This window comes from Rhodococcus sp. ACPA4, from assembly GCF_002300185.1.
Taxonomy (GTDB): Bacteria; Actinomycetota; Actinomycetes; order Mycobacteriales; family Mycobacteriaceae; genus Rhodococcus_F; species Rhodococcus_F globerula.
Genome location: NZ_NSDY01000002.1, coordinates 130,924 through 187,354 on the forward strand (window position 1 = coordinate 130,924; position 56,431 = coordinate 187,354).

Annotated in this window: 56 protein-coding genes (2 of these 56 running past the window's edge); 33 read left to right on the forward strand and 23 right to left on the reverse strand. The window is 62.0% G+C overall.

The features are described 5' to 3' along the window. A protein-coding gene (locus CJ178_RS23830) for a crotonase/enoyl-CoA hydratase family protein (protein WP_095888162.1) crosses the window boundary here: on the forward strand, positions 1-11 show its 3' end. 856 nt of this gene lie to the left of the window's left edge; only the last 11 of its 867 coding nucleotides appear in the window; its start codon lies off the left edge, out of view; its stop codon occupies positions 9-11. Positions 12-101: 90 nt separating this feature from the next. On the opposite strand, the gene CJ178_RS23835 is transcribed toward CJ178_RS23830, so the two are convergent. After that, positions 102-902, reverse strand: a complete 801-nt coding sequence (locus CJ178_RS23835) for a crotonase/enoyl-CoA hydratase family protein (RefSeq protein WP_095888656.1) — start codon at positions 900-902, stop codon at positions 102-104. Positions 903-1,008: 106 nt separating this feature from the next. Between CJ178_RS23835 and CJ178_RS23840 the strand changes: the two genes are divergently transcribed. The 3 genes from CJ178_RS23840 to CJ178_RS23850 are packed head-to-tail and all read left to right on the forward strand — an operon-like array spanning position 1,009 to position 4,662. After that, entirely contained in the window at positions 1,009-1,977 is a 969-nt protein-coding gene (locus CJ178_RS23840) for an NADPH:quinone oxidoreductase family protein (protein WP_095888163.1), read from the forward strand. Positions 1,978-2,023: 46 nt separating this feature from the next. After that, a complete protein-coding gene (locus CJ178_RS23845) occupies positions 2,024-3,571 on the forward strand; it encodes an acyl-CoA synthetase (protein ID WP_095888164.1) in 1,548 nt (515 codons plus the stop codon). Continuing rightward, positions 3,568-4,662 carry a CaiB/BaiF CoA transferase family protein gene (locus tag CJ178_RS23850; protein ID WP_045068371.1) on the forward strand — a complete coding sequence of 365 codons (1,095 nt, stop codon included), beginning with the start codon at positions 3,568-3,570 and terminating at the stop codon, positions 4,660-4,662. The genes CJ178_RS23845 and CJ178_RS23850 overlap by 4 nt, the downstream gene beginning before the upstream one ends. Before the next feature lie 51 nt (positions 4,663-4,713). Here CJ178_RS23850 and CJ178_RS23855 read toward each other — a convergent pair whose 3' ends face one another. After that, positions 4,714-5,520: an enoyl-CoA hydratase/isomerase family protein gene (locus CJ178_RS23855; RefSeq protein WP_045068374.1), complete on the reverse strand. Its 807-nt coding sequence runs from the start codon at positions 5,518-5,520 to the stop codon at positions 4,714-4,716. Positions 5,521-5,649: 129 nt separating this feature from the next. Here CJ178_RS23855 and CJ178_RS23860 point away from each other — a divergent pair, with 129 nt between their 5' ends. The 3 genes from CJ178_RS23860 to CJ178_RS23870 all read left to right on the forward strand — a co-directional run bounded on the left by CJ178_RS23860 (position 5,650) and on the right by CJ178_RS23870 (position 7,610). Continuing rightward, positions 5,650-6,429 carry an enoyl-CoA hydratase gene (locus CJ178_RS23860; RefSeq protein WP_095888165.1) on the forward strand — a complete coding sequence of 260 codons (780 nt, stop codon included), beginning with the start codon at positions 5,650-5,652 and terminating at the stop codon, positions 6,427-6,429. A 364-nt stretch (positions 6,430-6,793) separates the two neighbouring features. Next, positions 6,794-7,333: an HNH endonuclease gene (locus CJ178_RS23865; protein ID WP_045068379.1), complete on the forward strand. Its 540-nt coding sequence runs from the start codon at positions 6,794-6,796 to the stop codon at positions 7,331-7,333. A gap of 25 nt (positions 7,334-7,358) precedes the next feature. Further along, positions 7,359-7,610 (forward strand): WhiB family transcriptional regulator, encoded by a 252-nt coding sequence (locus tag CJ178_RS23870; protein WP_033236363.1) that lies wholly within the window; start codon positions 7,359-7,361, stop codon positions 7,608-7,610. Between the two features lie 63 nt (positions 7,611-7,673). On the opposite strand, the gene CJ178_RS23875 is transcribed toward CJ178_RS23870, so the two are convergent. From CJ178_RS23875 to CJ178_RS23890, 4 genes are all read right to left on the reverse strand, one after another. Then, positions 7,674-8,825, reverse strand: coding sequence for an acyl-CoA dehydrogenase family protein (locus tag CJ178_RS23875; protein ID WP_095888166.1), 1,152 nt, complete (start codon positions 8,823-8,825; stop codon positions 7,674-7,676). 15 nt (positions 8,826-8,840) lie between these two features. Beyond that, the gene (locus CJ178_RS23880) at positions 8,841-9,824 is read right to left on the reverse strand and encodes an NAD(P)H-dependent flavin oxidoreductase (protein ID WP_033236365.1); all 984 of its coding nucleotides are present in this window, start codon (positions 9,822-9,824) and stop codon (positions 8,841-8,843) included. 35 nt (positions 9,825-9,859) lie between these two features. Next, positions 9,860-11,266 carry a 4-hydroxyphenylacetate 3-hydroxylase N-terminal domain-containing protein gene (locus CJ178_RS23885; protein WP_033236366.1) on the reverse strand — a complete coding sequence of 469 codons (1,407 nt, stop codon included), beginning with the start codon at positions 11,264-11,266 and terminating at the stop codon, positions 9,860-9,862. 66 nt (positions 11,267-11,332) lie between these two features. Further along, positions 11,333-12,268, reverse strand: a complete 936-nt coding sequence (locus CJ178_RS23890) for a helix-turn-helix domain-containing protein (RefSeq protein WP_095888167.1) — start codon at positions 12,266-12,268, stop codon at positions 11,333-11,335. 102 nt (positions 12,269-12,370) lie between these two features. On the opposite strand from CJ178_RS23890, the gene CJ178_RS23895 reads away from it, so the two are divergent. From CJ178_RS23895 to CJ178_RS23905, 3 genes are all read left to right on the forward strand, one after another. Beyond that, positions 12,371-14,083, forward strand: a complete 1,713-nt coding sequence (locus CJ178_RS23895; protein WP_095888168.1) for a thiamine pyrophosphate-binding protein — start codon at positions 12,371-12,373, stop codon at positions 14,081-14,083. Then, positions 14,083-14,862 carry an SDR family NAD(P)-dependent oxidoreductase gene (locus CJ178_RS23900; protein ID WP_033236369.1) on the forward strand — a complete coding sequence of 260 codons (780 nt, stop codon included), beginning with the start codon at positions 14,083-14,085 and terminating at the stop codon, positions 14,860-14,862. The genes CJ178_RS23895 and CJ178_RS23900 overlap by 1 nt, the downstream gene beginning before the upstream one ends. A gap of 66 nt (positions 14,863-14,928) precedes the next feature. Next, on the forward strand, positions 14,929-16,485 hold the full coding sequence (locus tag CJ178_RS23905) for a long-chain-fatty-acid--CoA ligase (RefSeq protein ID WP_095888169.1): 1,557 nt from the start codon (positions 14,929-14,931) through the stop codon (positions 16,483-16,485). A gap of 3 nt (positions 16,486-16,488) precedes the next feature. On the opposite strand, the gene CJ178_RS23910 is transcribed toward CJ178_RS23905, so the two are convergent. Further along, positions 16,489-17,136, reverse strand: a complete 648-nt coding sequence (locus CJ178_RS23910) for a TetR/AcrR family transcriptional regulator (protein WP_095888170.1) — start codon at positions 17,134-17,136, stop codon at positions 16,489-16,491. A 158-nt stretch (positions 17,137-17,294) separates the two neighbouring features. Here CJ178_RS23910 and CJ178_RS23915 point away from each other — a divergent pair, with 158 nt between their 5' ends. Next, complete coding sequence (locus tag CJ178_RS23915; protein WP_033232570.1) at positions 17,295-17,912, forward strand: carbonic anhydrase; 618 nt, start codon at positions 17,295-17,297, stop codon at positions 17,910-17,912. 93 nt (positions 17,913-18,005) lie between these two features. Continuing rightward, positions 18,006-18,737: a DUF4232 domain-containing protein gene (locus CJ178_RS23920; protein ID WP_045068394.1), complete on the forward strand. Its 732-nt coding sequence runs from the start codon at positions 18,006-18,008 to the stop codon at positions 18,735-18,737. Between the two features lie 58 nt (positions 18,738-18,795). Here the strand turns inward: CJ178_RS23920 and disA are convergent, their stop codons facing one another. Beyond that, positions 18,796-19,881, reverse strand: a complete 1,086-nt coding sequence (disA, locus tag CJ178_RS23925; RefSeq protein ID WP_033232701.1) for a DNA integrity scanning diadenylate cyclase DisA — start codon at positions 19,879-19,881, stop codon at positions 18,796-18,798. Between the two features lie 97 nt (positions 19,882-19,978). Here disA and CJ178_RS23930 point away from each other — a divergent pair, with 97 nt between their 5' ends. Beyond that, a complete protein-coding gene (locus tag CJ178_RS23930) occupies positions 19,979-20,539 on the forward strand; it encodes a PaaI family thioesterase (protein WP_045068397.1) in 561 nt (186 codons plus the stop codon). A 23-nt stretch (positions 20,540-20,562) separates the two neighbouring features. Here CJ178_RS23930 and radA read toward each other — a convergent pair whose 3' ends face one another. Both radA and CJ178_RS23940 read right to left on the reverse strand, forming a co-directional pair. After that, positions 20,563-21,996 carry a DNA repair protein RadA gene (radA, locus tag CJ178_RS23935; RefSeq protein WP_033232563.1) on the reverse strand — a complete coding sequence of 478 codons (1,434 nt, stop codon included), beginning with the start codon at positions 21,994-21,996 and terminating at the stop codon, positions 20,563-20,565. Between the two features lie 97 nt (positions 21,997-22,093). After that, entirely contained in the window at positions 22,094-22,726 is a 633-nt protein-coding gene (locus CJ178_RS23940) for an LpqE protein (protein ID WP_033232562.1), read from the reverse strand. 264 nt (positions 22,727-22,990) lie between these two features. Between CJ178_RS23940 and CJ178_RS23945 the strand changes: the two genes are divergently transcribed. The 5 genes from CJ178_RS23945 to rlmB are packed head-to-tail and all read left to right on the forward strand — an operon-like array spanning position 22,991 to position 27,042. Next, positions 22,991-23,479, forward strand: a complete 489-nt coding sequence (locus CJ178_RS23945) for a CarD family transcriptional regulator (RefSeq protein ID WP_033232561.1) — start codon at positions 22,991-22,993, stop codon at positions 23,477-23,479. 24 nt (positions 23,480-23,503) lie between these two features. Continuing rightward, complete coding sequence (ispD, locus tag CJ178_RS23950; protein WP_095888171.1) at positions 23,504-24,172, forward strand: 2-C-methyl-D-erythritol 4-phosphate cytidylyltransferase; 669 nt, start codon at positions 23,504-23,506, stop codon at positions 24,170-24,172. A 13-nt stretch (positions 24,173-24,185) separates the two neighbouring features. Further along, positions 24,186-24,662, forward strand: coding sequence for a 2-C-methyl-D-erythritol 2,4-cyclodiphosphate synthase (ispF, locus tag CJ178_RS23955; RefSeq protein ID WP_095888172.1), 477 nt, complete (start codon positions 24,186-24,188; stop codon positions 24,660-24,662). An 11-nt stretch (positions 24,663-24,673) separates the two neighbouring features. Then, a complete protein-coding gene (gene cysS / locus CJ178_RS23960; RefSeq protein WP_033232556.1) occupies positions 24,674-26,068 on the forward strand; it encodes a cysteine--tRNA ligase in 1,395 nt (464 codons plus the stop codon). Positions 26,069-26,070: 2 nt separating this feature from the next. Beyond that, positions 26,071-27,042 (forward strand): 23S rRNA (guanosine(2251)-2'-O)-methyltransferase RlmB, encoded by a 972-nt coding sequence (gene rlmB, locus CJ178_RS23965; RefSeq protein WP_033232555.1) that lies wholly within the window; start codon positions 26,071-26,073, stop codon positions 27,040-27,042. A 60-nt stretch (positions 27,043-27,102) separates the two neighbouring features. On the opposite strand, the gene CJ178_RS23970 is transcribed toward rlmB, so the two are convergent. The 6 genes from CJ178_RS23970 to CJ178_RS23995 all read right to left on the reverse strand — a co-directional run bounded on the left by CJ178_RS23970 (position 27,103) and on the right by CJ178_RS23995 (position 32,255). Next, positions 27,103-27,774, reverse strand: coding sequence for an LpqN/LpqT family lipoprotein (locus CJ178_RS23970; RefSeq protein WP_095888173.1), 672 nt, complete (start codon positions 27,772-27,774; stop codon positions 27,103-27,105). Between the two features lie 73 nt (positions 27,775-27,847). After that, a complete protein-coding gene (locus tag CJ178_RS23975; RefSeq protein WP_095888174.1) occupies positions 27,848-28,708 on the reverse strand; it encodes a biotin-dependent carboxyltransferase family protein in 861 nt (286 codons plus the stop codon). Positions 28,709-28,747: 39 nt separating this feature from the next. Then, complete coding sequence (locus tag CJ178_RS23980) at positions 28,748-29,509, reverse strand: LamB/YcsF family protein (RefSeq protein ID WP_095888175.1); 762 nt, start codon at positions 29,507-29,509, stop codon at positions 28,748-28,750. After that, positions 29,506-30,387, reverse strand: a complete 882-nt coding sequence (locus CJ178_RS23985) for a metal ABC transporter permease (RefSeq protein WP_095888176.1) — start codon at positions 30,385-30,387, stop codon at positions 29,506-29,508. Before CJ178_RS23985 ends, CJ178_RS23980 begins: the two co-directional genes overlap by 4 nt. Then, complete coding sequence (locus CJ178_RS23990) at positions 30,384-31,268, reverse strand: metal ABC transporter ATP-binding protein (protein ID WP_045068409.1); 885 nt, start codon at positions 31,266-31,268, stop codon at positions 30,384-30,386. Before CJ178_RS23990 ends, CJ178_RS23985 begins: the two co-directional genes overlap by 4 nt. 39 nt (positions 31,269-31,307) lie before the next feature. Continuing rightward, positions 31,308-32,255: a metal ABC transporter solute-binding protein, Zn/Mn family gene (locus CJ178_RS23995; protein ID WP_095888177.1), complete on the reverse strand. Its 948-nt coding sequence runs from the start codon at positions 32,253-32,255 to the stop codon at positions 31,308-31,310. 138 nt (positions 32,256-32,393) lie between these two features. On the opposite strand from CJ178_RS23995, the gene CJ178_RS24000 reads away from it, so the two are divergent. Then, positions 32,394-33,482, forward strand: a complete 1,089-nt coding sequence (locus CJ178_RS24000) for a LacI family DNA-binding transcriptional regulator (RefSeq protein WP_033232541.1) — start codon at positions 32,394-32,396, stop codon at positions 33,480-33,482. Here CJ178_RS24000 and otsB read toward each other — a convergent pair. Beyond that, positions 33,467-36,028, reverse strand: coding sequence for a trehalose-phosphatase (gene otsB / locus CJ178_RS24005; protein WP_033232539.1), 2,562 nt, complete (start codon positions 36,026-36,028; stop codon positions 33,467-33,469). The two genes, CJ178_RS24000 and otsB, sit on opposite strands and share 16 nt — an antisense overlap. Positions 36,029-36,115: 87 nt before the next feature. Then, positions 36,116-36,754 (reverse strand): cholesterol catabolism transcriptional regulator KstR, encoded by a 639-nt coding sequence (kstR, locus tag CJ178_RS24010; protein ID WP_033232537.1) that lies wholly within the window; start codon positions 36,752-36,754, stop codon positions 36,116-36,118. A gap of 94 nt (positions 36,755-36,848) precedes the next feature. Here kstR and CJ178_RS24015 point away from each other — a divergent pair, with 94 nt between their 5' ends. The 13 genes from CJ178_RS24015 to CJ178_RS24075 all read left to right on the forward strand — a co-directional run bounded on the left by CJ178_RS24015 (position 36,849) and on the right by CJ178_RS24075 (position 51,026). Continuing rightward, entirely contained in the window at positions 36,849-38,996 is a 2,148-nt protein-coding gene (locus CJ178_RS24015; RefSeq protein ID WP_095888658.1) for an acyl-CoA dehydrogenase, read from the forward strand. Between the two features lie 73 nt (positions 38,997-39,069). Next, positions 39,070-40,122, forward strand: a complete 1,053-nt coding sequence (locus tag CJ178_RS24020; protein WP_045068413.1) for an acyl-CoA dehydrogenase family protein — start codon at positions 39,070-39,072, stop codon at positions 40,120-40,122. Beyond that, a complete protein-coding gene (locus CJ178_RS24025) occupies positions 40,107-41,258 on the forward strand; it encodes an acyl-CoA dehydrogenase family protein (protein ID WP_045068414.1) in 1,152 nt (383 codons plus the stop codon). The genes CJ178_RS24020 and CJ178_RS24025 overlap by 16 nt, the downstream gene beginning before the upstream one ends. Before the next feature lie 9 nt (positions 41,259-41,267). Further along, positions 41,268-42,248, forward strand: a complete 981-nt coding sequence (locus CJ178_RS24030; protein ID WP_095888178.1) for a bifunctional MaoC family dehydratase N-terminal/OB-fold nucleic acid binding domain-containing protein — start codon at positions 41,268-41,270, stop codon at positions 42,246-42,248. Beyond that, the gene (locus CJ178_RS24035; protein ID WP_045068418.1) at positions 42,245-42,676 is read left to right on the forward strand and encodes a MaoC family dehydratase; all 432 of its coding nucleotides are present in this window, start codon (positions 42,245-42,247) and stop codon (positions 42,674-42,676) included. Before CJ178_RS24030 ends, CJ178_RS24035 begins: the two co-directional genes overlap by 4 nt. Further along, on the forward strand, positions 42,673-43,842 hold the full coding sequence (locus CJ178_RS24040; RefSeq protein WP_095888179.1) for a lipid-transfer protein: 1,170 nt from the start codon (positions 42,673-42,675) through the stop codon (positions 43,840-43,842). The genes CJ178_RS24035 and CJ178_RS24040 overlap by 4 nt, the downstream gene beginning before the upstream one ends. Before the next feature lie 73 nt (positions 43,843-43,915). Continuing rightward, positions 43,916-44,917, forward strand: a complete 1,002-nt coding sequence (locus CJ178_RS24045) for an AraC family transcriptional regulator (RefSeq protein WP_095888659.1) — start codon at positions 43,916-43,918, stop codon at positions 44,915-44,917. 154 nt (positions 44,918-45,071) lie between these two features. Further along, the gene (locus CJ178_RS24050) at positions 45,072-45,482 is read left to right on the forward strand and encodes a VOC family protein (RefSeq protein ID WP_033232525.1); all 411 of its coding nucleotides are present in this window, start codon (positions 45,072-45,074) and stop codon (positions 45,480-45,482) included. A gap of 122 nt (positions 45,483-45,604) precedes the next feature. Next, complete coding sequence (locus CJ178_RS24055) at positions 45,605-46,798, forward strand: serine hydrolase domain-containing protein (protein ID WP_095888660.1); 1,194 nt, start codon at positions 45,605-45,607, stop codon at positions 46,796-46,798. A gap of 97 nt (positions 46,799-46,895) precedes the next feature. Then, the gene (locus tag CJ178_RS24060; protein WP_033232524.1) at positions 46,896-47,744 is read left to right on the forward strand and encodes a mycofactocin-coupled SDR family oxidoreductase; all 849 of its coding nucleotides are present in this window, start codon (positions 46,896-46,898) and stop codon (positions 47,742-47,744) included. 5 nt (positions 47,745-47,749) lie between these two features. Further along, positions 47,750-49,198: an MFS transporter gene (locus CJ178_RS24065; RefSeq protein ID WP_257013407.1), complete on the forward strand. Its 1,449-nt coding sequence runs from the start codon at positions 47,750-47,752 to the stop codon at positions 49,196-49,198. 74 nt (positions 49,199-49,272) lie between these two features. Beyond that, complete coding sequence (locus tag CJ178_RS24070) at positions 49,273-50,229, forward strand: daunorubicin resistance protein DrrA family ABC transporter ATP-binding protein (RefSeq protein WP_033232523.1); 957 nt, start codon at positions 49,273-49,275, stop codon at positions 50,227-50,229. After that, positions 50,226-51,026 (forward strand): ABC transporter permease, encoded by an 801-nt coding sequence (locus CJ178_RS24075; protein WP_033232521.1) that lies wholly within the window; start codon positions 50,226-50,228, stop codon positions 51,024-51,026. The genes CJ178_RS24070 and CJ178_RS24075 overlap by 4 nt, the downstream gene beginning before the upstream one ends. Here CJ178_RS24075 and CJ178_RS24080 read toward each other — a convergent pair. From CJ178_RS24080 to CJ178_RS24100, 5 genes are all read right to left on the reverse strand, one after another. Further along, on the reverse strand, positions 51,016-51,822 hold the full coding sequence (locus CJ178_RS24080; RefSeq protein WP_095888181.1) for a putative protein N(5)-glutamine methyltransferase: 807 nt from the start codon (positions 51,820-51,822) through the stop codon (positions 51,016-51,018). The genes CJ178_RS24075 and CJ178_RS24080 overlap by 11 nt on opposite strands. Before the next feature lie 208 nt (positions 51,823-52,030). Then, on the reverse strand, positions 52,031-53,476 hold the full coding sequence (gene iri / locus CJ178_RS24085; RefSeq protein WP_095888661.1) for a rifampin monooxygenase Iri: 1,446 nt from the start codon (positions 53,474-53,476) through the stop codon (positions 52,031-52,033). Between the two features lie 137 nt (positions 53,477-53,613). Continuing rightward, positions 53,614-54,426 (reverse strand): SDR family NAD(P)-dependent oxidoreductase, encoded by an 813-nt coding sequence (locus CJ178_RS24090; protein ID WP_095888182.1) that lies wholly within the window; start codon positions 54,424-54,426, stop codon positions 53,614-53,616. A 74-nt stretch (positions 54,427-54,500) separates the two neighbouring features. Further along, positions 54,501-54,995, reverse strand: coding sequence for a nuclear transport factor 2 family protein (locus tag CJ178_RS24095; RefSeq protein ID WP_095888183.1), 495 nt, complete (start codon positions 54,993-54,995; stop codon positions 54,501-54,503). A 2-nt stretch (positions 54,996-54,997) separates the two neighbouring features. Further along, on the reverse strand, positions 54,998-56,062 hold the full coding sequence (locus tag CJ178_RS24100; RefSeq protein ID WP_095888662.1) for a zinc-binding dehydrogenase: 1,065 nt from the start codon (positions 56,060-56,062) through the stop codon (positions 54,998-55,000). Positions 56,063-56,215: 153 nt separating this feature from the next. Here CJ178_RS24100 and CJ178_RS24105 point away from each other — a divergent pair, with 153 nt between their 5' ends. Further along, a protein-coding gene (locus CJ178_RS24105) for a TetR/AcrR family transcriptional regulator (protein ID WP_095888184.1) crosses the window boundary here: on the forward strand, positions 56,216-56,431 show its beginning. The gene runs 369 nt beyond the window's last position; the window shows 216 of its 585 coding nt (coding positions 1-216); its start codon is at positions 56,216-56,218; its stop codon lies off the right edge, out of view.

A 56,431-nucleotide genomic window follows, 5' to 3' on the forward strand; every position in this document is an offset into this window, starting at 1 on the left:
CGCAGTGGTGACGGAAACACAGTGGTGATGGAACCACAGTGGTGACGTAAACCCGTACCCGCCACCGGAATCGAGGATTCCGGTGGCGCATAGGGAACGGCTCAGCGGCCGGTCCAGACAGCCGGGCGCTTCTGTGCAAAGGCCAGCGGGCCTTCCTGTGCGTCGGCGCTGGTGAAGACCACCTTCATTGCAGCGGCGTTGGCTGCCCACACATCAGGCTCCCAGTCCGATGCCGTTGCGGTTCGATGGATCATCGACTTCGACTCCCGCACCGACAGCGGCGCGTTTGCCGCAATCTGCTCCGCCAATTCGAGTGCAATGTCCAGTGCGGTTCCCGCCGGTGCCACTCGGTTGACCAGGCCGAGTTCCTTGCCCTGAGCGGCCGTGATCGGTTCGCCGGTCAGGGCAATTTCGAGCGCCACCTTCCGTGGGACTTGTTGCTGCAGCCGGATTACACCGCCGGCAGCGGCGAACAATCCGCGCTTGACCTCGGGCAGGCCGAGCTGCGCGTTCTCGTCGACCACTGCAAGGTCGCTCGCGAGCACCAGTTCGGTGCCACCGCCGAGTGCAAATCCGTTGACCGCGGCTATGGTCGGCTTGCTGATCCAGTGCTGTACGTAACCTGCGAAACCCCATTCGGGATGGCCGTCGGCGTCGGTGCTCTCTCCCGCCGACAGCGCCTTGAGGTCCGCGCCGGCGCAGAACGCGCGGCCGGAGCCGGTGATCACGACGACGCGCACGTCGGCGTCGGCTTCGGCCTGTTCCAGCAAGGTGCCGACCGCGGTCGACAGAGCCGCGTTCACCGCGTTCAGGGCCCGCGGCCGATTCAGGGTGATGATCGCAACCTGCCCACGAACCTCGTACAGTGCTGCTGCTTCGGATGTCTGGTGCTCGGGCGTGATTGCCACGGACTGCCTCTCGTCGTAAAGTCTTACCTAGCGCTCGTTAAACTGTTACCACGGGCGTGCCCGAACAGTCAAAGATGTCGGATCACCACGAGGAGCATGTATGCACGCGGTCCAGCTAGCCGAATTGATCGGACCGGAAGGGTTGCGTTCGGTGGATATCGCCGAGCCGACAGACCCGACGCGGGTAGTGGTGGATCTGCATGCCGCCGGAGTGTGTTTTCCGGATCTTCTGCAGACCACCGGCAGTTATCAGATGGCGCGTGACTTGCCATGTGTTCTCGGATTGGAAGGCGCGGGAGTTGTTCGTAGTGTGCCGGCAGGGTCGGATCTGTCCCCGGGTGACCGCGTAGCCGTGTTGTCCACGGAGGACGGATCCTGGCAGCGTACTGTGGCCGTGAAGCCGTCCTCGGTCTTCCCGCTCCCTGATTCCGTTTCTCTCACAGCAGGATCCGGATTTCTGGTCAACTACCTGACTGTGCATTTCGCGCTCGACGAGCGAGCTCGGTATCGAGCTGGTGAGACGGTGTTGGTTCACGGCGCTGCAGGTGGAGTGGGTATTGCCGCATTGCATGTCGCTGCCGCGCTCGGGCTCGAAACCATTGCGGTCGTGAGCACGCCGGAGAAGGCCGCACTGGCTGCCGAGTCGGGAGCATCGCATGTCGTCTTGGTTGACGGCTGGAAAGATCAAGTTCGCGAGATCACGAACGGTCGCGGCGTCGATATCATTCTCGACCCCGTCGGTGGTGATCGTTTCACGGACAGCTTGCGCAGTCTCGCTCCCAACGGTCGCCTGATCGTCTTGGGCTTCACTGGCGGTGAGATACCGACTGTCAAGGTCAATCGACTTCTGCTGAAAAATATTTCGGTGATGGGCGCCGGATGGGGTGAGTATCTGCGAACCGATCCCGGATACCTTGCCCGTCAATGGAATGTGCTTTACCCTTTGCTCGAGTCCGGAATTCTGCGAGTGCCCGAACCGACTCTCTATCCGTCAGATCGTGCCGTGGATGCGTTGACATCCCTGAAAGACCGGTCTGCTGTCGGAAAAGTGGCTCTGTCCTTCGAATGAGCTGGAACCATTCATCTTTCGTGAACGAAACCTTGGAGTGAAAACCATGTACCCCGGAGCCTATGTCGCAACAACCCCGGACAAAGCTGCTGTCATCGTCGCGGAGACCGGTGCGGTGGTGACGTTTGCGGAGTTGGAAGCGAATTCGATTCGCATCGCGCGTGTTCTGCACGAATTGGGTTTGCGACGCGGCGACAATCTGGCGGTACTCGCGACCAACAACATTCAAGTTTTCGACATCTACTGGGCCGCCATGCGGTCGGGTGTTTATCTCACGATGGTGAACTGGCATTTGACCGCTCCCGAGGGTGCCTACATTGTCGAGGATTGTGACGCCAAGATTGTCATCGTCGATTCAGCGCTACCCGAATTGGCGGGAACATTGGCCGATCTCATTCCGGCGAATGTGATTCGGTTGTCCTTCGGCGGCGAGCTCGAGGGATATGCCTCGCTCGACGCGGCGGCGGCGCTCGAGTCCGATGTGCCGTTGCCGGATCAGCCTCGTGGTGCCGACATGTTGTACTCGTCGGGAACGACCGGTCGGCCCAAGGGGATCAAGCCGGCGTTGCCTGATCGTCAGATTCAGGATGCCGGTGATCAGATGACGGTGATGAATCAGACTGCTTGGGGCGTTACGGATTCCGATGTCTATCTTTCGCCGGCTCCGCTGTATCACGCTGCACCGCTTCGTACCTGTGCATCGGTACAGGCGTTGGGCGGAACCGTCGTGGTGATGAACAGGTTCAATGAAGAGAAGGCACTCGAGTACATCGAGAAGTACCGCGTGACGTACAGCCAGTGGGTTCCGACGATGTTTGTTCGGATGCTCAAACTTCCACAGGAAACGCGAGAGCGTTACGACATTTCGTCGTTGCGTCTGGCGGTGCATGCTGCGGCGCCGTGCCCGGTTGACGTGAAGCGTCGGATGATCGAGTGGTGGGGCCCGATTCTCGACGAGTACTACTCGTCGACGGAGTTGAACGGTATGACTATCGTCCATTCCGACGAATGGTTGCGTAAACCGGGAACGGTGGGCCGGGCGGCCTTGGGTGTTCTGCATATCTGCGGCGAGAACGGTGAGGATCTGCCTGTGGGAGAAGTGGGCACCCTGTACTTCGAACGTGATGCACTTCCATTCAACTACCACAACGCACCTGAAAAGACCCGGGAGGCACAGCATCCCGAACATCCGACATGGACAACGACGGGTGATGTCGGATATGTCGACGAGGACGGCTATCTGTTCCTGACTGATCGTAAGTCGTTCATGATCATCTCCGGTGGTGTGAACATCTATCCGCAGGAAATCGAGAACGCGCTGATCGAACATCCGTCGGTGTTGGATGCGGCAGTGATCGGTGTTCCCGACGACGAGATGGGCGAGATCGTGATGGCAGTTGTGGAGCCTGTTCCCGGTCTGGAAGCAGATGATGCGCTTCGCGACGAATTGCTCGATCATCTGCGGGGGCAGATTGCGAAGTACAAGCTGCCGAAGCGGCTCGTGTTCAGCACCGATCTTCCGCGCACCCCTACCGGAAAACTTGTCAAAGGTACACTGCGTGCTCGTTATTCAGACAATGCCGGCGCACGATGAGCGGCCCGTTGCATGGAGTGCGCGTACTGGAGTTCGCCGGCCTCGGGCCGGGACCGCACGCTGCGATGATGCTGGCCGATCTAGGAGCCGATGTCGTCCGCGTCGAACGTCCGTCGGGCGGGCTGGAAATCTCGCCCAAGGATCAGGACCAATTGTTGCGCGGTCGCCGCTCGATCGAGGCTGATCTCAAGACCGACGCGGGACGGGAACTCGTCAGGGCCCTTATTGCGAAAACCGATGTGTTGGTGGAAGGTTTCCGCCCCGGCGTTACTGAACGGCTGGGGTTCGGTCCGGACGACTGCAGGAAGATCAACGACCGACTGATCTACGCCCGCATGACGGGTTGGGGGCAGGACGGCCCACTCGCTCAGCGCGCGGGGCACGACATCACTTACCTTGCGCTGACCGGTGTCCTCCATACGATCGGCCCAGCCGACAAGCCCGTGGTCCCGTTGAATCTCGTGGGCGACTTCGGTGGTGGCTCGATGTTCTTGATCCTGGGAATCGTCTCCGCGCTGTACGAACGCGAGAAGTCCGGTAAAGGCCAGGTGATCGACGCAGCCATAGTCGACGGAACGTCAGTACTGGCACAGATGATCTGGTCGCTGCGGGGCAGCGGGCAGTGGAGTGATTCTCGCGCAACCAATCTGCTGGACGGTTCGACTCCGTTCTACGACACGTATCGCTGCTCGGACGGCAAGTTCGTTGCTGTCGGTGCACTCGAGCCGCAGTTCTATCGAGCGCTGCTCGACGGTCTGGGATTCGATCCCGCGTCACTGCCCGAACAGATGGATCAGGATGGCTGGCCGGAACTGCGCGAGCGATTCACAGAAGCGTTTGCCGCACGTACACGTGACGAGTGGACGGCGCTCTTCGAATCGACGGATGCGTGCGTTGCGCCGGTGCTGAGTCCGGCGGAAGCTGCAACTCACCCACACCTGGCGCACCGTGGAACTTTGGTCGAAGCCGACGGAATAGTGCAGTCGGCGCCGGCACCGCGATTCTCCCGGACAGCAACGACTCAGCCCGCGGGGGCGCCCAAACCCGGCGCGGATACAGCAGCCGTGTTGAGTGACTGGCTTGGGGCCTGAAGTGGCGGGCACCTGAAATGGGGGGACCTGAAGGCAGGTCCCCCCAGGTCGTCAACGCCGCCGGTAGGTCGGAGCCCGCTTCTCGAGAAATGCCGCAGTAGCTTCTGCAGCGTCCTCGGTGAGAGCGGTAATGACCTGCTGGCGGTTCTCGAACTCGATCGCCGCATGCAGGGTCGGGGTTTCCAGTGCCAACCACATGCCCTTCTTTGTCATCTCGACCGAGACCGGCGGATTGTTCAGGATCTCACCGGCGATTCGAAGTGCTTCGGTGAGAAGGTTTTCCGAGTCGACAACTTGGGAAACGAGCCCGATGGATCGCGCATGCGCGGCGTCGAATCGACGCCCGGTCAGCATCAGTTCGTGTGCATTGCCGGCCCCGATGATGCGTGGCAACAACCACGAGACGCCAATATCGCACGCCGAGTATCCGGCGGTGATGAACGAGACCGCAAATACTGCCTCGGGTGCGGATATCCGGATGTCACTGGCGCAGACCAGTGCTAGTCCGCCGCCCGCCGCCGGCCCGTTCACCGCGGCGATCACAGGCTGGGGGAGTGAATTGATTCGCTCGGTCAGATGTGCAATGTCCTGCTGTCGTCCGAACGCCGCAAGGGTTCTGCCTTCTGCCTCGTCTCGCTCGGAGTCGCCGTAGCCCTTGAGGTCGAGCCCGGCGCAGAACGCTCGTCCCGCACCGGTGATGACCACGACACGACATGTTCTATCCGACGCGATGTCGTCCAGCGCTGCAGTTAGTGCCGCGACCAGATGGACGTCGAGCGCGTTGAGTCGTTCGGGTCGATTGAGAGTGAGCAGGGCAATGCCCGGCGTCGGTGTACTGATTTCGAGTAGGTCGGACATAGTCTGTTTCTCCTTGTTACTTATCGCTCGCTAAGGTATGAATATCAGTGAATCGCTTACTTCGGCAAGACCCTTCCGTCGCCGCTTCCTGCCCCGACCGGACGACTGCCTGAACGACAAGGACCCGACATGACTGCAACACGACCAGACGTCTACTCGACCCATGACAACGGCGTACTTCGTGTTGTGATCAACCGCCCGCATCGAATGAATGCGGTGAACACCGAAGCGTTGCAGAATCTCTCTACGATCTTCGACGATCACGCGCGTCGCGGCGACGTACGGGTAGCGGTACTCGAGGGAGCAGGCAGAGCATTCTGCACCGGGGCGGACCTGGCTGATGCAGTGTTGTCGGGTCCGCCCTCCGCGGACACCATCGATGCCGCCAACGACCTGGCGCGTGCCATCAGGTCGTTCCCCAGCCCCGTGATCGCAGCGGTGCGAGGTCCCGCTGCAGGAGTGGGTGTTTCACTGGCATTGGCGTGTGATCTCACCCTAGCTGCGGAGTCCAGTTACCTCCTGCTCGCCTTCACCAAGGTGGGCTTGATGCCTGACGGCGGTGCAACAGCTCTTGTTGCGGCGTCGATCGGCCGGGCTCGGGCCATGCGAATGGCACTCCTAGCGGAAAAACTTTCGGCACGAGACGCTTTCGACAGTGGACTGATCTCGCAGGTCTGCCCGGACGACGCATTCGACGACGAGCTTGCGGAGCTGATTCGTCGCCTGGGTAGCGGGCCGGGCAAGGCATTCCAGCAGACCAAGGACGCGATCAACGACGCCACCCTGACCGAACTGGACTCTGCCTTCGAGCGTGAGCGTGCCGGACAGATCTCACTACTCGCCGGTGCTGATTTTGCGGAAGGTGTCGCGGCGTTCCAAGGCAAGCGGGCGGCGGTGTTCGGCGGGTAGCGGTAGGCCGGGTGAACTGAGCGACGGGTTGCCGTCCGTGAATATTTGCAATACATCTCAGCTTTGACGTGGCACACTGGGTGACTCACAGCCGACGCACACGATCAGGAAGGACGCTCGAATGCACGCCAGCTTGTACTCGTACCGCAAGTCGCAGTCGATGATTCGTTTCCTGGACCGGCTGGCGGAAAACTCCGGCACGGCCGCCGGATTCCGCATGTGCTGAAGCCCCACCACTCGGGGCGTGTGCGTCCCGATACCAGCTCACCCAACGGGTGACCTCACGGCCGACCTCGGCCACCCCGGACGATCACACCTCGAGAACCACCACTCCCTCTGTGAGAGAACAAGGTTGTCGATTGTCATGCCTCGCCCACCCACCGCCATCACCACCCGAACCTGGATGAACGCGCAAGTGCGAGTCCTCAACGCCACCTACGAGGACTTCGACCTCGTACCCGCCGCTCGCGCGGTCGTGCTGCTCGTCGAGGATCTTGCACTCACTCTGGTCGAGCACTCTCCGCGCTTCGTCGTGCGCTCCCAGCATGTGGCAATCCCGCTGCCGCGGACGATCCAGCTGTTCGAGTACGTGCACACCCCGCCACGTCCGACGATCGACGACGACACCCGCGCGAGTTTCGCCGGCGTTCTGGCGCGAGACCACTATCGGTGCGCGTATTGCGGCGCGGCGGGGGCGACGACGGTCGACCACGTGTACCCACGTAGCCGAGGCGGAAACAACAGCTGGTCGAACCTCGTAGCGTGCTGCCTGACCTGCAATAACGCCAAGTCCGATCAGACCCCGGAAGAGTCAGGCATGCCGCTCCTCTGGGTACCTCGAACGCCTCGCACCGACCGCAAACGCCAACACACGATCTGGCGTGAATTGACTCCTCATCTCTGAATTGCCTTGGAAGGAGGCACATCCCATGACGACGATGATGACCTTGGCTGACCTGCTGCCTGTCTCGGAGGAGGTCGGAGACTGGGCCGTCGCCGCCTGCCGAGGTGATCGGCACCCAGACCGGTGGTTCCCCCACCCGAGTGAGGCGTTCGACTACGCGGCCGAGACCTGCGCCCGGTGCCCCATCACCATCGCGTGCGGCGCCTACGCGGCCGATACTGCACAGACCGGGGTCTGGGGCGGCTGTGAGTACCGGCAGGGCAAGATTGTCCGCTGAGTGCACGTCGGACCCATACCAGTGGTGGTGTGGGTCCGACGGTTTCGATCGTCTCAACGCCTGTCAGTTCTTGGCGATGTCCCGACCGATGATCTCCTTCATGATCTCGGTGGTCCCACCGTAGATCGTTTGAATTCGACTGTCGACGTAAGCTCGCCCAATCGGGTATTCCATCATGTAGCCGTACCCGCCGTGCAGTTGGACGCATCGGTCCACGACACGCTTTTGTAGTTCACTTGCCCACCATTTTGCCTGCGCCGCTTCGACGGCGGAGAGTTCCCCGTCGTTGATCGCCAGGACTGCATTGTCGACGTATGCCTGTGTCACGTCGATTTCGGTGAGCATCTCGGCGAGCGCAAATCGTGTGTTCTGGAAGTCGCCGATGGGCTTTCCGAAGGCACTGCGGTCGAAGGCATAGGCCTTGGTCCATTCGTAGGCTGCACGTGCCACGCAGATTGCGCTGACGGCAATCGAGAGTCGCTCGCGGGGAAGTCGTTCCATCAAATGGATGAGTCCGCCGCCCTCTGTACCGAGTAGGTTGCTTGCCGGAACTCGGACGTTCTCGAATGACAATTCGGCTGTGTCCTGGCCTGCAAGACCCACTTTGTGGAGCTTGCGACCGCGGGTGAACCCTTCCATCTCACGTTCGACGACCAGGAGGCTGAAGCCGCGCGATCCTGCGCTGGGATCGGTACGGGCAGCGACGATCACGATATCGGCATGGATACCGCTCGTGATGAATGTCTTCTGGCCGTTCAAGATCCAGTCGTCCCCGTCACGAACGGCAGTCGTCTTGATGCCCTGCAGATCGCTACCGGTTCCCGGTTCGGTCATCGCAATGGCGCAGATGATCTCTCCGGCAGCCATTCCCGGAAGCCAGCGTTGTTTCTGCTCGTCGGTACCGAGATCGGCGATGTACGGGATGACGATATCGTCCTGGAGTCCGAGCCCGGCGCCGAACGAAGTGGTGGCGCTACGGGCGATCTCTTCGGCAACGATGTAACGGTAGCGGTAGTCGAGTTCTCCTGACCCGCCGTACTGTTCGGGTACGGCCAAGCCGACGATGCCCATCTTACCGGCGGCAAGCCATGCCGATCGGTCCACGAGACGGTTTTCTTCCCAGTCGTCGTAGTGTGGGCTCACCTCACGGGCGATGAACTCGCGGACGGAATCTCGATAGGCTTCGTGATCTTCGGTGAAGAGTGTGCGACGCATACTTCCCCTCCTGTCCTAGACGGAAACGCGTTCGGTCATCGAGCGCAGACGCGCTCCGATGATGTCCTCGGCTTCGGAGACCATGCGCTGCACCATGTCGTCGACGGTAGGGATGTCGTGGATCAGTCCCTGCGAGGTTCCGACGGTCCAGATGCCGGCGTCGGGATCGCCCTTCTCGTAGACGGTGCGTCCGCGGGCGCCGGCGACCAGTTCGCGGACGTCTTCGAATTGTCCTCCACGTGAGAGGATGTCGACCACCTCGCGGCTGACCGTGTTGCTGGCGACGCGAGCGGTGTTGCGCAGTGGCCGGAAGATGAGTTCGGTCTGGGTCTCGTCGGCGGCGACGATGGCTTCTTTGATGTTCTGATGAATCGGCGATTCGACGGTGCACATGAAGCGTGTGCCCATGTTGATGCCGTCGGCGCCGAGAGCAAGGGCGGCGACGAGTCCGCGGGCGTCGGCAAATCCGCCGGAGGCGATCATCGGAATCGAAATCTTCTCTGCCGCTGCGGGGATCAGAACCAACCCGGCTACGTCGTCTTCGCCGGGGTGACCGGCGCATTCGAAGCCGTCGATGCTGATGCCGTCGACACCGAGGTCCTGAGCCTTCACCGCGTGGCGCACGGTGGTGCACTTGTGGAGCACCTTGATTCCGGCGTCGTGGAACATCGGCAGGTGCGGTCCGGGGTTGGAGCCGGCGGTCTCGACGATCTTCACGCCCGAATCGACGATCACCTGGCGGTACTCGTCATATGGCGGCGGTGTGATGGACGGCAGGATCGTGAGGTTGACGCCGAACGGCTGATCGGTGAGGTCGCGGCAGCGGGCGATTTCGTTGGCCAGGTCCGCGGGTGTCGGTTGTGTCAATGCGGTTATGAATCCGAGTGCGCCGGCATTGGCCACGGCAGCAACGAGTTCCGCTCGCCCTACCCACTGCATACCGCCCTGCACGATGGGATGGCGAACACCGAACGTTTCCGTGAATGCTGTTGAGATCATGAGGGTCCTTGCTGTTGCGTCGGAGTGGAAGTCGGTCAGAGGTGGCTGATTCCGGCCAGGTCGCTGACGTAGTTTCGTGCCTTCGTGGAATCGAAGGAGCGTGCGATCTGCAGTTTCTCGGCTTCTAGTGAGCCTTCTGCGTGGGTTGCGAGTACGGATTGGTATCCGCCGTAGTCGCGGGCGGTGAGGTCGGCGATGAAGTTGAGTAGCCTCAAACGCTTTTCGGCAGGAACTGCTGCAGCGTAATACTTTTCGAGTACTGCGCGAATGTCGGGGTTGTCCCAGTCTTCGCCTCCGGGACCGGTGGCGAGCAGGCCGCCCGAGAGGTCGGTGAGTATTGCGACCGCGTTGTGAAATCCGTGGGCGAAGTGGTATTTGGCCATGTTGACGGCGAGCGGATCGGGCTGCTGAACGCCGTGCGCACCCGGCTTGGACCGGACGGCGGCCAGTTGCGCCAGCCCACGGACGGTTTCGCTCCAGGTGATCAGTTCCGTGATCTTGCCTTTGACGTGGCCGGCTTTGCTGATGCCGTTGGCTTCGGCGATCAGCGATGCCGCGCCGACCATGATGTCGAGCAGTGGCAGTTTGTAGTTGATGGCGGTGAAGCGGTGGTAGTCGACGAAAGCCAGTGCGAGCGGTCCGGCGAGTTCGGGTTGGCGGTTGAGGAAGACCCGATTCTTCGGTACGCGTACGTCGTTGAAGACGGTGAGCGATTCGAGCAGCTTGTGCTTCGTGGAGATCGGGAACTCGAACGAGTTGCGTTCCCCGGCAGCGTACGGGGAGACGTACAGTTCGAGGCCCGGTGTGTCGATCGGGATGGCGAAGGAGACCGCGTAGTCGGCGTCGTCGGGTCCCATGGCGCGGGTGGGCAGCACGATGAGCTCGTCGGCGTTCGCAGAGAACGAGGTGTGGCATTTGGCGCCGCGCACGGTGATGGAGTCGGCGTCTTCGTCGACGATGTGCAGGTAGAGGTCGGGGTCGGCCTGTTGACGCGGCGCGAGTGAACGGTCGCCTTTGACGTCGGTTTGGGCGACGGCCAGGGACAGGTCGCCTTCGCACACCCGCTGGTAGAAGGCGCGGGCGTTGTCGAGCCCTTCGCCGGTGGTGGCGCGTAGGAGTGCAAACAATGCGTCGCTGCCGACCTCTTTGAGGACGATGGTTCCGCCGCCGCGTCGTGATACCTCTTCGATGAGTGCTCCGCGGCGCACGAGGTCTTCGGCGGAGTTCGGTGCGACGTAGAACGCGCTGACTGGTTCGCCATCCACTTCGGTGATCGCGAGGTCGGGTCGGTCGTCGGCGATGTCGTAGCACAGTGCCGAATGATCCACTGCAAGAGTCAGTTCAGGCTCCGCGTAGACGTCGGATATCTTCTTCCCTCGGTAGAAGACCCGACGGTCGTCGTTGAGGCCTTTTCGGTACTGGTCACTGGACCGTATGCCCACGGGATACTTCCTTGCTCTTCGGTCGCGGTTATTGCTCTGAACATAGCTTAGCGATCGCTATATAAGCTATGTTGCACGGTCTTCAGATGTCAATGGGTTGGGTGAACGGCCATGCATCAGCGTGGTGACCCGTTCGGCGGCTTCGCGCACAAGTACGCCGAGTTCGGTAATGCGTTCCCCGGTTACGGATGACGGTGCGTCGACCAGGCAGAGAATCAGTGCGGGTGATGTGTCTTGATCGAATGCGGTCGCGTTCACGGACAGCAGTTGGTAGTGCGCGTTCGGGTCGATTGTTCCCACGGCAACGTCCGCGGACAGCAGTCGACGTGCCTCTCTCAGTGCGAGCGCGGCCCGCTGTCCGCCAACCCCCGGTTTGCGCAACTCTGCGACCGCATCGGAGATCGAACGGTCCTGTTGCCAAAGGCATTCCACGGCAAATCCGCGCTCCCGGACAGTGTCGAGGATCGGTTCGTACTCTGCCTGTAAAAAGTCGGTCTCCGTGCTCAGGGCTTTTGTACCGAGTTGAAGCCACTCGTCGAGTTGATCCTGCCCGTACCAAGCTGCCAGTGCGGCGCCTAATGGTGGTGCCATCAACACCTTGTCGCCGACGCGTAGTCCGAGCGTTCCGCTGCGTCCGGAGATCGGTTGAACAACTTCTGCGACAACCAGATCGGCGCCTGACCGGATGAATCCCAGGCATGCCAGTTCTGACGTGTCGGCCAATTCGTGCATGACGGTTCGGGCGAGATCGACGACATCGGTTGCGCGAGAGGCGGCCTGACCGATCGGGACCAGGGCGGGGCCGAGTTGGTACGTCTTGCGAACGGGATGGCGGACGAGCCAGCCCGACTCCGCCAGCGCGACGACCATGGGATAGCAGGTTGCCTTTGCGACCCCTAGGTGCCGAGCAATGTCGGCGAGGCTTCGCCCAGTTTTGGGATCGGATGCCAACAGTTCGGTGAGCATGACGATGCGATCGGTCTGCGGTGAGTTACGTGCCATGTGTTCGCATAATGCCACTCTGGCGCCGCACTGTGACCCACGCTACTGTTCAGATACTTAGCGATCGTTAATCAAGCGCCATGATTTCCGGAAGGACAACACATGACTGTCAATGGTGGCGAACTACTTGCCAGAGCCCTGGCCGAAGCTGGAACTACCGAGGTATTCACCCTGCACGGAGGGCATTTGGATGCTTTCCTCGTTGCCTGTCGGCGAAACGGCATTCGCCTCACCGACACCCGTCACGAAGCCACTGCCGGACATGCCGCCGACGCCTACGCGCGGGTGACCGGGACGTACGGCGTTTGTGTCGTCACGTCCGGTCCTGGCTTTACCAACGTCTACACCGCGCTGACAAATGCGCTCCTCGATCGCACCCCGACCATCTTCGTTGTGGGCGCTCCGCCGATGCGCGAGACCGAGACGAATCCGCTGCAAGGTGGGTTCGATCAGATAGCAGCGGCCACACCGGTGACCAAGTGGGCCTATCGCATAACCGACCCCGCACGCGTACCCGAAATCGTTGCACTGGCTATTCGTAAGGCTACGACCGGAATTCCGGGTCCGGTTCTGCTCGAAGTTCCGATCGACGTGATGTTCGGCGAGGCCGACGAAAACGCCGTGAGATTCCCCGCGAACTACACAGTCGACGCCCGGCCCGGTCCAACTGCCTCGGCCGTCGAAGCCGCACTCGATGTTCTTGGCGAAGCGAACAATCCTGCGATAGTCATCGGCGGTGGTGTCACGTTCTCCCGCGCCGGCGAGGCTCTGGTGGCATTCGCGGAAGCAGTGGATGTACCCGTGTTCTACCCGGGAAAGTCGGATGGAGCGATACCCGCAAGTCATCGTCTCGCCGGCGGTGGACTGTTGGCGATCGGGTCTTTGCCTGCGCTCGGACAGCCCACTCCCGACGTAGTGCTGATAGTCGGAGCCCGGGCCGGAATGTTCACCGGCGGGCGCACCAGCTTGTTCCCTGGCGCGCGATTGATACAGATCGACGTCGACGCGTCCGAAATCGGACGTATGCAGGATGTCGAGGTTCCGATCCTCGCCGACTGCCGCGAGGCGCTCGTTGCGTTGAAAACTGCTGCTGATCAACGTCAATGGCCCGACTGGAGGACCTGGGTCGAGGCCGCCACCAGTGCGAAGCACGCACATCGTCATGGATTCACGGATGAGCAGACGCAGACCGGCAAGGCGCATCCGTACTTTGCGGCGCGCGCGATCGTAGAGGCTTGCCCTCCCGGCACGACCTTTGTCATGGACGGTGCCGAGGCGCCGTCATGGGGTGAATTCTTCACGACGACAGAACAAGTGGGTGGCGTTCTGCGCCTCGGATATCTCGGTTGTCTGGGAGTCGGGCCGGGATTTGCCATCGGCGCACATCGTGCGCGCCCGGAATCGCCCGTCGTGCTGATCACCGGCGACGGTGCTGCAGGATTCCACATCCAGGAATTCGACACCATGGACCGTCACGGAATACCCGTTGTGACAGTGGTATTCAACAACGCAGTGTGGGGGATGTCGATCCATGGTCAGGAAGCTGTGTACGGGGATGAAGGTATCGTCGTCTCAGAGCTCGCGGACAGCGCATATGAGAAGGTTGCCGAGGCCTTCGGCGGGTACGGCGAGCGAGTGAAGGATGTTGCATCTATCGCCGACGCGATGAAGCGTGCATTCGACGCTGGGGTGCCCGCATGCATCAACGTCGAGGTGGATCCACACGTCGTCCACCCCATTACGACAATGATGCTCGGCGACGTCACCAGCACGGACGAAATCGTGGTCCCCTACTACGAGAACATTCCTCGCTGATGTCGACACGTGTTGCGGGGAAAGTGGCGGTCGTCATCGGCGGAGCATCCGGCATCGGTTGGGCAACAGCACAATTGCTGGCGTCAGAAGGTGCAACTGTCGTGATCGGAGACATCGATGTCGAAGGTGGACGGTCCCGCGCCGTCGAACTCGGCAGGGGAGCCGAAGCCGTGTGCGTCGATGTTGTCGACGAGGAATCGGTTCGCACGGTCTTCGAAGAAACTCGGGCGAGGCTCGGTCGGGTGGACATTGCGGTCAACTGCGCCGGCTTGAATCTGCCCGGATTCATCACCGAGTTGGACGCCGATACGTGGAGGCGCACGGTGGATATCTGCCTGACCGGTGGGTTCTTCGTCATCAAACATGCTGCCCGAGCGATGGAGGCCGGGGGAGCGATCGTCTCGATCACCTCTCTGAACGCACGCCAGGCTGCCGCAGGGTTTGCGGGATACTGCTCCGCCAAAGCAGGTCTCGCCATGCTCACCGAGGTTGCAGCGCTCGAGCTCGGTGAGCGCGGAATCAGGGTTAACGCCGTCTCACCCGGTCTGGTCGAGACACCCCTTGTCGAGGGGCTGACATCTGTCCCGGTCATCCAGGCAGATTTCACGGAGAACACCCCGCTCGGACGTAACGGGTCGCCGCGCGATGTTGCGGAAGCTGTGCTCTACCTGGCCTCCGACGCGTCGTCGTGGACAACGGGGGAGGTTCTCGACGTCAATGGCGGTGCGCATTTGCGTCGGTACCCCGATGTCATGAAACACCTCGGGGCCCTGTCGTAGCGGCAAGCTTCGAGGCTGCCCTGCCGCAATGAATCCGCTCCTTCGAACTGAGAAAGATCTACTCACATGATTACGGAGTACCGCCTCGCCGACGAGAGTCGTCGTCATGCTCTTGCTCGCCCCGACGCCCTTGCTCTGACTGGCCGTGATGGTTCGATCACTTTCGCGGAGTTGGATATTCGAACAAACAGGCTTGCGAATGTCCTGATCGCGCTCGGTTGTGGTCCGGGCTCTCGGGTGGCGGTCGTGGACAGAAGTTCCACGCAGGTAGTCGAGGCAGTGCTGGCCGCGGCGAAGATCGGGGCAGTGACCATCCCGGTGAATTGGCGATTGTCCGGTGCGGAGGCCGCCGAGGTGCTCGCCGATTCGGAAGCGCAAGTGTTGTTCTTTCACAGTGAATTCGACGGGGTGGTCTCCGCAGTCCGGGAATCCGGAGCGCCGATGCAGCGGTGGGTTCAGATCGACGGCACCGGCCCATTGGACTACGAAGCTCGATTGGCTGGTGCGAGCGCGGTGGATCCCGGTTGGCGTGGAGGCTCGGATGACGTTGTTCTGCAACTCTATACGTCCGGTACGACGGCAAAGCCCAAAGGCGTTCTCACGTCGAACCGGAACCTCGGGGCGTGCACACAGACCGGTGGCCCGTGGGGATTCGACGAATCATCCGTCAGCTTGTGTGCGATGCCGCTGTTTCACATCGGTGGATTGGGTTGGGTCCTCGTCGGTCTCGCGAACGGCGCGCACAACGTGATTCTGTCGGAGTTCACGCCGCCTGACCTGCTGGACGTGTTGGAGACCATGAGCATCACGAATACATTCCTGGTGCCTTCCGTGATCGGGATGATGGTCGAAGTACCGGGCGCGCGAGACCGAGATTTTGCAGCGCTCAGATCTATCGCCTACGGGTCCTCGCCGATCACACCGGCAGTGTTGAGGCGAGCTCTCGACACATTCGACACCCCGCTGTTTCAGGTCTACGGTTTGACCGAAACGCACGGAGCTGTAACACAACTCGATGCGGCCGACCATTCACTTGACGGAGAGAGAGTCTCGCTGTTGCGGTCGGTGGGCAAGCCGTACCCCTGGGTGGAGTTGAAGGTTGTGGGCGCGGGAACATCCGAAGGAATGCTTGGAGAGTCGGTAGCACTTGGAGAGTCGGGGGAGATCTGCATCAGATCCGAGCAGACTACGCAGGGCTACTACGAACGTCCGACTGAGACGGCGGCTGCGATCGATGCAGACGGTTGGTTTCACACCGGCGATGTCGGACGGATCGACGACGATGGATACGTCTACATCACCGATCGGATCAAGGACATGATCATCTCCGGTGGCGAGAACGTGTACCCCGTCGAGGTCGAATCGGTGATCGCCGAATATCCCGGCGTTTCACAGGTTGCCGTTGTCGGAGTGGAGGATCCGGTCTGGGGTGAGGCAGTCAAGGCGGTGGTGGTAGCTGCTGCAGATCACGAACTCGATGCCACCGCGATACTCGCATTCACGCGAGCACGTCTCGCCGGATACAAGTGCCCGAAATCGATCGACGTCGTTGCTGAACTTCCACTTGGCGCTACCGGAAAGATACTCAAGCGCGAACTTCGAGCGCAGTACGCAGCACTGTGAGAACTAGCGAGTCCGCTTGCGGCGAGGCTTGTATCCCACCGTGTTCAGGGCGATCTCTGCGTATTTCTTGGCGACTTCCTCCGGGCTGAGTTCGCCTTCCGCGTGGTACCACCGCGGAATGGACTGACACATGGCGAGTAGTGCGCGAGTGGTCTCGGCTGTATCGGCGACAGAGAACACTCCTCGTTCGACGCCATCGCTGACGATGCCGAGGGCGAGTTCCTCGATGCCCTTGCGGACAACGCGGTATCGCTGCCGGTTCTCGGGGCTGAGGTACCGCACCTCACCTTCGAGGGCAGCCAGGCGCGATCGGGTTGTCATGCGCAGCACGATTGCTTCGACGACATTCGTGAGCTGTTCGCACGGGTCGTCACCGCCGTCGGCCGATGCGGTGTGTGCACGCGCGAGCACGTCGCCGGTCGAGATCTCCAAGAGCGCGAGGAGAATCCCTTCCTTGCTCTGATGGTGGTAGTACAGCGCAGGAATCGTGACACCGACGCGACGCGCGATGTCTCGCACTGAGGTGCCGTGGAAGCCGTTGTCGTAGAATCCTTCGAGGGCAGCTTGGAGGATGGGGCTCAGTTCGAGTGGCTCGATCAGTCGCCAACTGGCCTCGGTGGTGGCGGTTTTCGCCGAATTCTTCGTGACCATGACTTCTCCATTAGCTATCGTTCGATAAGGCCTGGGGGGATCGTACGCTGCGGAGGTCCGCGCTCCTTCGTGCGCCGGACTACGGACAAGGCGGTTGGTTTCCGCGACCAGGCCCTTCCCGATGTGTCGGAAAATCGCGGCGGGTGCACAATATTGAAATGCCGAATTCAAGTCCTAAGTCCGCCTGGAAGTCCCTCCGTGAGGGAAACGAGCGATTTGTGGGCGGCGAGTCCATCCATCCCAGCCAGGGAATCGCGGATCGCGCGAAGCTGGTCAACGAACAGCACCCCACCGCCGTGCTGTTCGGTTGTGGTGATTCACGTGTTGCCGCCGAGATCATCTTCGATCAGGGGTTGGGTGACATGTTCGTCGTCCGCACTGCAGGTCACGTGCTCGACGATTCCGTTCTCGGCTCCATCGAGTACGCCGTCCATGTTCTCAACGTGCCTCTCATCGTTGTGCTCGGGCACGACGGCTGTGGCGCCGTCAAAGCCACGCTCGACGCTCTCGACAAGGGCGCAGTGCCAGACGGTTTCATTCGCAGTGTGATCGAACGCGTTGCGCCGTCCATTCTCATGGGACGCAACGAAGGCCTGAAGACTGTCGACGAACTCGAGGGCCGGCACGTTGTCGAGACGGGCTCGCTCATCATGCAGCGGTCACGAATCATTGCCGACAAGGTGGCCAAGGGAGAGTGCGCGATCGCAGGTGTCACCTACACGCTGTCCGACGGACACATGCGCCTGCAGGGCGTAGTAGGCGAAATCGGCGAGTAGGCCGGGATAATCCCCGCAGTCCTTCGTCACACGGTGCCGACACGCCGTCTCAGCTGACCGTTTGTGAGCCTTTCGCCAACTACCGTTGAGACCGTGTTGGAACCGAATGGACCACTGCCCCCTCAGATCTACTGGCGTCGCCGGGCTCTGGCCATCGGTGCTGCCGTTATCGCCCTGGTGTTGCTGATCTGGGCGATTTCGGCACTGGTCGGTGGGGGAGACGATCCTGCCGAAGCAGATGCCGCGGCCGTGACTTCCTCACTGACGTCGGAGGTGTCGTTCACGCCGAACCCGTCAGGAAGCAACAGTTCCGGCGGCAACGGTGGCGGCGGCAGTGGTGATTCCGGTTCGAATGGTTCTGCGACGTCCGCTGCTGCGAGTTCGACAACCTCGGCGACCAGTGCGGCTCCGGTGCCTGCTGGGCAGTGTGCCGACTCGTCCCTCGCAGTCAAGGCAACCGCAGACAAGCCGACCTTCGCCGGTGGTGAGGAACCGACCTTCACGATTGTCATCACGAACATCGGTTCCGCCGCGTGTGATCGCGACCTGGCCGGTGGACTCCAGCAGGTGCTTGTCTACAGCATCGACGGTAAGAACCGACTGTGGTCCAACGTCGACTGCTACCCGCAGCCTGCTCCGGATGTGCGCAACCTCGAACCGGGGGAGCAGGCCGCCTTCAAGGTTGCCTGGTCCGCCACGACGTCGACTCCGGACTGCGCCACTTCGCAGAATCCGCAGCGCAATCCCGTGGGTCCCGGCGCGTACACCGTGGTCGGCCAGCTCGGTGCACTACGTAGCGGCGCGGAGCCGTTCAATATCGCCTAGTAGCGGCGCGGAGCCGTTCAATATCGCCTAGTAGTGGCGCGGAGCCGTTCAATATCGCCTAGTTGAACGAACCGGTGATCGAAGATTCGGCGAGCCGTGACAGACCTTCGCGGATGTGACGGGCCCACAGCCCACCGATACCTTCGACTGATTGAAGGTCGGCCGCAGTAGCAGCCAACAGAGCTTGCAAGGTGCCGAATGATCCGACCAATCGGTGGATCTGATGGAACTGAAGCCGCGGTACCCGCATGAGAACCCGGTATCCGCGGGGTGTCATCGGGGTATCGAGGGCTTCGATCGTGCCCGGGTAACCGAGCACTCGGGCGAGTGTTGTCAGGTCGAGGAGATCGGCATCGGTGACACGGTCCAGGGCAGCGAGCACATTGTCCATCGCGGCGGTTCCGACCGGCTCGGGGCCGGCAAGGTAGTCGCGAACGATGAGCTGACGCGCAATGTCGTTGTCGCCGACCAGTTCTTCGAGCTGAAGGGCGAGCTGGCGACCGTCGGTGCCGAGTTCGAGGACGTCCTGTTCGATTTCGAGCGATACGCGTCGAACCATCTCGAGTCTCTGCACCACCGTCAATGCGTCGCGCAGAGTTACGAAGTCCTCGATCTCGACGACGGACAGCGATCTGGTGACCTCGTCGAGGCGTGCCTTGTATCGCTCGAGTGTCGCAACGGCTTGATTTGCCCGGGAAAGGATCGTGGCGGAACCTTCGATGACGTGTCTGATGCCGCCGACGTAGACGCTCACGATCGACATCGACTGGCTTACCGACACGACCGGGTATCCGGTCTGGATTGCCGTGCGTTCCGCTGCCCGGTGCCGAGTACCGGATTCGACGGTCGGGATTTTGTGGTCCGGAACGAGTTGAACATTTGCGCGGACGATGTGCGAGCCGTCCGTGGACAGCACCACGGCACCGTCCATCTTCGAGAGTTCCCGAAGGCGGGTGGGCGCGAACTCGACGTCGAGGTTGAAACCACCGTCGCAGAGCGCTTCGATCTCGTCGTCGTAACCGAGGACGATCAGGGCGCCGGTGCGACCTCGAAGAATGCGTTCGAGGCCGTCGCGCAGCGCGGTTCCGGGGGCCAATCTGGCGATGGTTTCTCTCAACGCCGGCGACGACTGGGGATCCGCCATCGCACTGATCATTGAGAAACTCCCTGCTGAGGTCGATGTCACTAAGTCCGGGTCCGATAGCTGGTACTGGCAGATCCTTCGATTAGATTACCTATCCGTGAGTAGCTCCTGGACTTTGCCTGACGACCTGACCGTGCCCGTGCCCGTCGAATTCTTCCCGGCGGCGGGTGAGAAGTTGCCTCAGCACTGGTCGAAGTGCTTCGGTTGCGGCGACGATCAGCCGGCCGGGATGGCGATGAGTTTCAAGGCGGGCGAGGGCCTCGAAGTGACCGGACGCCTCGAAGTCGCGAAGAAGTACCAGGGTGGACCCGGAGTCATTCACGGCGGAATTCTCTCCACCGCTTTCGACGAGGTGCAGGGCGTGGCATGCATGGTCCTCGGCACTCCGGTGGTGACCGGTCACCTCGAGATCGACTTTGCTCGGCCGATTCCGCTTGGTTCGGTTCTCGAGTTCCGGGCTCGCGTCGAGGGCACCGTTCGCCGCAAGGTCTACACCAGCGCAGAAGCTGTCATCGTCGAAGGTCCGGCGGCTGATCCGGACGTCATTGTCGGAACGTCGCGTGGACTGTTCCTGACCATCACGGCCGAGCATTTTGCCAAGACCCAGGAATTTGTGGACGGCGTTCCGACCTCGCCGTTCGGGACCTCGTCCGTCTGATTGCCCTGTGCTGAGCACCTCCGTCATTTGACGGGGGTGAGCTTGGGTCGAGGCGCGCCCTGCTTGCCACCGAGCAAACCGGCGTAGGTCAATGCTTCGGCTATGTTCGTCACTTCGTTGACTCGCATACCGGGAATGTTCGGCCCGGAGTCGACCGGCACTATTGCGCTCGTGAATCCCAATCGGGCAGCTTCGATCAGTCGTCGGTTGACGCCGGCAACTCGGCGAACCTCACCGGCGAGTCCGACTTCGCCGAGGATCACCATTCCCTTGGGAACTGGCTTTCCCTTCACTGCGGACGTCACGGCGATGGCGAGGGCCAAATCGGCACCCGGTTCCGTCATTCGCATGCCGCCCACCGTTGCCGCGTAGACGTCGGCTTTGGCGATCGATACTCCGGCGCGTCGCTCGAGTACCGCCAGAACCATGGCGACGCGCGCGGTGTCCAGGCCGCTCACAGCGCGGCGGGGAGTGGGGAGTGGGGTAGGCGCCACTAATGCCTGTACTTCGCCGAGCAGCGGGCGTTTGCCGTCCATCATCACGGTGACAGCAGTGCCCTCCACCATCTCTTCCCGATGGTGAAGGAACAATCCGGACGGATCGCTGATCTCGTTGATGCCTTGTTCGGTGAGTTCGAAACAACCCACCTCGTCGGCTGCTCCGAATCGGTTCTTCACGCCGCGGACCATGCGAAGCGTGGAGTGTTTGTCTCCTTCGAAATGTAGGACAACGTCGACGAGATGCTCGAGCGACCGTGGGCCGGCCACGGCTCCGTCCTTGGTGACGTGGCCGATAAGGAGTACAGGGATTCCACTGGATTTCGCCAACGACGTGAGCGCGCTGGTGACCGCTTTGACCTGTGTGACGCCACCGACAACGCCGTCGACGTCGGCCGCGAGCATGGTCTGCACGGAGTCGACGATCACCAGGGTGGGTTTGACCTGCTCGACGTGGCCGAGGATGGTCGCGAGATCATTTTCCGCGGCCAGATACATCCGTTCGTGGACGGAATTGGTGCGATCGGCCCGGAGCCTGACCTGCCCGGCCGACTCCTCTCCGGTGACGTACAGCGCGCGGTCTTGCGGACTCCGCATCGCCCACCGGTAGACGACCTCGAGCAGCAGCGTGGATTTGCCGACGCCAGGTTCCCCGGCGAGCAGGACGACCGACCCGGGAACAACACCACCGCCGAGAACTCGATCGAGTTCACCGATCCCGGTGGGCTTGGCCTTGGTGCTCTGGCTGTCGATCTGGGTGAGCGGAGTGGCGGGTGTGGTGGGCAGGACAGCGGCCGATCCGGCCTTGGCGAGCGATGCCCCCGCGCGACTGGCGACCGGAGCGACGACGGACACTTCGGACATGGAGCCCCACGTGTCGCACTCGGGGCAGCGGCCGACCCATTTGGGCACGACGGATTTGCATTCGGAGCACCGGTAGTTCGATTTCGCTTTGGCCACCGGAACAGACTAGAGGCGAGGTCCGACATGGACCCCGCCTCTAGTGTGGCAATTCGTGACCTTGGCGAAACGCAGTGTCCGCCTGAGGTTTACAAGCTCAGTGTCCTGAGCCCTCGACCGGTGACTTCTCGGATACGTCACGCTCGAGTTGTGGGCCCGCATCGACAGGAACCTGAACCGTGACGGGGCCGGCCTTCTCGAAGGTGAAGGTGATCGGGATGGTCAGGCCCGGGCGAACGCCGGCCTTGATGTCTTCGAGGACCACGAGCACGAGCGCTGCGGGAGCGTCTGTGTTCTGGTCCTTGTTCTCGATCTGCTTCTCGGCTTCGGCCTCGGCGGACTCGCCCGCGGGAAGCTCTCCGGCCTGCAGGGATGTCTGCGGCTTGAGCACCAATCCGGCGACCTCTTCACCGGCGACAACGCTTGCAGCGTAGTCAGTGGTGATGCTCACCAGCTTGTCGGTCGTCTCCGTGCTCTCGTTCACGATCGTGAAGGCCAGCACGGCCTTTCCGCCGGGTTCGATGCTGTATTCCTCGGACGAGGGGTAAGCAATATGCACGTTGCGCAGGGCGATGTCACCAACGGTGGCACTGTTGCCGTTCACGGCGGCCTGCTGGACGGCAGTCTGGCTCACCTGTCCCGAGCCGCATGCGGACAGCGCGATGGCTGCGCCTGCAGCCAGTGCAATGGCGGTAGCGACTCGGCGAGTCGGCTTGCGGATAGCAGTCACGGTTTGTCCTCCAGGGCGTCAGGTTCGCACTCCACTAGGCAGAGTAGTAGTCAGCTCTCGCGGGCCGGTCGCTGGGTAGCCACAACGGTTGTCCGCGTGGGCTTTCACGCCACCGTGAACAGGCCGTCGACGCTGGTTGAATGCACGTCCAACAGGCACTGTCAACCCCTACGCTCGAGCAAGGATGCCCCTGACCTGCGCCGTTGATGCATGGCTGGTTCTTCGACGTGTTAAACTAGTGGAATCGAAAGGGGCACGGGACACATGATTTTCAAGGTCGGAGACACCGTCGTATACCCCCATCACGGTGCGGCGCTGATCGAAGCTATCGAAACCCGCACCATCAAGGGTGAGCAGAGGGAATATCTCGTTCTGAAGGTTGCTCAAGGCGATCTGACAGTTCGAGTTCCCGCAGACAACGCAGAATACGTCGGAGTTCGCGACGTCGTCGGCCAGGAAGGCCTCGACAAGGTTTTCCAGGTTCTGCGTGCACCGCACACCGAAGAGCCCACCAACTGGTCTCGTCGATACAAGGCGAACCTCGAGAAGCTTGCTTCAGGTGACGTGAACAAGGTCGCCGAGGTTGTTCGTGACTTGTGGCGTCGTGAGCAGGATCGTGGGCTTTCTGCTGGTGAGAAGCGCATGCTTGCCAAGGCTCGTCAGATTCTCGTCGGGGAGCTCGCGCTCGCCGAGGGCACTGACAACGAAAAGGCTGAGATCATTCTCGACGAGGTCCTCGCGACCGCGTCCTGAACCAACACCACAACAAAGCTGACAGTGTCGGTAGTCGCACTGGTTCCTGCCGCAGGTCGGGGATTGCGCTTGGGTGAGCAAATACCCAAGGCATTCGTCGAACTCGGTGGGCGCACCATGCTTGCACGCGCGGTTGACGGGCTCCGGAAATCCGGAGCGGTCGACCGCGTTGTTGTGATTGTGCCGCCTGAACTTCTCGGATCAGTCAAGGCTGATCTCGGGCGTAGCGACGACGTCGGCGTGGTTGCAGGTGGAGCAGAGCGCACGGATTCCGTGCGGGCCGGGCTCGAGGCGGCCGGAGACGCAGAGTTCGTACTCGTGCACGATGCTGCGCGAGCTTTGACTCCGCCGGCGATGATTGCGCGGGTTGTCGCAGAACTGAAGGCGGGCAGCGCTGCGGTCATTCCCGTGCTGCCGGTCACGGACACCATCAAGTCCGTCGATGTTCTCGGCATGGTTACCGGTACTCCGCTTCGTAGCGAACTTCGTGCGGTACAAACTCCCCAGGGCTTTTCCACGCAGGTATTGCGCGAGGCCTACGATGCCGGCGATCTGGCGGCAACGGACGACGCGTCGTTGGTCGAGCGACTCGGCGTTTCCGTACAGACCATCGCCGGTGAAGCTCATGCCTTCAAGATCACGACGCCACTCGACCTGGTACTTGCCCGAGCACTTCTGGATGCGGATTCGTAAGGACGGAAACTAGATGCGAGTCGGTCTGGGGACGGATGTTCATCCCGTCGAGGTAGGACGGCCGTGTTGGATGGCCGGTTTGTTATTCGAGGATGCTGACGGCTGCTCCGGGCATTCCGACGGCGATGTTGCCGTTCACGCGTTGTGTGACGCTCTTCTCTCCGCGGCGGGATTGGGCGACCTCGGATCCGTCTTCGGTACCGGGAGGCCGGAATGGGACGGAGTGAGTGGCGTCCGGATGCTCGCCGAGGTTCGGCGGTTGCTCGAGGAAAACCAGTTCACGGTCGGCAATGCCGCAGTTCAGGTCATCGGGAATCGCCCCAAGATCGGTCCGCGTCGCGATGAGGCGCAGCGGGTCCTCTCCGAGGTTCTCGGTGCCCCGGTTTCGGTCTCCGCCACCACCACCGATGGACTCGGTTTGACCGGGCGCGGCGAGGGGATCGCCGCCATGGCCACCGCGTTGGTCATGACAACCGGCAACGACAGGTAAGATCGCTGGTCGTGACCCTGCGCCTATACGACACCGGTACGCGGGCCCTGCGGGATTTTGTTCCGTTGGTCCCCGGACATGCATCGGTGTACCTGTGTGGGGCGACAGTCCAGGGTGATCCTCACATCGGACACGTGCGTAGCGGCGTCGCATTCGACGTGCTGCGCCGCTGGTTGCTGGCGCACGACAACGACGTTGCATTCGTGCGCAATGTGACGGATATCGACGACAAGATCTTGAACAAGGCTGCCGACGCCGGCCGTCCCTGGTGGGAGTGGGCCACGACGTTCGAGCGTTCCTTCACGTGGGCATACGACCAGTTGGGTGTATTGCCGCCGTCGATCGAACCGCGGGCCACCGGTCACGTCACGCAGATGGTCACGATGATGGAGCGTCTCATCGCGAATGGTCATGCGTACGCCGCGGGCGGTGACGTCTACTTCGACGTGCAGAGCTACCCCGAATACGGCGCTCTCTCCGGGCACAAGCTCGACGACGTCCATCAGGGTGAGAGTGCTGCCGAGGGCAAGCGTGACCCGCGTGACTTCACGCTGTGGAAGACGGCCAAGCCTGGCGAACCCTCGTGGCCGACTCCGTGGGGACCCGGCCGTCCCGGCTGGCATCTCGAATGCTCGGCCATGGCGGAGTTCTATCTCGGCGCTGCATTCGATATTCACTGCGGTGGAAGGGATTTGGTCTTCCCGCATCACGAGAACGAGATTGCCCAGGCAAAATGCGTCGGCGACGATTTTGCTCAGTACTGGCTGCACAACGGCTGGGTCACGATGAGTGGCGAGAAGATGTCCAAGTCGCTCGGCAATGTGCTGTCGGTGCCGAATGTCTTGAAAAAGGTTCGCCCGCAAGAACTTAGGTACTACCTCGGTAGTGCTCACTACCGTTCGAATCTCGAGTACTCGGACGAAGCCCTCGAAGAGAGTGCCAAGTCGTACCAAGGACTCGAGGCGTTTGTCCTGCGTACGCACAAGCGCGCAGGTGGCGTCGAACTCGGAACGTGGACAGAAGGTTTCGCGGAAGCGCTCGACAACGACTTGTCGGTCCCGATCGCGTTGGCCGAGATTCACGGCAAGGCGAGTGCGGGAAATACCGCACTCGCAGCGGGAGACCTGGGCGCGGCGCGCGTGGCGGCAGGTCAGGTGCGAGCGATGCTCGCGATCCTGGGCGTCGACCCCCTCGACGCGCATTGGTCGCAGTCCGGTGGCGACACCGAGGCGGCAATGGAAGCTTTGGACGTGTTGGTGCGCGCCGATCTCGATCGGCGGCAGCAGGCACGGACGGAAAAGAACTGGGCGGTGGCGGACGAAGTCCGTGATCGCCTCATCAAGGCGGGTATCGAAGTAACCGATACTCCCGACGGACCCGAATGGTCCCTGAAGGCAGGGCAGTAACAATGGCTGGAAACTCGAGCAGGCGCGGCGCAGTCCGTAAGGGCGGCACCAAGAAGGGCCAGGTTGCCGGTTCCGGCGGTAAGCACCGTCGCGGTCTCGAAGGGCGTGGCGCTACGCCACCCGCCGAGGCACGCACCAAGCATCCAGCGGCGAAGCGTGCAGCGCGCGCCGCCCGGGCCGACGAGAAGCAGGGTCGTGGTGGCCGTCCGGGTCCGGGCCGCAAGGTTCTCGACGGTCCCGAGACAGTGCTCGGACGCAACCCGGTGGTCGAGTGCCTGCGCGCTGGCGTTCCGGCGACGGCGCTGTGGGTTGCCGTCGGCACCGAGAGCGACGACCGCCTGAAGGAATCCGTTCAGCTTGCCGCTGATGCCGGAATCTCCATTCTCGAAGTACCGCGTACCGATCTGGATCGCCTGAGTGCCAACGGTCTTCACCAGGGCATCGCGCTGCAGGTTCCGCCGTACCGTTACGCACATCCGGACGATCTCCTGTCCGAGGCGCGTAAGCACGCCGAGCCGCCGTTGCTCGTCGCGCTGGACAACATCACCGACCCCCGCAACCTGGGCGCCGTCGTGCGCTCGGTCGCGGCTTTCGGTGGACACGGCGTCGTGATTCCCGAGCGTCGTAGCGCCAGTGTCAGTGCCGTCGCTTGGCGTACCAGTGCCGGTGCTGCTGCTCGTCTGCCGATTGCTCGCGCCACCAACCTCACTCGCACGCTCAAGGACTGGGCGTCCAAGGGTGTACAGGTTGTGGGCCTCGACGCCGGTGGCGACACCACTCTCGACGATTTCGACGGCAGCGGTCCAGTGGTGATCGTGGTCGGTTCAGAGGGCAAGGGACTCTCACGTCTCGTCCGCGAGAACTGTGACGCGATTCTGTCCATCCCCATGGCTGGACCGGTCGAGTCGCTCAACGCTTCGGTTGCTGCCGGAGTTGTGTTGGCCGACATCGCGCGTCGTCGCCGTAGCAGCTAGGGCCTTCGGCCCGGTGCGCGTTTCCGGTAGTGGGAACGACCAGAAACGCGCACGGGGGGCTTAGCCGAATTCGATTGACGTATTGATTTCCTCGACCTGGTCGGAGAGCGCCATGTCTTCCTTATCGGTGAACTGATTCGCGAAGCTCACCAGGTACACGGGAGACGATTCGTCAGCCTGGTAGGCGATGACGGTCATGACCGCCAACAGGGGAACGTCAACGTTCGGCGGCGACCAGGTTCCGGCGATGCGGATCGCCTTCTGTCCGTCGATGTCGAGGTCGACCTTGTTCACCTCGGTCCATCCGTTGAGCATGCCGAGCGACGCCTGGGCGCCGGCAAGAACCTCGTCGGGGCTTGCGGTGCCCTGGCTTTCCACCGTCAATGTCGTGTTCGGCATGAAGCCGTTTGCATCGGCCTGGTTGCTGGACAGGATGTCCGTGACGCTTCCGGTGGTGACTTTCTGGGTCTGCGACCATCCGTCCGGAAGGCTGACGCTGATGGCCGGTGCGTCGGCGTCGGTGCCGGAGTTGAGGGTGACACGTTCGCCGCTGAAGCTGATGCTGTCATCCGACGTTGTTGCCGCGGCGGCCGAGGTAGTTGCGGAGGTCGCTACCGAGGTGGCCTCCGAGACAGCCTCGCCGTCGTCGGAGCTGCTGCATCCCGAGAGAACAAGTGCTGCGGTGATCAAACTGGCTGCGCTCAGAGCGATTGTGCTGCTCTTCATACTCATATGTCAGTTTCCTTCGGCTTATTCACGACGGCCATGCGCCGACGCCAGCAGTGGCTGAGACTATCAGCGCCGCCTACGCCGCCCGGAAGGTAACCGAACTTCCCGGTCTCATTTGCGCCAGCGTGGCGATTCCGGGGTCGGTGACCACTGCGATCACCGGATACCCGCCGGTTACGGGATGATCAGCCAGGAATATCACGGGGTGACCGTTCGGGGGCACTTGAACCGAGCCGGAGACGACGCCTTCGCTGGGCAATTCGCACGTACGTGAGCGATGCAGCGGTCCGGGGCCGCGTAGCCGAACGCCGACTCGATCGGTGTCTTCGGTGACGGTCCAGGCGTGGTGCAGCAATGCGTGGACGGAGGCGGGTGTGAACCAGTCGTCGCGCGGTCCGAGGGTGATGCCGAGCGGAACGGGGCATGGGGTGGGCGCCGGCGGTGGGATGAAATCCTCGATCGGCCACTCGGCTTCGCCAACTCCGACGAGCAGGTGATCGCCCGCGCGGACGGGCGCTGGGCCGAGTTCGGCGAGTGTGTCGGTGGAGCGAGAGCCGAGAGTTTCCGGGACGTCGATGCCGCCGCGGACAGCGAGATAGGTGCGCAGTCCGGTTGTGCTGTAGCCGATTTCGAGGAGGTCGTCGCCATCGAGTCGGAGGGTCGAGTAGTCGGCAACGGGACGTGCGTTGACTGTCACCGGGGCCCTCGCGCCGGTGACTGCAACGGTCAGCGGCCCGACGGCCTGTGCGACGAATCCACCTGTCGTGATTTCGAGCGTGGCGGCATGAGGTGCGTTTCCTACCAGCCTGTTTGCCGCGTCGTGGGAGATCAGATCAACCGCGCCGGAGCGGCCGACGCCGCTGGCCGCGCAACCTACCCGTCCATGGTCCTGGACGGTGGTCAACGGGCCGGGGCGAACGACATCGAGCCATGCCATGAAGCCATTGTCCCTCAGCGAGGAGTGCGGGCGCAGGAATCAGGTGAAGGGCGTGATCGTCACGTCGGACGCGGTGAGCAGTCTCCGGATTTCGGTGGCCATGTCGACGGCGGCCGGGGTATCACCGTGGACGCACACCGAGTCGGCGCGGACCGTCACGCGGCTGCCGTCAATGGCGTCTACGACGCCCTCGAGCACTATCCGGCGCACGCGTTCGGCAATGGCAAGAGGGTTGTGAAGCACTGCCCCTGGCTGGTTTCGGGGCACCAACGTCCCCTCCGGCGTGTACGCGCGGTCGGCAAAGGCCTCGGTCACAACTGTCAGACCGGCCGCTTCCGCTTCGGCCAGGAACACCGAACCCGGGAGCCCGAGAACGGGGAGGGACGCGTCGTAGCTACGAACGGCGTCGACAACGGCGCGCGCTTGTTCACGGTGATGCACTATCGCGTTGTAGAGCGCGCCGTGAGGTTTGACGTACGTGACGCGGGAGCCGGCGACACGGGCCAGTCCGTCGAGTGCCCCTATTTGATAAATGACATCGGCCGCGAGATCGGTGGGTGAGACGTCGATGAAGCGTCGGCCGAATCCCGAAAGATCGTTGTATCCGACCTGCGCGCCGATCCGTACGTTCTGCGCCACAGCGGAGCGGCAGGTCGCCAACAGTGTGGTCGGGTCACCGGCGTGAAACCCGCACGCGATATTGGCGCTGGTGACCACGGTCAGCATGGCGTTGTCGTCACCGAGCGTCCAGGCGCCGTATCCCTCGCCGAGGTCGCTGTTGAGGTCGACGCGGATCGTCATGCGTGCGCCGGAATCCGTCCGGCATTCTTGCGTCGCGCAGAACCGGTGAGGCGGCACACCAGGTAGATGACAAACGACACCGTGGTGACAAAGCTGGACACCGGAACTCCGGGTGCGAGGGAGAGCAGGATGCCGCCGACAGCGGCGAGTTCCGCGAAGACCACGGACAAGATGGTGGCCTTGAGCGGGCTTGCGGTGACGTACGCGGCCGCCGCGGCGGGCGTGATGAGCAACGACATCACCAGCAGCGCGCCCACGATCTGCACACCCAGAGCGGCCGTGATGCCGACCAGAACCGCAAAGACGATGGACAGCGCGCGTACCGGAACACCGCGGGCCGCAGCCACTTCGGGATCGGTGCTGGCGAACAGCAAGGGGCGGTAGATGAATCCCAGCGTGCCGATCACGATGACTGCGCACAGAAGAAGCAGTTCGAGTCCGCTGTTGCCAGGTGCCACGATCTGACCGACCAACAACGATAAGCTGGTTCCGGTTCGGCCGTCGTACGCCCAGAGGAACAGCACCGACAGTCCGAGCCCGAAGGCCATGATCACGCCGATCACCGAATCGCGGTCTCGCGCTTTGGCTCCCAGTAGTCCGAAGAGAACTGCCGCGACCACCGAACCCACAATTGCTCCGGCGCCGACACTCACTCCGACCAGCAGGGCAGCCGACGCGCCGGTCAGTGACAGCTCACTGGTCCCGTGAACGGAGAACGACATCTGCCGGCTCACGATCAGCGGGCCGATGATGCCGGCCAGCAATCCGAGAATCGCCCCGGCGATCAATGCCTGCTGGACGAAGTCGTACTGCAGAAGGTCGACAGTGGCGGACACGTCGAACATCCGCGACATCGCATCGGTGAATTTGTTGCTCACGCGTGATCCTCATCGCTGTGGTGGACGCCTTCGCCCGGACGCAGGCCGCCCGCGCTGCCGAGAGCGTCGATGGCGTCGCCGGTGCCGACGACAACCAGGCGGCCACGAACCTGCAGTACCTCGACGTCGGTGTTGTACAGATCAGAGAGAACCTCGGACGTCATCACCTCGGCCGGCGTTCCGATGCGGAACTTGCCGTCGACCAGATACAGCACCCGATCGACCAGCGGAAGGATCGGATTGATCTCGTGGGTCACGAACAGTACGGCCGTGTTGTGGGTGCGTCGACGCTTGTCGATCAACGTGGACACCAGATGCTGGTTGGCGAGGTCGAGGCTGAGCAGCGGTTCGTCGCACAGCAGGATCTTCGGATCGCCGACCAGTGCCTGCGCAATACGCAATCGCTGTTGCTCACCGCCGGACATGGATCCGATGGGGGCGTCCGCGAACGCTTCGGCGCTGACCTGCGCGATGGCGTTGTCGACGATCGCGCGCCGACGCCCCCGCCGAAGCAGGCCGGTGCCCCACTGATGTCCGTCGACCCCGAGACCGACAAGGTCGCGCCCGCGCAGCGGAAGTCCGTCGTCGATGGATTTCTGCTGCGGGATGTACCCGACGTGCGAGTTTCCGGCGCGGGCCGGGGTTCCGGCGATTTCTGCGCTGCCGCCGCTGAGTTGTAGCTGCCCCAGCAGAATCTTCAGAAGTGAGGTCTTGCCGGAGCCGTTAGGGCCGAGCACTGCGATGAACTCGCCGGGCTGAACCTCGAGGTCGAGGCCGTCCCAGAGGGTGCGGGCGCCGAAGGACAATCGGGCGTCCTTCAGGGCGACTGCTGGCACGGCGTTTGTTGCCGGCGCCGTTGTATTCGCGGAGGTTTCTGTCACAAGCCGATCGGTTCTTCTCGAAATTAAGTGGGCAAGAAATTACTGGGCAGAGAGGGCGTGGGCTAGCGACTCCGCAGTCTGCGTCTGCCACTGAATGTAGTCCAGGCCTTCGGGGAGAGTCTCCGTAACCTCGACGACGGGCACGCCTGCTTTCTCGGCGGTGGAGCGCATGTCCTGCGTCACTTTGTCCTGCGTCTGAGTGTTGTAGACGAGGGCCCTGGCAGCCTTGTCCGACAGCAATTGGCGCGTTGCGGCGATCGCGGCCGGTGACGGATCGTTGCCGTCTTCGATTGCGCTGGTGAATTCCTCGGGGGTTGCGTCCTTCAGTTCGGCGGCAACCAACAGGTAGTGCGCGATGGGTTCGGTCTGCGCGACTGACTCGCCGCCGTGGGCAGCGGCAATCGAATCGGTGACAGCGGTGATGCCGGCCAGTTTCTGGCTGTATGCCTGTGCGTTTGCCTCGTACGTCGACGCATTGTCGGGGTCGAGTGCACTGAGTTGGTCGGCGACGGAGTGGGCCACTGCGTCGACGGTGGGGATGTCGAACCAGACGTGCTCGTTGACGGCGCCGTGCGTGTGACCGTCGTGCGATTCTCCCGAGGTCTCGCCTGCGTGGATTCCACCGTCGAGCAGGTCGTACGCGTTGACGGTCTTCTGGTCGCCCTTGCCTGCGTCGAGGATGTCGGTGACAAATTGGTCGTAGCCACCACCGTTGTAGACGACAAGGGAGGCGTCGGTGATCTTGGCAGCCTGAGCCGGGGTGGCTTCGAAGGAATGCGGATCCGCGGACGGCTCGTCGATGATGGAGGTGACGGTGAGAACGTCACCTGCGACGGCCTGCGCAACGTTGCCCCACACGTTTGTGGAGGCGACGACGGAGATGCCATCGTCCCCGGTCTTTTCGGAGCCGCAGGCCGTCAGTGCCATGGCCGCTGCGACCGAGATGGTGGCGAGGGCGGCGATGCGGATTTTGGACGACGAGCGCACGAATTTTCTCCTGAACGAAGGGTGGACTAAATGCTATTGGAAACCGTTACCGTTACACATTAGCGCATAGTCGCTGGTAGGTCATGTTCGGTTCAGCCCCGTCGTGCCGACTTTGACGGGTACCGATAACGTCCGTCTATGCCCCGGTCCCGTCAGCCACGCCGTCAAGCCACTTTGGCGTCGCTCGCCGCCGAGCTCAATGTGTCGAGAACAACAGTCTCGAACGCGTACAACCGACCCGATCAGCTCTCCGTCGAGCTTCGGGATCGAGTGCTCCAAGCGGCTAAGCGACGCGGATATCCCGGACCCGATCCGGTCGCCCGTTCCCTACGTACCCGCAAAGCCGGTGCCGTGGGACTTCTCCTCACCGAAGCGCTCAGTTACAGCTTCCGTGACCCGGCTGCCATGAGCTTCCTGGCAGGCCTCTCGGAATCCTGCGAGGAAGCTGGGCAGGGGTTGCTCCTGATTCCTGCCGGACCAGGGCGAGACGACGTGGATGCCGCCGCGGTCGTGCAGCAAGCCGGCGTCGACGGTTTTGTCGTCTATTCGGTTGCCGACGACGACCCGTATCTTGCCGCCGTCCTCGAACGTCACATCCCGATCGTGGTGTGCGATCAGCCGCGCGAGATTCCCGGAGCGTCTCTCGTGGGCATCGATGACCGCGCTGCCATGCGCAAGGTTGCCGATTACCTCATCGGTCTGGGCCACACCGAGATCGGTGTGCTTTGCATGCGGCTGGGGCGAGACCGGATGGATGGTGTTGTCAGTCAGGAGCGCCTGAAGTCGCCGCATTTCCACGTTCAGCGTGAGCGGATCGAGGGAGTGCGCGACGCGATGTCGACGGCGCAGATTGATCCGTTTTCTCTGACTGTGATCGAGCGGTACGTCCACACCACGCAGTCCGGGCACTCCGCGGCAGCGGAGGCGCTCGCGACCAATCCGAAGATCACGGCACTGATCTGCACCACCGACGTACTGGCCCTCGGCGCTTTGGACTGGGCACGCTGGCAGGGCATCGACGTGCCTGGTCAATTGTCGATCACCGGATTCGACGGCGTGGGCGAGGCGCTTCGTGAATCGCTGACCACCGTGCGCCAGCCTCAGGAGGAGAAGGGCCGGCGCGCGGGTGCACTGCTGATGTCACCGTCCGGTTCCGGTGTGCCGATCATCGAGATGCTCGAGACGGAACTACTGGTCGGCCGTACGTCGGGTCAGGCCAAGATCTGAGCGGGTAAGTCCAAGAGCTGAGCGCAGCGTAGTAGGCCGAGATGGCTGTAAGCCTGGGGATGGTTGCCAAGTGACCGTTCTGCGACCGGGTCGTACTCTTCCGCGAGAAGACCGGTAGGACCTGCTGCTGCGACCAGTTGGTCGAACAACGCCTCTGCTTGCAGGCGTTGTCCGATCAGCAGGTACGCCTCGACCAACCAGGCCGCGCAGAGGTGGAATCCACCCTCGATGCCGGGCAGGCCGTCGTCGTGGTGATAGCGGTACACCGTTGAACCGCTACGCAATTCGGCTTCGGTGGCGACTACCGTCGCGGCAAATCGCGGGTCCTCCGGATCGATCAGCCCGGACAGTCCGATGTGCAGGGTTGCGGCGTCGAGATCTACACCGTCGTATGCGGCGGTGTACGACTGGACGTCGTCCTTCCATCCCTTGTGGCGCACCTCGTCGGCAATCTGATCGCGCAATTCGGCCCACTCGGGCAGTGCCGTTCGGCCGAAGCGGTCGGCCAGTTTCACTGCGCGGTCGACGGTCACCCACCCCATCACCTTGGAGTAGACGTGATGGCGCGGGTTGTCGCGGATCTCCCAGATGCCGTGATCGGGTTCGAACCACCGTCGTTGCACGGCTTCGACCATTGCGCCTACCAGTTCCCAGTCGCGATCGCTCAACGGCTCGGCAGCCCCGGCCTTTTCGCGGGCATCGGCAAGGTGGACGATCAGTTCGACGATGGGGCCGAAGACGTCGAGTTGGACTTGCTGATTGGCAGCGTTGCCAACCCGCACCGGGCGTGAGCCGGCGTACCCGGGCAGGGAGTCGATGACGGCCTCAGGCGGCAGTGACGTGCCGTTCAGCGTGTACAGCGGGTGAAGACGCTCGGGGCCCGGCAATGTTTCGAGGACACGGTGGACCCAGTCGAGGTACTCCTCGGCTTCGTGCGTCGACCCGACACTCACGAGAGCTGTTGCGGTGAGCGCGGCGTCGCGCAACCAGCAGTAGCGGTAGTCCCAGTTTCGGACGCCGCCGATCTCTTCAGGCAGTGACGTGGTCGCCGCAGCCATGATGGAGCCTGAGTCGGCGTGGACGAGTCCGCGCAGTGTGAGCGCGGAGCGTTTCATCAAGTCCGGCTTGAGTTTCGGCAGATCAAGGGTTTTAGCCCAATCGGACCAGTAACTTTCCGACCTGGCGCGGCGATCCGCTTCGGGCGCCGGTGACGGGTCCATATCTGTTGTGCCGCAGCGCAGTTCGAGAACGATATCGCCGGCTGACGGCGTGACGATTGCATGGGCAGTCTGCTGGTTGCCGTCGGTGGCGATATTCCACTGCACACCGGGGGATCGCAGCACGTACGGTTCGTTGGTGCCCAGGACGCGGATGCCGTCCTCCACGATCTCGAGGGTGACTTGAGCTTGGCCGAACTCCGGGCGCGGTGCAAACGAGACCACAGCGTCGGCTCTACCGGAGATGATGCGGGTGAAGTCGGTTCGGCCCTGTTGCACGTCGTGGGGGAGGTAGTCGGTGACAGACAGGCTGGCCCACCGAGTTTGAACGGTCATGGTGCCGTCGAGGTACTTCTGGCTCAGCGGTAGCGCAGTCCGCCGTGGCCCGACGCTGAAGTGCCCGGCGGCGGTCCCGCCGAGCAGGTGGGCGAATACCGCTGCGGAGTCGGGTTCGGGGTGACACAACCACGTCAGGGTGGCGTCGGGCGTCACGAGGGCAACCGTGCGGGGGCTGGCAAGCATGGACAGGCGCTCGATGGGCGGCGCGTCTGCACCTGAAAGCCACGTACGACGCTCTTCGAGCAGAAACGCCAACGCGGCCGCGACGTCCTCGGTGCTGTCGACACGGAAGGCGGCCATGGTGTCGCCCGGGCCGACCTTGACGCCGATGTCCGGGCCGGACAGCCTGGCGAACGCCTTTTCATCGGTGACGTCGTCGCCGATGAACACGGCAGCGGTTGCGCCGTCCTGGTGCCGGATGAGATCAAGCGCTTGGCCTTTGTCGGTGGCGATGACAGCCAGTTCTACGACGGACTTGCCTTCCGTGACCTGCACTCCCGGCCAGAGCGCGGATTCCGTTCGCACCGCGATCAGGGCTTTTTCGGCGTCGTCTTCGGGGGAGTTTCGAACGTGTAGAGCGATGCTGGCAGGTTTCTTCTCGACGGTCGCGCCGGGAGTGCGGGACGCGATCCGGGTCAGTTCGGTGCTGATCTCGCCGAGCAGTTTCTTGGCGTCGGCGTCGATAGCGTGAACAAATCCGATATCGAATTCGGAGCCGTGACTACCAACCAGCTGTACTTCGGCGGGGAGTCGGGAGAGTGCGGCGAGGTCTTTGAGCGCGCGTCCCGAGATGACGGCCGCTGTCGTGGAAGCCAGGCTGGCGAGCGAGCGAAGGGCGCGGACCGATTCCGCGCGTGGATACGCCTTCTCCGGATCCGCGACGATGGGCGCCATGGTCCCGTCGTAATCGGAGGCAACCAGCAACCGTGGCGTCTGCGCCACGGCTGAGAGGGCTCGACGGAGTTCGATGGGGAGATCCTGTGCGCTCACCTCTTCAAATCTAGGTGATTGCGAGCGTCCTGGCTCGGTACGTCGGCTCGACAGGTGCCCAGAACCGATTATCGATCCGGATTATCCCTATGCAGGTCTGCGGGATCCGTCGCCGAGCAACAGTTCAACGGTCAATTCGAGTCGATTGGCGACGTCGGTGGCCGATGATCGGCGTGTGAGCCAAGCCACGAGGTTGGACAGCCACACATCGGAGATCACGCGGGCGATAGCCAACTGTTCGTCGTTCGGTTCCTCTTCGGTCATCGCGCGTGCAAACAATCGGTCCATCAGTTGGCCCACGTGATCGACCTCGGCAGCAGCAGACGCGTCGGCGAACATGAATGCGCGGGTCATTGCTTCGGTGAGCAGTGGATCGCGTTGCATTGCTCGGGTGATCAAACTCAGGATCAGCTGCATGCGCTCGAGCGGGCTTGTTCCGGGCGGAATCTTGCCTCTGGAGTCGATCTTCTCGAACTCACGCGCCAGAGCGGAAACCAGGAGGTGCACCTTCGACGGAAAATATCGGTAGAGCGTTCCGACGGCAACATCTGCACGCTCGGCCACCGCGCGCATCTGAACGGCTTCGTATCCGCCCTTGGATGCCAATGTCAATGTGGCATCGAGAATCCGCTTGCGACGTTCGCGTTGCGCGTTGGAGCTGAGATCGTCCTCTCCGAGCGTCGCGGATGCGACGGCAGTGGAGCGGGATCGAGATGTTGCGGTCATCGACAAATTCCTTCGCGCCTTGACTCATGGCCAGGTGTCATATTAGAACACGTTCTAAACAATTGTGTCACTAATGGAGAGGTGGGAACCAGTTGTGACTATCGCCACGACCGATGAACAACGGGCAGTCCAGGAGTCGATCGAGGCGTGGGCGCGATCAGCAGCGCCGATGGACATGGTACGCCGTGGACCAGCGAATTCGTGGCGCCAGGGTTGGCCGGATTTTGCCTCGTTGGGGCTCTTTTCCGTTGCTGTGCCCGAGTCGGTTGGCGGTTCCGGAGCTGAGATCGTAGATCTGGCGGCGATGCTCGAGCAGGCTGCGATTGAACTCGTTCCGGGTCCTGTTCTCACTACGGCACTGGCCGCGTTGGTGGTCGGCCGCAGTGCAACTCCCGCGGCAAAGCGCTGGTCGGAGGCGCTTGCAGACGGTGCGATTCCCTGCGCCGTCGTATTGGACGAAAGACCAGTTGCCGCAACGGCTACCGAATCCGGAGGGCTCGAACTTCACGGTGACGGAGGTTTCGCGTGGGGCGCAGATGCCGGCGTGTCAGTACTGGTTTCCGCCGACAACGGTAATGGCGTCGTGTGGGTGCTCGTCGACGGTGAATCGAGTGGAGTCACGTATGACGCGCTCGACACGATCGACAAGTCCCGTCCGTTGGCGAAGGTCTCCTTCGATCGTGTGGTCGTGGATGCGGATCGGATCATCGTCGACATAGCGACGGGATCGGTGGCTGATCTTGCTGCAACGCTCGCGTCGGCGGAGGCTGCCGGAATTGCCGCGTGGAGCCTGCGGACTGCGGTGGAGTACGCAAAGATTCGTGAGCAGTTCGGCAAACCGATCGGTTCCTTTCAGGCGATCAAGCATCTGTGTGCCGAGATGCTGTGCCGGGTTGAAAACGTCGGTGCAGTCGCCTGGGACGCTGCCGTGGCGGCAGAGTCGGGTGACGAACTTCCGATCGCCGCAGCAGTAGCCGCCGCGGTGTCCCTGGATGCGGCAGTCGACACGGCCAAGGATTGCATCCAAGTGCTCGGCGGCATCGGGTTCACCTGGGAGCACGAGGCGCATTTCTACCTTCGTCGCGCCGTGTCGCTGCGCCAGATGATGGGCGGCTCGTCTCGTTGGCGCGCCAGGGTGGCGGAGTTGACGCTCGCGGGATCGCGTCGTCACCTGCAGATCGATCTCAGTGCGTTGGAGTCCGATCGCGCCGAAATTCGCAGTGAAGTAGCACAACTGGTCGCTCTGCCGGAGTCCGAGCAGCGCACTGCCTTGGCTGAATCGGGTTACCTCGCGCCGCATTGGCCGGTGCCGTACGGCAAAGGGGCGAAGGCAGCTCAGCAGATTTTGATCGAGGAAGAGTTGGCCGCGGCAGGCGTCGGCCGACCTGACCTGGTCATCGGATGGTGGGCCGTGCCAACCATTCTCGAGCACGGCAGTGTCGAACAGATCGAACGGTTTGCCGTCCCCACTTTGAAGGGGGACATCACGTGGTGTCAGTTGTTCAGCGAGCCGGGAGCTGGATCCGACCTCGCCGCGCTGCGCACCACTGCCGAGAAGGTAGACGGTGGATGGAAGCTCAACGGGCAGAAGGTGTGGACTTCGCTTGCGCGTGAGGCTGATTGGGCGATCTGTCTGGCGCGTACCGATCGTGGTGTGCCCAAGCACAAGGGCATCACGTACTTTCTGCTCGATATGAGAACGCCGGGGATCAGGATTTCGCCGCTGCGGGAGATCACAGGCGATTCGCTGTTCAACGAGGTGTTCCTCGACGACGTGTTCGTCCCGGACGACTGTGTCGTCGGAGAGCTCGGTGGTGGTTGGAAACTGGCCAGAACCACACTCGCCAACGAGCGGGTCGCGATGAGCGGTGGCTCGTCACTTGGTGGTGCGATGGAGGAATTGCTTGTTCTGGCAGGAAGTCCGGATCCCGTGGTCGCGGACAAGTTGGGCGGTTTGATCGGCACCGCGATGGTGGGATCGCTCTTGGAGTTGCGAACCACATTGCGGCAGTTGGATGGCCAGGATCCAGGACCGGCGTCGAGCGTCCGCAAACTGGTCGGTGTTCGGCAGCGTCAGACCGTCGCGGAATTCGCGATGGAGTTGGGCGGTCCGGCTGGTTGGGTCGAGGGGCCGTTGTCCCGGGAGTTCCTCAATACGCGTTGTCTGTCCATCGCCGGTGGTACGACGCAGATCCTGCTGACCGTCGCGGCCGAGCGAATTCTGGGGCTACCGCGGGAGTAGTAGGTCTACAAATTTGGTCCCGTTGGTGATACAACTAGAACACGTTCTATATCGACGACGGGAATTTGCCAGCGTGGACTTCACCAGAGATGAAACCCAGGATGCGGTAGCCGAGGTGGCTACCGCACTCCTGGCCCGCGAACTACAGCCGGATGCCTTGTGGGCGGCCTTCGCCGAGGCGGATCTGCTCACGTTGGCGCTACCGGAGCGACTCGGAGGGGAGGGTCTGTCCGTCACCGACGTGGGCGCCTTGCTCACCGAAGTCGGCCGAGCGGCAGCGCCGATTCCAGCGCTGGCCACACTCGGATTCGGGGTGCTGCCCATAGTCGCGCTGGGCAGCGACGCCCAGCAGGACGAACTTCTGGCCGGTGTTGCCGCGGGACGGGTGTTCACGGCTGCCTTGGCTGAGCCGGGCCGCCAGTTTCCCGAGCAGCCAGCCGTTACGGCAAGGAAGACCGGTGAGAAGACCGGTGATCGGTACCGCGTCAACGGGACTGTGCTCGCGGTCCCCTTCGCTGCGAGTGCGCACCGCGTATTGGTTCCGACAGACGTCGGTGTTGTGTTGATCGACCCGAACTCGGCAGGTGTGACGCTTACACCGACGCCGAGTTCGTCCGGCAGTCCCGAGTTTGCGATCGTTCTCGACGACGCCACAGGTGAGCTGCTGGGCGCCGGTACGGAAGCCCTGCAGACGCTCTATCGCATCGCGTTGGCGAGCATCGGGGCTGTGGTCGACGGATTGGTTTCCGGAGCCGTGGATCTCACTGCTGCCCACATCGGATCCCGCGAGCAATTCGGTAAGCCGCTCGCGACCTTCCAGGCCGTCGCACAACAGATCGCCGACGCCTACGTCACGTCCCGGACACTGCACGTTGTGTCGCTGTCGGCATCGTGGCGCGTGTCGGAAGGGCTTGACGCGCAGTCCGATCTGGATGTGATGGCGTACTGGATAGCTCAGGAAGTTCCTGCGACCATGCAGGTTCTCCATCATCTGCACGGCGGTTTGGGAGTGGATGTCACCTATCCGCTTCATCGCTATTACGGGGCAGCAAAAGACTTGGCGCGCCTGCTCGGTGGCGCTTCGCATCGACTCGACCTCGTGGGGGCCCGGTGTTCATCGATCTGACCGACAGTCAGCGCGCGTTGCAGGCTGAACTTCGTCGTTACTTCTCGACTCTGATCTCGCCCGACGAGGCGAAGATCATGCGTACCGAACGGCACGGACCCACCTACCGCGACGTGATCCGCCGAATGGGCAAGGACGGGTGGCTCGGTGTCGGCTGGCCGGTCGAATACGGCGGGCGAGGCTTCGGCGAGGTGGAGCAGCAGATCTTTGTCAACGAGGCTGTGCGAGCAGATGTTCCACTGCCGTCGGTTACGTTGCAGACGGTCGGACCGACGTTGCAGAAGTACGGTAGCGAGGAGCAGAAGCAGAAGTTTCTTCCCGCCATCCTGGCCGGCGAAGTGCATTTTGCCATCGGATACACCGAACCTGAGGCCGGAACCGACCTTGCGGCTTTGCGTACCGGTGCCGTCCGCGCGGGTGACGAGTACATAGTCAACGGTCAGAAAATCTTCACCACCGGTGGACATGATGCGGACTATGTGTGGCTGGCTGTGCGAACGGGAGCAGCAGACTCGCGGCACCGGGGTATCTCGATCCTGATCATGGACACGAAGGATCCTGGGTACACCTGGACGCCCATCATCACCTGCGACGGCGCCCATCACGTCAATGCCACCTACTACGAGGACGTTCGCGTTCCGGTGAACATGCTTGTGGGCGAGGAGAATCAGGGCTGGCGCCTCATTACCACCCAGCTCAATCACGAGAGAGTCATGCTCGGACCAGCAGGCCGCGTCGGTGGCATCTACGATCATGTCTTCGACTGGGCTCGCCGCGAGAATCTTCTCGATCACACCGACGTGCGACGCACGCTGGGGGAGATCCACGCAACCTATCGACTGAACGAACTCCTCAATTGGCAGGTGGCATCGAGTGATTCGGACTCGGTTGATGTTGCCGACGCCTCCGCGACCAAAGTATTCGCCACCGAGCGTATTCAGCGAGTCGGCCGACTGGCCGAGGAAATTGTCGGTCGATACGGCAACCCTCTCGATCCGGAGACGGCTGATCTCATGGAGTGGTTGGACATGCAGATCAAGCGCAATCTGGTGATTACCTTCGGCGGCGGGGTCAACGAGGTGATGCGTGAACTGATCGCGACCGCCGGCTTGAAGCTGCCAAGAGTTCCGAGATAGGAATTGACTGTGTCAGATCCCATTCTTACTGCTGCAGAGCAGGTTCGCGCCGCCGGACCGAGCGCGCCACGCACCGGCCGAGATCCCGTAAACGTGCCGATGGTCCGCAACTGGGTCGAGGCGATCGGCGACAAGAACCCGATCTATGTCGATGAATCCGCAGCACTCGCCGCCGGGCATGGCGGGCTGGTCGCTCCGCCGGCCATGGCGCAGGTGTGGACGATGCGAGGACTGGGCGCTGTACGCGAATCCGATGATCCACTCGGCCGTATGACGGAGATCCTCGACGAAGCCGGCTACACGTCGGTCGTTGCAACCAACTGCGATCAGACCTACCACCGCTACTTGCGACCGGGTGAGGACGTGACGATCTCGTCTGTCTTGGAAGACGTTGTGGGGCCCAAGAAGACGGGCCTCGGTGAGGGCTGGTTCTTCACAACTCGAAGCCTGTGGCACGTCGGTGACGAATTGGTGTCCGAGATGATGTTCCGGATCCTGAAGTTTGCTCCGGCGGCCGGTGAGACGGTTCCATCGGATGTGCCCGAAGATCTGGATTCTTCTCGAATGCTGCGCCCCACGCCGTCTCTGGACACACAGTTCTTCTGGGACGGAGTTGCCGCGCACGAGCTTCGGATTCAACTGCGCCCTGACGGTAGCGTTCAGCATCCACCGGTGCCCGCGATCTGGAAGGACAAGTCGGCGCAGACCGACTACCTCGTGGCTTCCGGGCGGGGAACCGTATTCAGCTTTGTCGTCCATCATGCGCCCGCAGTGCCCGGTCGCTCACTGCCGTTTGTGGTTGCACTCGTCGAACTACCGGAAGGCGTGCGTATGCTCGGCGAACTTCGAGGTGTCGCACCTGTCGATGTCTCGATCGGGATGTCCGTCGAAGCAACGTATCTCGATTTTCCGGGAGATGAAGAGACTGGCGGAACTCCGTGGACTCTGTATGCGTGGGTACCGGTTTCGCGGCAGGAGGAAGCTCGATGACTTCGGTTTCGGACATCACTGTGGGAGAGCAGCTTCCGGCGTTGGAGATCTACGGCGACCCGACGTTTGTCGTGTCCGCCGCTTTGGCAACGCGCGATTTCCAAGACGTGCATCACGATCGCGACCTGGCGCAACAGCGCGGCTCGAAGGACATCTTTGTCAATATCCTCACCGACACCGGGTTGGTGCAGCGATTTGTCACTGATTGGGCGGGGCCCCGTGCCGTCATCACCTCGATCAAGCTCCGCCTCGGGGTGCCGTGGTACGCGTACGACACTTTGTCGCTCAGCGGAACCGTCACCAGCTTCGACGAGGCGCTGGTGACGGTTGCCGTGGTGGGCAAGAACAGTCTGGGTGATCACATCACCGCCCAGGTCATGCTGACATTTACCCCGCTGACTTCCACGACGGCCGGAGATATCGAATGAGTGCATTGTCGGGGAAAGCCGCAATCGTCGGTATCGGCGCGACGGATTTTTCGAAGGACTCCGGCCGAAGTGAACTTCACCTGGCGGCGGAGGCCGTCCAAGCAGCTTTGGACGACGCGGGCCTGACCCCTGCCGACGTCGACGGGCTCACCTCGTTCACGATGGATACCAATACCGAAGTAGCCGTGGCACGTTCGGTCGGAATCCCGAACCTGAAGTTCTTCAGTCGCATCCACTACGGCGGCGGGGCTGCTGCGGCTACGATCCAGCAGGCTGCAATGGCTGTCGCGACCGGAGTCGCTGACGTCGTTGTTGCCTACCGTGCTTTCAACGAACGCTCCGGTGCCCGGTTCGGCCAGGTGAACTCCGGTCTTGTGGCACAGGTCAATTCATCGGGAACGGACAACGCCTTCTCGTACCCGCACGGATTGGGAACTCCCGCTTCGTTTGTCGCGATGGTGGCGCAGCGGTACATGCACGTCTACGGTGCGTCGAGTGAGGACTTCGGCCGCGTTGCCGTTGCTGATCGCAGGCATGCTGCCACAAACCCGAAAGCCTTCTTCTACGGAAAGCCGATCACACTCGAGGACCACCAGAATTCCCGGTTCATTGCCGAACCGCTACATCTACTGGACTGCTGTCAGGAATCCGACGGCGGTGTTGCCATCGTGGTCACCTCAGCCGAACGGGCCAAAGATCTCAAGAACACCCCGGCCGTCATCGCGGCCGCAGCTCAGGGCAGCGGGGCCGATCAGTACATCATGACCAGCTATTACCGTGACGGTCTGACCGGACTGCCGGAAATGGGGCTTGTGGGTGATCAACTCTGGGCGCAGAGCGGTTTGCGGCCGGCGGATATGCAGACCGCGGTTCTGTACGACCACTTCACGCCCTATGTGCTGATGCAACTCGAAGAACTCGGCTTCTGCGGCAGGGGAGAAGCCAAGGACTTCATCGCCGGTGGCGCGATCGAACTCGGTGGAAAGCTTCCGATCAACACTCATGGCGGTCAACTGGGCGAGGCATACATTCACGGGATGAACGGCATAGCCGAGGGTGTCCGTCAGATCCGCGGGACTTCCGTGAACCAGGTCGACGCTGCCCAGAACGTATTGGTCACTGCCGGTACCGGCGTGCCGACGTCGGGACTGGTTCTCACTCGGTAGGCATAGTCTCTCTGCTGTGTCGTTGTCCATCGGGACAGGTGACCCGATCCGGTTGTGGTGCGATACTCGGAACATGTTCGAGAATGCCTTGCTGATCGACGCGGCGGGTCGGCAGACCCAGCGGCACCACCAGGCCTTTTCTCAGGACTGGGACCGCATCAAGGAGTGGTCCGACAACGTCTACATGCCGTATACGGTCACGCCCATCGGTAGTCGATTGCGTCCGGCGTCAGACATGTATTCGGCTACCGTCGGTCGGATCGACGTCACCCGGTTCTGCTACGGCATTCCGGTCACGGTGGGTGAGTGTTCGCCCGAAGCTGGGAACATTCTGGTTCTGACGACGATTCGCGGGAACGGGCGGCATGCCCTTGGTGGGGGTTCGTCCGTGAATACCGCTGTCGGAGAAACGTTTGTGGCGGACTGCAGTCGGACGGACTACTTCGTGGAGTTCGACGAGGATCATCTGCAGTTGAATCTGACTGTGCCGCATCAGCTTGTCGCCGATCACGCCCAACAGTGGTACGGCCGGGCGCCGGATGATCGTCTGTGGCAACACAAGTGCTCGATCGGTGGGCGCGGATCGAGCTGGCTGGCACTGATGGATTACGTGGTGCGGGCGGTCGCCGAGTCGCCCGAAGCCTTGTCGCGTGAGCGGTTGGGGGCGCGGGTACAGGAGCTGATCACTGCGCAACTGCTCGAGGAGTGGGCGGCGCAGGCCGGTATCGCACTCGGCGTGGGTATCGATTCTGCGGAGCCCGTGTATGTACGAGCGGCGGAGGAGTACATCGACACTTTCGCTCGTTCGGTTCCGACTGCCTCGGAGATCGCGGCTGCGGTCGGAGTCAGCGTTCGGGCACTCACCGCGGGCTTTCGCCGATACCGTGACACAACACCCGGCCAGTTGTTGCGGGAGCGTCGGCTTACCGGAGTGCGAAGTGAACTCCTGTTTTCGGACGGAAGAACAATTTCCGATATCGCCAACGACTGGGGGTACGTCAACCTGGGCATTTTTGCCGCCGGATATCGGAAACGATTTGGGGAATTGCCGTCGCAGACCAGGTCGCGAGTCTGAACGTGTGGTCTTGGGGAAGTCGTGACACCCCGTTTGCATCTTCGAGGATCCAGGTCGATCCGTTGTTTCTTGTCGGAACCTTCTGCAAGGATTGACGGTGAGAGTGACAGCAGGGCCCGGAACATCAATCAGACCTCGCATTAGGAGCTCAGTCATGGCATCTCGACTCAATCCGTACATCAGTTTCAACGGCGACGCCCGTGAAGCGATGGAGTTCTACAAGAGCGTTTTCGGTGGCACGCTCGCGCTGAACACCTTCGGTGAATTCGGCCAAGAGGGCGCCGGCTCGGACAAGATCATGCACGCAATGCTCGAAACCGACGAGGGTTACACCGTGATGGGCTCGGATACTCCTCCCGGCATGCCGTACAACCCGGGTGACAACATCACGGTCAGCCTCAGCGGCGACAACGGTGATGTACTGCGCGGCTACTGGGAGAAGCTGTCTTCCAGCGGAAACGTGTCGATGCCGCTCGAAAAGCAGATGTGGGGCGACGAGTTCGGAGCCTGCGTCGACAAGTTCGGAATTAACTGGGTCGTCAATATCGGCACTCCGCAGAGCTGAGTGATCCGGTCCGGTTCTGCCGAAATCAGACGGAACTTCTGCCGTTTCGAGGCAGAGCCGGGCATGTGATCGTCGTTACATTCTCTCTGACAGAAGAGTTTTCAGTCGGATGGAGAAGTGTGATGACGATCGAAGATGTTGCAGGAAAGGCTTTTTCGAAGGAGCGTTTCGACGGTCTGTTGGCAGATGCCGTGCGCGGACCCGCTGGCGTCCCCGGTGTAGTTGCCATGATCACCGATCGTGACGGCAACGTCTACGAGGGTTCCGCAGGCGAGCGCGCTGCAGGCTTCGGAGACCCGATGTCCACGGATTCGGTCTTCGCCCTGTTCTCGACAACCAAGGCCATCACCGGAACTGCGGTACTGCAGTGCGTCGAGGAAGGTTTGCTCGATCTCGACGCGCCGGCGGCCATGTACGTTCCGGATATCGGTGAGCTGAAGGTTCTCGACGGATTCGGCGATCAGGGTGAGCCGATTTTGCGGGAACCGAAGCGAGAGATCACAACTCGCATGTTGATGCTTCACACAGCGGGATTCGGCTACGACTTCTTCAACGAGTCGTACAACCGCCTCTCGCAGGAACATGGTCAGCCCAGCGTGATCACCTGCACCAAAGCTGCGCTCACCACTCCGCTGCTTTTTGATCCGGGCGAGAAGTGGGAGTACGGAACCAACATGGACTGGGCCGGTCAGGTCGTGGAATCCATTCGTGGACAACGGCTCGGCGACGTGATGCGAGAGCGGATCTTCGAACCGTTGGAGATGACGGACACCGCATTTTCGATGACTCCGTCGATGAAGGACCGCCTTGCAACCATTCATCAGCGAGAATCCGACGGAACGCTCACTCCGCTCGTAGGATTCGAACTGCCCGCAGAGCCCGAGGTACACATGGGTGGACACGGGTTGCACGGCACCGTCGGTGACTACATGAAGTTCATCCGGATGTGGCTGAACGACGGTGCCGGCAATCAGGGGCGGGTGTTGTCGCAGGAAACGGTGGCAGCAGCAACCAAGAACGGCCTCGAAGGCCAACATGTCGGTCTTCTGCCTGGCGTCATCCCGACATTGTCCAACGACGCCGAGTTCTTCCCCGGAGTGCCCAAAGGATGGGCGTACTCGTTCATGACAAACGAGGAAGTGGCTCCCACCGGGCGACCAGCGGGTTCACTTGCCTGGGCGGGACTGGCCAACCTCTACTACTGGATTGATCGGCAGAGCGGCGTTGGTGGATTCTGGGCCACGCAGATCCTGCCGTTTGCAGATGCGGGTTCGGTTGGCGGGTACTTGGATTTCGAGTCGGCCGTGTATCGCTGACGGCAAAGCTCCCGCTGTTCGGGATCGGAGACGGGAACGCTTGGAGTTCGGAGTACTCATGCAGTAAGCGAATGTGTACAACGAACTAGGAGATGGCATGAACAGCCTCGAGGGTAGTTTCGAAGGCAAGGTTGCACTGATCACCGGTGCCGCTCGCGGGCAGGGACGAGCTCACGCAGTTGCGTTTGCCGAGCGCGGCGCCGACATCGTGATCTGCGATCGCTGCGAGAACAGTGACGCCGTCGCCTACCCTCTTGCGACCGAAGCTGATCTCGCCGAAACAGTGCGTCTCGTCGAGGCCACGGGGCGTCGTTGCATCGCGGTCAAGGCAGATACCGCCGACCGTGAGGCAATGGACGCCCTGGTGGCCCGCGCGGAAGCCGAGTTCGGCAAGGTCGATATCGCTGTCGCCAATGCCGGTGTATCCGTTCCAGCCCCCATTACGTCGATGACGTCGGCGCAGTGGAACGAAGTCATTTCCTCGAACCTCACGGGTGTTTTCAACACCGTCGCCGCCGTGTCCGGCGGAATGGCAAAGCGTGGTTACGGCCGTATCATCACGATCTCCTCGATGATGGGTCGATCCGGTGGCACTCAGATGGCCGCATACGGCGCCTCCAAGTGGGGTGTCATCGGACTGACCAAGAGCGTGTCCCTCGAGCTCGCGAATTCCGGCGTCACAGTCAATGCGATTGCGCCGGGCAATATTTCGACGCCGATGATCCACAACGACATGATGTACCACATGATGCGTCCGGATCTCGAAGAACCGACCATGGCTGACGTCGAACCGGTATTCGCGACATTGCACGCGCAGCCCGTGGGGTGGCTTGATCCGTTCGAGATTACGCGCGTCATTCTGTTCCTCGCGGCTGATGCCAGTGCCCACATGAGTGGCATCGTTGTTCCTGTCGACGCCGGAGTCGCTGCTCGTTCGAACGCTTGACCACAGTGTCGTCCCGCCGACATGTGCGGGCGTCGTGGGTTGTCGGAGTCTTGAGTCTGAGCGGTGTGGTGGTCGCACTGCAACAGACTTTGGTTGTTCCGCTTCTCCCTGAGTTCGCGACGGCATTGGGAGTCTCCAACTCGACTGCGTCGTGGTTGGTGACATCAACTTTGTTGACCGGTGCCGTCGCAACTCCACTTATCGGCCGGCTTGCCGATATGTACGGCAAGCGGGCCATGATGTTGCTGTGTCTCGGTGTCATGGTCGTGGGCTGCTTGATTGCCGCGACCAGTCAGAGCTTCCTCGTTCTTGTACTCGGTCGATCGATGCAAGGATTTGCCTCGGCGTTGTTGCCCGTGGGAATCAGCATCATGCGCGACGCACTGCCGCCCGAAAAGCTCAGTGGTGCAGTTGCTCTCATGAGCGCGACCGTGGGTATCGGCGGAATGGTCGGCATGCCGATGGCAGGGGTGCTCTCGGCGCATTGGGGCCTGTCCTCGCTCTTCTGGGTGACCGGTGCCGTCGGAATTGCTGTCGCAGTTGTACTGCCTTTTGTTGTACCGGAATCGGCGGTGAAAAGCCGCGGACGCTTCGACTTCCTCGGCGCAATAGTCTTCACGGCGGCTATGACCAGCCTGCTTCTTGCCATCTCCAAGGGCACTGAATGGGGTTGGGGAAGCCCGGTCATTCTCGTGCTCATTGCGGCGGGAATTGTGTTGCTGAGTTCGTGGGTTCCGTGGGAACTGCGCGCGTCGGCGCCGCTCGTGGATTTACGAACATCGGTCCGCGCCCCGATCCTGGTATCGAATATCTGCGCGCTGCTGCTCGGATTTGCCATGTTCATCAGTTCCCTGGCTGCCACGCAGGAACTGCAGCTCCCCGCGGAATCCGGATTCGGACTCGGGCTGTCTGCGTCAGCAGCGGGACTGGCAATGTCGCCGGGTGGGCTCTTGATGGTCCTCCTCGCGACCGTTTCACCTAAGGTCACTCGCCGCTGGGGAGCCAAGACAACACTGGCGACCGGTGCCATCGTCATCGCTTTCGGCTATGCCCTGCGTGTATTCCTCGCTCCGACGCTGTTCACCATCATTCTCGGCACAGCGATTGTGTCTGCAGGCGTCGCATTTGCCTTGGCGGCGATGCCCACATTGATCACCGAGTCGGCTCCGCTCGACCAGACTGCTTCCGCGAACAGCGTCAACAGCTTGCTCCGTTCCGTGGGTACTTCGACCGGAAGTGCAGTCGCTGCTGCGGTATTGGCCAGTTCGACCGTGTTGATCGGCGTCGCGGTTGTGCCGACGCTGCATTCGTTCGAGGTTCTCTACTCGATCGGGGCGGGAGCTGCGTTACTGGCTGCGATAGTGACAGTCGCGGTTCGTGTCGAACGGAAAGGCGATGTTCAGCGGGATCGCTCCGCAGAGAACGTTCAGTCCGGAGAAGCTGTCCGCGAGTAATTCCGTAGAAATCTGTCGGGGCTCTGCGTCACACTGGGGTCTCGGGTTGGATTTGTGCTGACGCGGGAGGACGCATGACCGGAGCGATTGTGGCCGAGGGACTGGTCAAGAAGTACGGCGAGCTGACGGCGTTGGGCGGCGTAGATCTGGAAGTGCGCGAAGGCTCGGTGATGGCACTTCTTGGACCCAACGGCGCGGGAAAGACTACAGCGGTTCGCATATTCACCACGCTGCTCACTCCTGACGCCGGCCGCGCCGAAGTCGCCGGGCTGGACGTCGTCCAGGATGCGCGGGCACTGCGATCCAAGATCGGGGCGTCAGGTCAGTACGCCGCAGTCGACGAATACCTCACCGGGTACGAGAACCTCGAGATGGTCGGACGGCTGTATCACCTGGGAGCAAAGAAGAGTAAGGCGAGGGCGCGCGAGCTACTTGACCAGTTCGACCTGGTCGAAGCCGGTGATCGCCCGGTCAAGGGCTATTCGGGCGGTATGCGCCGACGCCTCGACCTGGCCGGTGCCTTGGTGGCCCGGCCGCAGGTTCTTTTTCTCGACGAACCGACAACAGGACTCGATCCGCGAGCGAGGCTCGGCCTCTGGGATGTCATCGAAGGACTGGTGGCACAAGGCACGACACTGCTGCTCACGACGCAATACATGGAGGAAGCCGAAAGGTTGGCCGACCAGATTGCGGTGATCGACCGCGGTGTGGTGATCGCGCGTGGAACCTCCGATCAACTCAAGGCACGGGTTGGTGGCGAACGTATCGAACTGAGCGTGCACGAGAACGAACATCTCGACATCGTCCGGGAGGAATTGAGGGCACTGGCCGTCGGGGAGATCCAGATTCAGGAGAACGTCCGACGCATCACCGTGCCGGTCGACGACGGAACCGATGCATTGGTCACCGCCCTCAATCTGCTGTCGGCTCGCGGAATCAAAGTATTCGATGTCGGGTTGCGTCGGCCGACACTCGACGACGTTTTCCTCACGCTGACCGGGCACCAGGCTGAATTGGAGGACCAGAAATGACGGTGCAGATGGCACTCGAAGACGGCCTGACCATTGCCAAACGAAACCTGATCAAGATCAAGCGGGTTCCCGATCTTCTGGTGTTCACGACACTCTCGCCGATCATGTTCGTGTTGTTGTTCGCGTACGTGTTCGGTAGTGCGATCTCCGTTCCGGGGACGTCGTACCGCGAGTTTCTGATCGCCGGAATCTTCACGCAGACAGTTATATTCGGTTCCACCTGGACTGGTCTGGGTATGGTCGAGGATCTGCAGAAGGGGATCATCGACCGCTTCCGTTCCCTGCCCATGGCTCCTTCAGCAGTGCTGATCGGCCGCACGTCCAGCGATGTCCTGATCAACGTGATCAGCCTGGTGGTTATGTCGATCACCGGTCTGCTCGTGGGGTGGCGCATTCACTCCAGTTTCTTCGAAGCGCTGGCCGGATACCTACTTCTCTTGTTGTTCGCGTACGCGTTGTCCTGGGTCATGGCAGTGGTCGGCCTGTGGATCAGGACGCCGGAAGTGTTCAACAACGCCAGCTTCGTCGTCATTTTCCCGCTCTCGTTCATCGCGAATACATTTGTCGAAACCACCAACCTGCCAGGGCCTTTGAAGGTGATCGCGGAGTGGAATCCGGTGTCGGCCGTGACTCAGGCGGTGCGCGAGCTTTTTGGCAACACCAACCCCGCCATGACCGTTCCCGATGCATGGCCACTGCAGAATCCGATTCTCGCGTCGCTGTTGTGGACGGCCGGCTTGCTGATTGTCTTCGTGCCGTTTGCAATCCGTCGATATCAGAAAGCCGTCAGTAGGTGACTCGTGCTGCGGGTTTGGTGCCGGTCACCACTGTCGACGAGGTGGCATCGTGTGCGGAAATTTTCACGAGAAGTCCTCCGTGAGTGAATGATTCCACGGTGCGGTCCACCTGTTCGTTGCTTGTTTCGACAAGTAGGTGCCCGCCGGGTTTGAGCCACGTCGCTGCCTCGTCGGCAATCCTTCGTTGGATATCGAGTCCGTCGACACCGCCGTCGAGGGAGACACGGGGTTCGTGGAGTCGCGCTTCGGGTGGCATGAGACGGATCGAATCGGTGGGGACATACGGTGCGTTTGCCGCTATGACGTCGATCCGTCCGCGGAGTTGGGTGGGCAGCGGATCGTAGAGATCGCCAGCGAGAACCTGGCCAGGCTCGGCGATGTTGCGCCGTGCGCAATGAACCGCAGCGGGTTCGATGTCGATGGCGTACAACTCGATCGCCGGGACGTTCGCCTGGAGTACCGCCCCGACTGCACCCGAGCCGCAACAGAGATCAACGGCAACACCGCCAGGGGCAGTCAACGAACATGCCTGCCTGGCCAAGAACTCAGTGCGTCGGCGTGGCACGAATACCCCGGGTTCCAGCACTATTCGCAAGCCGCAGAATCCTGCCCAGCCGACAATGATCTCGAGTGGTTCGCCGGCCACCCGCCGAGCGATCATGACGTCAAGCTCGGCGGGGGATTGTGCGGCATTCAGTAGAATTCGCGCTTCGTCCTCGGCAAATACACATCCTGCGCGGCGCAGGACGTCGGTGGTGGATTTTTGCCGAGGACGAGAGTGCATCGGTGCGGACATAGGAGAGTGCCTTTCGGGAATTACCGTATGGGCGCTCTCGACCGCTACCGGAAGCTGAACGGAGGAGGCGGCGCCACTACTGACCTAGCGGTAATGGGACTCACCTCCTGAGTGTCTGCGTATCGACTGTGTCTGCATGTCGACCTGCGCGTATTGAACGTCGATACTCTATCGAATCATGGTCGTCTGCGCGCGCCATTAAGCGCATTCACTCTGAATTCGGCGGCGATTTCCGGGTTGTCGAGCGGCCGAACCATCTGGTCAGACGGGTATTCAACTCCGCCTGTGTGTCGCCAACCCAGGCCACATGGCCGTCGGGACGAAGCAACACTGCGGGAGCGTCCAATTCGGTACTGGTGTCGACGATGTGGTCGACGCGATCGTTCCATCCATCGACCGACAGTTGACCACCCTGGTCGATCAGCAATCCGCGGCCGGAGTGCATCAGGTCGTAGAGGTTGCCGCGGGTCAACGCGATGTTCTTCAGCCGCCGGCCTAGTAGGTCGTCGCCGAAGTCGTAGCGAATCGAGATCGCCGTGATCTTCTCGGTCAGGTAGCGGTTGACGTCGTCGAAATCCATCAGCTCGGAGATCAAGCGCCGCACAGCTTGTGGGCCCGCTGCGGTGGAGATCAACTCCGCCTGTGCGCGCGTGTTGTCCAGTACGTCGGAGGCCACCGGACGCCGTTCGGATTCGTAGGTGTCGAGCAGGCTTTCCGGTGCCCATCCGTTGATCTCTGCGGCGAGCTTCCAGCCGAGGTTGAACGCGTCCTGGACGCCGAGGTTCAGACCTTGCCCTCCCATCGGCGGGTGGATATGGGCGGCGTCGCCTGCGAGAAATACCCGGCCACGACGGTAGTGATCGGCCAAACGGGTGGCGTCGCCGAAGCGTGAGAGCCAACGCGGCGAGTGCACGCCGAAGTCGGTGCCGGCGATGACACGTAGCTGTTGTTTGATGTCGTCGAGGGTTGTCGGGACGGCACGACCGTCGGCAATATCGGCTGCGGGCACCACGACGCGATGAGCACCATTGCCGGCCGGGCCGATTCCGAATCGCTTGTGAGTTTCGCGGATCTTGGCGACCACGGCTGCCAGTTCGTCCGCCGGCATGGTCACGTCCATTTCGCCGATCAACGTGTCGGCCGTCGACGGCTCGCCGGGGAACCCGACGTCGATCAGCTTGCGCACGGTGCTGCGCCCACCGTCACAGCCGACTAGGTAGCGCGCCTGAAGTGTTGTGCCGTCGTCTAATTCGGCAGTTGCGCCGTTGTGGTCTTGCCGGACCGCGACGACGCGCTTCCCGCGCCGAATGTCCGCGCCGACTTCGATGGCGTGTTCGGCGAGAATCCTGTCGATCTCGGGCTGGGGTATGCCCAGTACGTAACCGTGCTCGGTATCCAAGTAGGTAGGTGCGGGTTTGGAAATGCCCGCGAAGAATCCGCCGAGTGGATACTTTCGGCCGTGCGCGAGGAATCTGTCCAGCAGCCCGCGCTGCTCCATGATCTCGATACTGCGCACATGGATGCCGAGGGCGCGGACAAACGGAGTCGGCTGCTCGGCCTTGTCCAGCACCACGACGTCGACACCATGAAGCCGGAGCTCACCCGCCAGCATCAATCCGGTTGGTCCGGCACCGACAACGATGACGTCACTCATGTAGACCCCTCCTGCGGGCAAGGCATGCGCTTGCTCGCAGCGGCGAGTCTGCACCATCACCCGGGCCTTGCCGCAAGCCCCGGGGTACGCGATATGGTGAAAGGGGCGGAGGTTCGAGGGCCCGGAAGTTCGACGATTCAGTGCCGAGCGGTTGCGGTGTCCTTTCCCGCGGTCCCTCGACTCATGGCCAGAACCGCGTCACGGCGGTCGATGCTTCCGAACGGTGACCCGCCGGTCGGGTTCTCACTTCCGAACAGCCAGGTGGGTCCGTCGGCCAGATGGTCGAGAGCTTCCCGGGCAACGTCGGCGGGATCGGCAAGGTCTGCACGCGATGTGGCCCGCGCGCCGAGTGCACGATGGAGAGATGGGGTGTCTGTTGCGCCAAGCACGAGGGACAGAACGTCGACGCCCTTCGGATGCCATTCCGCCCAGAGACTTTCGGCGAGAATGAGATCGAATGCCTTGGTGGCGCCGTACGTGGCGTGTGTTGCGCCCCCGGCCCAGGCTGCTCCGGAGGTCAGTAACACCACGGCGCCCCGTCCTCGGGCGACCATCGGCGCGCCGAAGCGGTAGGCGGCCTCGAGCACGCTGGTGCAGTTCCGATGAACGAGAGACAGATGGTTGTTCAGATCCTTGTCGAGGAATTCGGCGCTGTAATCGTCGCTACCGGCGTTGTACACAAAGAGTCCGACCTCGAGATCGGCTGTTATCCGTTCCAAGTCGGAGATTGCGGCCGGAGCGCTGAGATCTAGTGCAACCGTGCGTACTTCGACATCGTGCTGTGCGCGGATGTCGTCGGCGAAAGATTCCAAGACGGGCGCTCGCCGGGCGACAAGAACGATGTTCACGCCGCGAGTGGCCAGTTCGTGAGCGAATGCGGCACCAACCCCGTCGGATCCGCCGGCAATGATTGCCCACGGTCCGTACTTCTGCGCGAGATGTGTTGGCATTGTGTGATTCCTTTCAATGTTGACTCTGTTCGACGTGTGTGGTCAAAGCGCGAATTGTCGTGCTGGTGCATCGCTCACGTCGAGGGCGCCAGCATGTTGCGGTGCTCGGGCGTCCCGTCCAGGTTGGCATTGATTCGCTCGACGGTTCGCCAACCCTCCGCGGTGCGCACCCACCGCCAGGTGTTGGCCGAGACGCGAGCCACCCAGAAGCGGTCCGCGTCACTGTCCCAACGGATGTTGAGTGCGTAGTTGCGTCCCGTTGCGTTGTCACCGTCGATCTCGATGTGCGGTGCGGTCAATACATGACCGCACCCGTTGCGGATCAGACTCTGGTGACCGTCGCCGAGCACCATCTCGGCGATTTCTTCTCGACCCTTCATGTGACGTTGGGGGACGGCGTCGAAGGTGCCGTCTTCGGTCCAGAGTGCAGCAGCGGCCGCACCGGAACCACTGTCGACGGCCGGCCCGTACTGCGCGACGAGTTGCATGATTTCGACTTGGTCTTCAAGAGCACGAACTCGGTTCATCAGAGTTGTCACTGCGGTCCGAAGATCATCGTTCTCAACCATTTTCACACCTTTCCAGGAATGACGACTATGCGTGCCGGTCCGTTTGCGTCGCGCGACGCATCGAGTGCTTCCGCGACTTCGTGGAGTCCGACTGTCCGTCCGAGCATCGGGCTGATGTCGACCTCGCCGGAGCACACTGCATGGAATGCCTCGTCCCAGTGGGCAGGTAATGGGCCGCCGCCGAATTGGATGTTGAGGCCCTTGCGCTTTGCAGTGAGTGTATGGAGGTGATCGCCCTCCGGCGGTCCGCCGGAGGAGAATATCCTGGTTCCACGCTCGCATCCTTTGACGATCGAATCGAGAACACCTGGTATTCCGACACATTCGAAGATGACGCAGCCTGGTAGTGCGGCTATCGCCATCATGTCCTTCGTTGTATCCGGCGATCCGTGTGCCACATCTCGCCAGGCTTGGTACGGGGAGATTTCGGCGGGATCTATGACAGCGTCAGCCCCCATTGCCGTCGCGGTCTCGCGGCGAGAGGCAATGAAATCCACGGCAATGATCGGGCCGATTCCGAGACGTTTGAGGTTCGCAATCGTAGAAAGGCCGATGGCACCGCAACCGATGACCAGGGGAACCTCGCGGGTACCCATCTGCGCGCGTGCTGCTGCAGACCATCCGACCGAGAGTGCGTCGGCAACGCAGATCACCTCGCTCGGAAGGTCCGAGCGCACCACGCGTGTAATCGATTCGTCGAGGAGTAAGAACTCGCCGAAACCGCCGGGCGATTCGGGATTCTGCCCGATGATCTTGCGGCCCATGGGGGTGGCGAGCACCGGGAGGGAACTTACTCGGGTGCCGACGGGGATTCGTCGGTCGGTGCCGGGTCCGTAGTCGACGACTTCGGCGCAGTATTCGTGGCCCATGACGATGTCGACGTTCTGATCGTAGGTGGACATCCCGCTGTCGTCGTCGATGCCGGCGTCCGGGTTGTCCATGTAGTGAAGGTCCGACGCACAGATTCCGCAGGCCAGCGAACGAACAAGTAATTGGCCGGGGCCGGGAACCGGATCGTCGACCACTCCGACTTCTACGGTGCCTTCTCGCAGTACTGCAGCGCGCATTCGATTCTCCTCCGTGAATATGTAGTTCTCATTCTGTGGGTGAACTGTATCCATGGATTGGCACTTACGGAAGACTCTCTCCTGTAAATCTAATAGAGCAATATCTCCTGTAAAGGCGCTGCGCACTTGCTGGTGGTCACTACACTCACTGGCATGTCAGAACCTCATCGCCGGCTGGGGCGACCCCGTGACATCAGCATTGACGAGCGAGCTCTCGAGGCGACGCGGGCACTCTTGATCGAACGAGGCTTCGAGGCGACGACGATTCACGCCGTTGCCAGTCGTTCGGGCGTGCATTCGTCGGCGATCTACCGCCGATGGTCGTCGCGGATCGAGTTGATCGAGGAAGCTGCGTTCCCTCGATTCACC

Bases quoted from the DNA above. Each gene is read 5' to 3' on its own strand.
- CJ178_RS24100 (WP_095888662.1), bottom strand. From the start codon at position 56,062: ATGCGCGCTGCAGTACTGCGAGAAGGCACCGTAGAAGTCGGAGTGGTC.
- CJ178_RS23945 (WP_033232561.1), top strand. From the start codon at position 22,991: ATGATTTTCAAGGTCGGAGACACCGTCGTATACCCCCATCACGGTGCG.
- CJ178_RS24040 (WP_095888179.1), top strand. From the start codon at position 42,673: ATGAGTGCATTGTCGGGGAAAGCCGCAATCGTCGGTATCGGCGCGACG.
- CJ178_RS24060 (WP_033232524.1), top strand. From the start codon at position 46,896: ATGAACAGCCTCGAGGGTAGTTTCGAAGGCAAGGTTGCACTGATCACC.
- CJ178_RS23870 (WP_033236363.1), top strand. From the start codon at position 7,359: ATGACGACGATGATGACCTTGGCTGACCTGCTGCCTGTCTCGGAGGAG.
- CJ178_RS24095 (WP_095888183.1), bottom strand. From the start codon at position 54,995: ATGGTTGAGAACGATGATCTTCGGACCGCAGTGACAACTCTGATGAAC.
- CJ178_RS23880 (WP_033236365.1), bottom strand. From the start codon at position 9,824: ATGATCTCAACAGCATTCACGGAAACGTTCGGTGTTCGCCATCCCATC.
- CJ178_RS24070 (WP_033232523.1), top strand. From the start codon at position 49,273: ATGACCGGAGCGATTGTGGCCGAGGGACTGGTCAAGAAGTACGGCGAG.
- CJ178_RS23860 (WP_095888165.1), top strand. From the start codon at position 5,650: ATGACTGCAACACGACCAGACGTCTACTCGACCCATGACAACGGCGTA.
- ispF (WP_095888172.1), top strand. From the start codon at position 24,186: ATGCGAGTCGGTCTGGGGACGGATGTTCATCCCGTCGAGGTAGGACGG.
- CJ178_RS23865 (WP_045068379.1), top strand. From the start codon at position 6,794: ATGCCTCGCCCACCCACCGCCATCACCACCCGAACCTGGATGAACGCG.
- CJ178_RS23910 (WP_095888170.1), bottom strand. From the start codon at position 17,136: ATGGTCACGAAGAATTCGGCGAAAACCGCCACCACCGAGGCCAGTTGG.
- CJ178_RS23970 (WP_095888173.1), bottom strand. From the start codon at position 27,774: ATGAGTATGAAGAGCAGCACAATCGCTCTGAGCGCAGCCAGTTTGATC.
- kstR (WP_033232537.1), bottom strand. From the start codon at position 36,754: ATGACCGCAACATCTCGATCCCGCTCCACTGCCGTCGCATCCGCGACG.
- CJ178_RS23980 (WP_095888175.1), bottom strand. From the start codon at position 29,509: ATGACGATCCGCGTCGACCTCAACAGCGACCTCGGCGAGGGATACGGC.
- CJ178_RS24000 (WP_033232541.1), top strand. From the start codon at position 32,394: ATGCCCCGGTCCCGTCAGCCACGCCGTCAAGCCACTTTGGCGTCGCTC.
- CJ178_RS23975 (WP_095888174.1), bottom strand. From the start codon at position 28,708: ATGGCATGGCTCGATGTCGTTCGCCCCGGCCCGTTGACCACCGTCCAG.
- CJ178_RS23850 (WP_045068371.1), top strand. From the start codon at position 3,568: ATGAGCGGCCCGTTGCATGGAGTGCGCGTACTGGAGTTCGCCGGCCTC.
- CJ178_RS24075 (WP_033232521.1), top strand. From the start codon at position 50,226: ATGACGGTGCAGATGGCACTCGAAGACGGCCTGACCATTGCCAAACGA.
- CJ178_RS23845 (WP_095888164.1), top strand. From the start codon at position 2,024: ATGTACCCCGGAGCCTATGTCGCAACAACCCCGGACAAAGCTGCTGTC.
- CJ178_RS23875 (WP_095888166.1), bottom strand. From the start codon at position 8,825: ATGCGTCGCACACTCTTCACCGAAGATCACGAAGCCTATCGAGATTCC.
- rlmB (WP_033232555.1), top strand. From the start codon at position 26,071: ATGGCTGGAAACTCGAGCAGGCGCGGCGCAGTCCGTAAGGGCGGCACC.
- CJ178_RS24090 (WP_095888182.1), bottom strand. From the start codon at position 54,426: ATGCCAACACATCTCGCGCAGAAGTACGGACCGTGGGCAATCATTGCC.
- iri (WP_095888661.1), bottom strand. From the start codon at position 53,476: ATGAGTGACGTCATCGTTGTCGGTGCCGGACCAACCGGATTGATGCTG.
- CJ178_RS23890 (WP_095888167.1), bottom strand. From the start codon at position 12,268: ATGGCACGTAACTCACCGCAGACCGATCGCATCGTCATGCTCACCGAA.
- CJ178_RS24035 (WP_045068418.1), top strand. From the start codon at position 42,245: ATGACTTCGGTTTCGGACATCACTGTGGGAGAGCAGCTTCCGGCGTTG.
- disA (WP_033232701.1), bottom strand. From the start codon at position 19,881: ATGGCGGATCCCCAGTCGTCGCCGGCGTTGAGAGAAACCATCGCCAGA.
- CJ178_RS24045 (WP_095888659.1), top strand. From the start codon at position 43,916: ATGTTCGAGAATGCCTTGCTGATCGACGCGGCGGGTCGGCAGACCCAG.
- CJ178_RS23900 (WP_033236369.1), top strand. From the start codon at position 14,083: ATGTCGACACGTGTTGCGGGGAAAGTGGCGGTCGTCATCGGCGGAGCA.
- CJ178_RS23915 (WP_033232570.1), top strand. From the start codon at position 17,295: ATGCCGAATTCAAGTCCTAAGTCCGCCTGGAAGTCCCTCCGTGAGGGA.
- CJ178_RS24055 (WP_095888660.1), top strand. From the start codon at position 45,605: ATGACGATCGAAGATGTTGCAGGAAAGGCTTTTTCGAAGGAGCGTTTC.
- CJ178_RS23905 (WP_095888169.1), top strand. From the start codon at position 14,929: ATGATTACGGAGTACCGCCTCGCCGACGAGAGTCGTCGTCATGCTCTT.
- CJ178_RS24080 (WP_095888181.1), bottom strand. From the start codon at position 51,822: ATGTCCGCACCGATGCACTCTCGTCCTCGGCAAAAATCCACCACCGAC.
- CJ178_RS23855 (WP_045068374.1), bottom strand. From the start codon at position 5,520: ATGTCCGACCTACTCGAAATCAGTACACCGACGCCGGGCATTGCCCTG.
- CJ178_RS23895 (WP_095888168.1), top strand. From the start codon at position 12,371: ATGACTGTCAATGGTGGCGAACTACTTGCCAGAGCCCTGGCCGAAGCT.
- CJ178_RS24050 (WP_033232525.1), top strand. From the start codon at position 45,072: ATGGCATCTCGACTCAATCCGTACATCAGTTTCAACGGCGACGCCCGT.
- CJ178_RS23840 (WP_095888163.1), top strand. From the start codon at position 1,009: ATGCACGCGGTCCAGCTAGCCGAATTGATCGGACCGGAAGGGTTGCGT.